Below are 57,671 nucleotides of genomic sequence, written 5' to 3' on the forward strand. Positions count from 1 at the left end.
TGGGGACGAATATTTGTGGATTGTGCTTGAACAGTACCGTGAAAAGGCCGTTTTTTGGGGCCATGAAAAACATATCGGATAGAATTGTGGATTTTGATTAATTCAATTCATCTGCCGAAACTCGTTCGGCGAATGCCCTACTTTCTGTTTGAACAAACGGCTAAAGTGCTGTGGATATTTAAAACCTAATTCATAGGCAATCTCGCTGACCGATTTATTGGGATCAAAGACCTTTTCCTTGGCCACGTCAATAAGTTTGTTCTGTATATATTCCTGGGCAGAATAGCCCGTTTCTTTTTTGACCAGATCTCCAAATTAGTTTGCACTTAAATGCAAATGTTCGGCAAAATAACTTACGGAGGGCAGTCCATGTTTTCGGGGTTTTTCAGAATTGAAATATTCGTTCAAAAGAGTTTCAAAATTTTCCAAAGAACTTTGGTGAGCTACTTCGCGAGTCAAAAACTGCCGATCATAAAATCGCAGGCAGTAATCTAAAAACAGTTCTATGTTGGCAACAATCAATTTCTTGCTGTGTTTGTCCAGATTTTGCTCCAGTTCATATTGAATTTTATCGATCAAGCTTAAAAGGATCTTGCGCTCTTTGGCGGACAAATGTAACGCCTCATGGCTGGCATACGAGAAAAAACTATACTGATTCATTTTTCTGGCCAAATCCGTACCTAACAATAAATCAGGATGAATAATCATAGCATAGCCCTTGGGCTTATAATCGGGGTCGTAGTCGCCAAATTCCACATTTTGGCCTGGGGCCATAAAAACAAGGGTGCCTTCATCATAATCATAGTCTTTACCGCCATATTTCAATTTGCAGCCCTCGGCATCCTTTAAAAAAATTGCAAAGCATTTAAAATGAAAACCATCATATTCGGGTTTTGTATAGCCGGATTCATCCACATAGTTAAAATCGACAATACCGACCAAAGGATGCAATACCCTAGAATTGCGCAATTTCAAATAATCGGCAACTGTATTGATTTCTAAAATGTTCTGCATGATCTTCTAAATTTTCAGTTAAAGATAAGTTACTGATTGCCAGATTAGCAAACCAATCGCTTTCAATCTGTAATAATGGTACGAATATCCGTAATTTGGGTATTACAATTCCTATTTTCTTTAGGTATTTTTGAATGGAGTAAAATTAAAGTGAGATGAGAATGATTTTATTTAGAACACCTCTGACTTCAGTTTTGGAAGTAGTAGTAAAAGAATCAATAAAAGGAGGCAACTATAAATGAGTTCTTTAATAGTAAACTAAAAGAAGAATAAATAAAGGATATAAAAAATGAAAAATCTAATTACGACATTACTTATTATTATCCCCCTAGGTACTTTTGCCCAACAAGATGATTATGCTATCTCGTCTTATCAAGACGAGGGCTTTAAGGCTCCAAATACACATTATATTGGTGAGGCCTGGTTAAATGGAGTACTAGAAGTAGAGGGAGACTTAAACTTTCACATAACCAAAGCCAACTTTAAGGCAAATTCTACGCTGGACTGGCACAAGCACGCCTCCGCTCAAGTTTTGATTTATGTTGAGGGCGAAGGCTACTATCAGGAAAGAGGAAAAGAGCCAATCATTGTTAAAGAAGGTGATGTCCTTAAATGTGAAAAAGATATAGAGCATTGGCATTCTTCCACCAAAGAAAATGATGTTACTTATTTAGCTATATATGGAGGAGAAAATCCGACCACTTGGACCGAGGTCCTTACTCAAGAATATTATGATGATGTCGCTGAAAAACTCAGTAAATAAGTACGGTTACACTTTCAAGACCTTTTGAATTAATTTTCTATGAATAAAATAAGAATTTCTCTAAAAACTATTTTATTCACTTGTATAATTTTTTGTATTCTGAATCTAAAACCGCAAGAGTCAGACAAGACTTGTATAGTCTATTTATCACGAACCAACAACACCAAAGCGGTTGCCGAAATGATACAGCAAGAGGTAGGCGGGGATTTGATTCCTGTAGAACTTCAAAACCCCTATACTGCAGATTATAACGCTATTGTAAAACAAGTTTCTGAAGAAAACGAAAGTGGTTTTCTACCTCCTTTGAAAATTAAGTTAGAGCTAGCTAAATATAACACTATATTTTTGGGTTTTCCTACATGGGGGATGCAGTTGCCACCCCCTGTAAAAAGTTTTTTAAATGATAACAATTTAACGGGTAAGACCGTCATTCCTTTTAATTCTCACGGAGGATACGGGTTGGGAAGCAGCTTACGAACAATAGGGAAATTGTGCCCTAACAGCACCATATTGGAAGTATTCTCCATTAAGGGAGGAATAGAACGCGATGGCGTTTATTTGTACATTAAGGAGGATAGGGTGGTAGAAGTAAAATCTGAAGTGAAAAATTGGCTTCAAAAGATTGGTATGCTACGGTAGTATTTAACGGTGCCATATCATACCGAAAACAATAAATTTTGTAAATTCAACAAATTCATATACTTACACGAAAATCATGGCAAACTTCAATCTAAAAATCAATGGAAAAACCCAAGTAGTAGATATAGATCCCACTACTCCTATGCTTTGGGTTTTACGTGATCATCTAAAATTAGTAGGCACAAAATACGGCTGCGGTATTGCCCAATGTGGTGCCTGTACGGTACATTTGGGTGACAATGCGGTTCGCTCCTGTCAACTTCCGGTTTCAGCGGTTGGTGAACAAGAAATCACAACCATTGAAGGTTTGTCTGAAAACGGCGATCATCCAGTTCAAAATGCTTGGATGGAAATTGATGTACCTCAATGTGGTTATTGCCAAGCAGGACAGATAATGTCAGCCTCCGCCTTATTGAAAAGAAATCCTAATCCTTCTGATGAAGAAATTGAATCTGCCATGAACGGTAATATCTGTCGCTGCGGAACGTATACAAGAATTAAAAAGGCAATTAAAACAGCCGCAAATACCGAAGGCGTTTAATTAGAAAAATTAGAAGATGACAAAGATAAACACACACATTGGACGTAGGGCTTTTATTAGGAATACCAGTTTGGCAAGTGGGGGATTGGTACTTGGATTTAGTTTTTTAAATTCCTGTAAGCCAGAACAGGCCAAGGAAACGGCCGGTATGGAAATGCCCAAAGAATGGTTCGAGATGAACTCTTATCTTAAAATTGGTGATAATGGTATCGTAACCATCTATACGCCCAATCCGGAATTTGGTCAGAATATAAGGACATCCATGCCAATGTTGGTGGCAGAAGAGTTAGATGTGGACTGGAAAAACGTACTAGTTGAACAGGCACCATACCATTCAGAAAAGTATGGATTTCAATTCACGGGGGGCAGTAGGGGAATAAGTGCTAGATGGCAACCCCTTAGAATGGCAGGTGCAACCGCTAGGCATATGTTAAAAGAAGCGGCTGCACAAACATGGCAGGTTCCCGTAGAAGAAATTATTGCGGAGGCTGGGGTATTGCAACATGCCGCCACGAAAAAATCGGCCGGTTATGGGGAAATGGCTTCGGTTGCAGCGACACTAGATGTGCCAGAAGAAGTGCAATTGAAAGAAGTAAAAGATTTTAAACTGATAAGTAGCTCACAAAAAAATGTAGATGCGAAAAGAATTGTTACCGGTGCGCCTTTGTTTGGAATGGATCTTCAAAAGGAAGGAATGTTAATCGCCATGATCGTACATCCGCCTGCTTTTGGCATGACTTTAAAATCGGTTGATGGTGAAACGGCCAAAGCCATGCCGGGCATACAGGATGTAGTTACCATTAAAAGCTTTAAAGACGGGTTTGAAAAAGGCGGGTTCGATACGAACGCTTTTCCCGAATTGGTGGCAATTGTGGGTAACTCTACATGGGAGGTCATGCAGGCGAAGAAAAAGTTAAATGTGGAATGGCAACCCACTTCTGCCTTTTCAGAAACAATCGCCGGATTTAGAGGTAAAGAAACGAGAAATGTACCTGCTGGACTGGAATCCACAACCGCTCATAAAGCACAAATGGAAATACTGGCGGCCAAGCCAGGAAAGATTGTTCGCAAAGATGGTAGCCCAGAGGATGCCTTTAAAAATGCAGCAAAAATAGTGGAAAGAAGCTATTCGGCCCCTTTTCTTGCCCACAATAGTATGGAGCCTTTAAATGCTTTCGCGCATGTGGAAGGTGATAAAGTGAAAATAGCGGCCCCAATTCAGATTCCGGCCTTTATTATTCCTACCATAGCCAGCAGTTTGGGAATATCACAAGAAAATATTGAAATGGAAATGCCTAGGATGGGTGGCGGTTTTGGGCGTAAGGCCTATGCCCACTTTGTGGTCGAAGCGGCCCTGATTTCCCAAAAAGTAAATGCTCCGATCAAGTTGGTGTACAGCCGTGAAGACGATATGACAAACGGTATTTATCGACCTGCATATCAGGCTACCTATCGCGCCGCTTTGGATGAAAACAATAAATTGACGGCATTACATGTTAAGGCGGGCGGTGTCCCAGAGAGCCCATTGTTCGCAAATCGTTTTCCTGCCGGAGCCATTGATAATTATATGGCCGAAGAATGGACCATTGATTCTAACATTACCATAGGTGCCTTTAGAGCTCCAAGATCTAATTTTATGGCCGGTGCAGAACAGGCATTTTTGGATGAAGTGGCGGAAGCCATGGACAAAGACCCTATTCAATTTAGATTGGACCTATTAAAAAGGGCTAAAGAAAATCCGGTCGGTGAGGCTAATGAATATGATGCCGATCGCTACGCTGGAGTTTTGGAATTGGTTCGGGAAAAATCGGATTGGAAAGAAAATGATACAACACTGCATCGAGGGGTGTCTGCCTATTTTTGCCATAATTCCTATGCGGCCCATGTACTGGATCTACGAATGGAGAACGGAAAACCTGTTGTCGAAAAAGTATGTTGCGCGATTGATTGCGGGGTAGTAGTAAATCCTGATGCGGCCACGAACATGGCGGAAGGTGCCATAACCGATGGTGTGGGAAATGCCCTTTTTGGCGAATTGACCTTTGAGGACGGGGTGCCCCAGAAAAATAATTTCCACCAATATCAAATGATCCGTATGAAAGAAGCACCAAATGAAATCGATGTGCATTTTGTGCAGAATGAAATTGACCCAACAGGTATGGGGGAGCCTCCGTTTCCTCCTGTATTTGGAGCTATGGCCAATGCATTGTATAAAGCAACGGGTACAAGGTACTATAAACAACCATTCATAACTGACAAACCCCCTCTGGTTGGATAACTTTATCTAAATATTCTATGGGATACCAAAAAGTAATTTTATCCTTTGTGACAACAATGATCTTCTCGTTTTCCGGGCTAGCACAGGTAAGTGATGATGCAACAATAAATGAAAACATGATGGTCAGGATTGCAGCCCTAGAAATATATCCTGAATATCTAGAGGAATATAAGGACATTTTAAAGGAAGAGTCTGAAGCCTCTGTACGTTTGGAACCGGGTGTAATGTGCATTTATCCCGTGTACCAGAAAGAGCATCCCAACCAAATTCGTTTACTGGAGATCTATGCAGATACCAATGCGTACCAATCGCATTTAAAAACCCCGCATTTTCTAAAGTATAAAACCTCCACCCTAAAAATGGTGAAGCACTTGGAACTGATCGATATGGAATCGATGGACCCAGAATCCATGCCATCTATCTTTACCAAATTAGAATAAAAACAGAATAAAAACAGAATAAAAACATTAAAATTAAATTTCATGTCTACTGTAAAAACTAAAATAGGGAGAAGGTCCTTTATCAAAAGTTCGGCACTGGCCAGTGGTGGCATGATGCTCGGTTTTAGCTGGTTGGCTTCTTGTAAAATGTCCCCAGAAGAGGTGAACGAATTACCGAAGGAATGGTTCAAGATCAATGGTTATTTAAAGATTGCCGATAATGGACAAGTGACTATTTTATCTCCAAATCCGGAGGGCGGTCAGAATGTAAAAACGTCTATGCCGATGATCGTGGCCGATGAACTGGGCGTTGATTGGAAAGATGTTATTGTAGAACAAGCACCTTTAAATACGGATGCTTTTACCTTTCAGTATCTTGGAGGTAGCCAATCCATTCGAAGAGGATGGGAAGGTCTTCGAATGGCAGGTGCTTCCGCGAGGGCAATGCTCATCGCAGCTGCTGCAGAAACTTGGCAAGTTTCCCAGGAAGATATTACCACTGAGGGCGGATTTTTATATCATAAGAAAAGTGGTGCCTCCACAGGTTATGGGGAATTGGCCTCTGCTGCAGCAAAACTAGAAGTACCCGAAGAAGTACAATTAAAGGATATTGGGGATTTTAAGATTATAGGAACTTCTCAAAAAAATGTGGACGGACAAAAAATTGTGACCGGAAAACCGTTGTTCGGAATCGATACCCATCGCGAGGGCATGCTCATAGCCATGATCGTACATCCTCCTGCCTTTGGATTAAAGTTAAAGTCCATAGATGATACCGAGGCAAGAAATATGCCCGGAATCAAGGATATTTTCACCATCAACGTTTTTAACGACGGATATGAAAAGGCTTTCTTTGATACGCGGACCTTTAATGAAGTGGCGGTTATTGTCGGTGATTCCACCTGGGAGGTCATGAATGCCAAGAAAGCCTTAAAATTGGAATGCGAACCCATTGAAAGTTCCACAGATTCCCGGGACCGATTTGGCCGAAAATGGCAAGAGCATACCCCGGCCGGATTAGAAAATACAAGCGTACATTATGCTCAAATGGATGCCATACCCTCAAAAAGAGTAGAAGTAAGACGCCGAGACGGTGACCCTGATACTGCCTTTAAAAGAGCTGCAAAAATTATAGAGGCCACGTATACTGCACCATTTTTGGCACATAATTGCATGGAACCCATGAATTTCTTCGCCGATGTGACTGCGGAAAAGGCGGAACTTATCGGACCCTTGCAAAAACCAGAATTGACGGAGCAAACCCTTTCGGCACGTTTAGGAATGCCGCTCGAAAATATCGATATTCAAATGACCCGGTTGGGTGGTGGCTATGGTCGAAGATCTTATGCCCATTGGCTAGTGGAGGCAGCATTGATATCGCAAAAGATGAACGCCCCGTTAAAATTGGTCTACTCCCGGGAAGACGATATGACCGATGGTATCTACAGACCGGCCTATCAGGCAAAATTTCGAGCGGGTCTGGATGCGGATAACAAATTGATCGTATTCCACGTGAATACCGGGGGTATCCCACAAAGTCCATTACACCAGGACCGCTTTCCTGCAGGTGCCGTTGACAATTATCTGGCGGAGGATTGGACCATCGATACCAATCTTACCGTTGGTTCCTTTAGGGCACCCAGTTCCAACTTTATGGCCTGTGCGGAACAGTCCTTTTTGGATGAAGTTGCGGAGGCAGCCGGGAAAGACCCCATTGATTTCCGATTGGAATTGTTGGACCGTGCCATCACCAATCCCCTAGAAGGAAAAACCAATGATTATGACCCTTTACGATATGCCGGCGTTTTAAAATTGGTCAAGGAAAAATCAAATTGGGGCAATATAGACAGTGGCTTGTCGAAAGGAGTGGCTGCCTATTTTTGTCATAATTCCTATGCCGCTCAAGTGTTGGAAATGCGCTGGGAGAATAATCAACCTATTATCGAAAAGGTAACCTGTGCTGTCGATTGTGGTATCGTCGTAAATCCTGATGCAGCTATTAATTTGGCCGAAGGAGGAATCGTAGATGGTATTGGTACCGCACTCTATGGGGAACTGACTTTTGTGGAAGGGGTACCGCAAAAGAACAACTTCGACACCTACCGAATGATACGTATGGGCGAAGCACCAAAAAAAATCTATGTGCATTTTGTAAAAAGTGACGTAAGCCCTACCGGCCTCGGAGAACCCACCTATCCGCCAATTTTTGCAGCGTTGGCCAATGCACTATATCAAGCTACTGGAAAACGCCATAATCATCAACCCTTTCTTACCAAGGAAAATGTAATCGGATAACAAATTTGTTAGAAAATAGATAGTTTCAAATTAGGAACCATAAACAGTACTCAAAATTTTTATCCAGTTCTTTTTTAATGACATTTTTGGTGTCCCAAAAAATCGGCGCCAATTCCCGTAAAAGCGGAATGCAAACAGAATCTTTACATAAAACTATATCCCCTTATTGTGCTACATATTTACAGCCAACACTGAAAAACCAAAAAAAGATAGACCTGAATTTATTGCGTGTTGTCATTTTTTGTCCACAAACAGATAGGTCTACCAACAGAAAAAAGTAAATTTAATGATTATAAAAATTGGAAGGCACTTAGTATGACTCGCCAGCAGACATAGACGCCTACTTAAAATATAGATTCCGACTTCGTAAAAAAAGTTGAAAATTAGAATACAGGACTTTTACTTGTACTGAATTTTATCAGTTAATTAGGATGCAAAGATTGGAAAAATGGACCGAGACTTATGAAAGGCTTATCAAAACCGGTAAGGAACATGAGCTTGCCCCCCAGGAATTGGAAACTTATGCCTTGGCCGCTTTCCTGACCGGGAAGGAGGACGAAAGTTTTCAGATTCTGGAACAAGCCCATCAAGCCTATTTGGTTCAGCGACAGACCGAAAAGGCCGTACGCTGCGCTTTTTGGTTGGGGCTGATGCTACTGAATACTGGGGCAAGGGCAAGGGGTGGTGGATGGATCGCCAGAGGGGAAAGGCTGCTTGGTGATGAAAAAAGACCAGATTGTGCAGAGAAAGGATTGTTTCTCATTCCTACGGCATTGGGAGCGCTCTCTGCAGGTCATACCACCAAGGCACTGAATCTTTTTAAGCAGGCCGAAACCATCGGGAAACAATTTGGCGACGCTGATTTAATCGCACTTGGACGGCTAGGGCACGGACAGGCAATAATTCAGAATGGGGAGGTGGCCCAAGGCTTAAAACTCCTCGATGAAACGATGATTACTGTAGAGACCGAGGCGCTCTTTCCCGTAGCCTGTGGAATCATCTACTGTGCCGCAATAGAGACCTGTCGTAAGGTTTGGGATTTAGGAAGGGCACAGGAGTGGACATCAGCTTTGACTCGGTGGTGTAATGCACAGCCAGACATCGTACCCTTCAGAGGGCAGTGCTTGGTGCGTCGTGCCGAAATCATCCAATTTCATGGTGATTGGCAAAAAGCTCTTGAGGAAACCAGGGATGCATGTGAGCTATTGTCACGACCGCCTGGTGAACCGGCAGCGGGAGAAGCCTTTTACCGCCAAGCCGAGCTACTCCGCTTACTGGGAGATTTTGAAAAGGCGGAAGACTGTTATCGTGAAACTGCTAAATGGGGCAGAAATCCACAACCTGGACTTGCATTACTCCGTCTGGTTCAGGGACAGGAAGACTCGGCGGAAACTTCTATAAGAAATACCTTGCAAGAGACAAAAGATATAATAAGACGTGTGGAACTACTTCCTGCGGTCGTGCGTATCATGATATCTGTAAATCAAACCGAAGAAGCCCTTAGTGCCACCAAAGAATTATGTAGTATTGCCAAGGAATTTGATGCACCCTATCTCTATGCAATGTCTTCTTACTGTCAGGGATCTGTATTTTTTGCTAAAGGAAACCCTCAACTTGCCCTAGAGCACCTGCAAAAAGCATTGAAATTTTGGAAAAACCTACATGTACCTTATCAATCAGCTTATGCCAGCGAACTGAAAGGGCTTGTTTACCGAGAATTGAATGATCAAGACAATTCAGAGGTTGAGTTGACAGCTGCCAAATGGGTTTTTGAACAACTTAAGGCTGGGCCAGATCTGGAACGGATCAATCGACTCTTCCACACGCAACGGCATTACGAAACACATGGCCTGACCCTACGCGAACTGCAGGTAATGCAACGGGTAGCGTCGGGAAAGACCAATAAATCAATTGCCGGGGAATTGTTTATCAGCGAGCGTACGGTAGACCGCCATGTAAGTAATATCTTCAATAAGCTCGGGGTGTCCTCACGGGTAGAGGCGACCACCTGCGCCATCAGGAATAACCTACTGGACAGCGGAGGCCAATAAAAACATAGCTTCGCACCCATTCTTATAGATATTCATTTTCACACGGGGCTTTTTTTCCTCCTATGGGTAGAAGTACCCATTTTTCATCTCTCCTAAAATTTGGGTATTCCCACCGATGCACGTGGACCCTGTTTCGCCGTAGATTTATCTTGTACTATCGATAGTCCTATTAAATAGACAAACATGGAAGCAATAATCAAAAATGAGGTGCTTAGAAATGCCGATTACTATCGAGAAAAAATCATCAACGAATTGCCCGTAAAGGAACATAAAATTCAGGTGGGAGATATCCATACTACCTATCTTGATGGGGGCGAGGGTACTCCTTTCGTTCTGTTGCATGGTCCTGGCGAATCTTCTATTTGGTGGATGCGGGTGATTCCACACCTGGTCAAAAAATATAATGTAATAATTCCTGATCTTCCTGGCCATGGTTCTTCCGGGTCGGCTAAGGAAAAACTTACTAAGGAAATCGTGCTGGACTGGCTTGACGGTTTTCTCATTAAAACCTGTAGCAGGGCCCCGGTCCTTGTCGGGCATGTGGTCGGAGGAGCCATAGCAGCCAATTATGCTATTCAACCAAGTAAAAAGGTGGAGCAATTAGTATTAGTGGACTCGCTTGGGCTTTCGTCTTTTCGCCCCACTCCCCGATTCGCTTACCAATTTCTAAGGTTCATGATTAACCCTTCTGAGAAAAGCTACTTACGTTTTTTGCCAGAATGTATCTACGACGTGAATGGATTAATCAAGAGCATAGGCATTTACTGGCCCTATTTCCTCGCTTACAATATAGCCTGTGCCCAACATCCTACAAAGAAGGTAGCTGCTAAAGGGATAATGAGTGCCATGAGTGGAAAAATTCCCGAAAGTGAACTGGCGAAAATTGATAAGCCGGTTACACTCATATGGGGAAGGCATGATAAAGCCAATAATCTTAAGGTTGCCCTTAAAGCAAGTAAAAAATATGGATGGCCTCTAAGGATTATCGAGGATACCCGGGATGACCCTAAACTTGAAAAGCCGGTAGAGTTTGTGCAGGTAGTTGAATCAATGATGGCTCAAACTACCTAGGAGAGACAGGAACAATAGGTATGCTTAAATTCTAGGAAAAGGATACCCAACAACAGGAAAAATTCAACATCATGAAAAATTTAATGACAATTTTATCTATCGTTTCAATGGGCTGGTTCACCCATTCACAAAATTATACGGGCCATCAGGAACGGCCTCCTCTCATTGACATGCATATGCACACCGGACTTCCTGAGGAGGTACCTCCCGGGATTCCGGCCTTCTGTCGTCCGGAACCCTGTCAAGGCAGTGGCCATGCAACCGTTGATCCCGGCGAGTTGCTGGAGAAAACTTTGGAAGTTATGAACCGCTATAATATTGTCAAAGCTTTTCTTAGCGGAGTCGATTTGGCAGCCGTGCAGAATTGGGACAAGGCAGCTCCGGGCCGATTTATTGCATCCCCATTTATTCTGAGTCCTGGAACCTCTGACCTAGAGAGCCTCAAACAGGCCTACGCTTCCGGGCGTTTCGGCGGCATGGGTGAAATCGGAACGCAACTCATGGGCATACATCCGAACGACCCGGCCTTGGCACCCTACTTTAAGCTGGCGGAATCGCTCGACCTGCCCGTGCTAATCCACACCCTAGGAATCGGGCCATATACTCCCCACTTTAGTTCTGCTGCGGGCAGCCCCCTGCTGCTAGAGGAGGTGCTGGTCCGCCATCCAAAACTCCGCCTTTTTGTTGAAAATGCCGGCTATCCCTATCGTGATGAAATTATTGCGATGATGTACCAGTATCCACAGCTTTACGCGGATATATCTACGATAACATGGGTAATTCCCCGCACCGCCTTTTATGACTATCTAAAAGCGCTAGTACGGGCCGGCCTAGGAAAGCGATTGATGTTTGGTTCCGACCAAATGGTATGGCCAGAAAAGATCGAGGCAGCCATCGAGGCCATTGAAAAAGCACCCTTTTTAACCCAGGAGCAAAAGCGCGATATCTTTTATAACAATGCCTCACGATTTCTTCGTCTCAAAGATGCTGAAGATAGATAATCCGATGAAACACAAAACGGAACACCACGACTAAATTTTTGCTATTTGCCCACCTTCCCGGGATATTGAGCACCTAAAGAGATTGAATCCATGTCATATGCAGACATATCCAATGGATGAGGTATTGCGGATTTAGTCTGTGACGCGTCCTTAGTTTCTGGGGGTAAATGACATAGTCGGCTTACAGACCTGGGTAAGCCGGTCAATATGCTCCCACCCTAAGAAAGAATCCCATAAAGGATATCTGTCATAAATGAAGCATAAGAAAAGAGGTTGGAAAGGGCGTTTGATAAATCTCATCCTTTATCAGTTTCACATAAATGATGCGTATTCGACGATGATGAAAACTCGGTTGTGAAACAGCTTACATTGAAAAGTTGATTCCGAAGGAACTGACTGTTACCGAGAAGTAAAAGTACAAGCACACAACACCTAGCAAAGTGCCTATCCCTTAAAACGAACCTTTTAAGGGTCTACATTATTCAGAAGATTGCTAAACTATCTTCAAGTTTTGCTTCCAAAAGTCCCCTACGAAAATTAAGACCTTAAAATTATATTTCAGGAGACTATTTCATAAAAAGCATTAGGGCACGATTACAATTATGGGAAATAAAACAAAAGAAATCTGCATTTTTTGAGCCATTATATACATAGCCCTTCTAATTTTATTGTTAATAACAAAGAAAAATCAAATAAATGGTCATTTGTACAATGATTTTGTTTGGCATCATTTGATATCAAATGATGCCAAATAAAATTATATAAGGTCAAATGCAAAATTAATTGTTGCTGGTTGTTATAGATTGCTGTATATCCATTAGTTATGAATAACTATTTTCGTTTTCCGCTTTCTTTCCTTGCCCAGTTTTATACATTTATCCCAATTATAATACTGTAGGAAAACAAAAGCGCTTTTGTTCATTCTGTAACCCTAAAAAAGAAACAAAATGGACATTATTTTTATACTCGAACGACTGGATCGTCTGGAAAGGCTCATGACGGTCCATAAAGAGGTACTGACCTTTGAGGAAACCTGTGACAATACCGGTATTTCCAGAAGTTATCTGTACAAACTCTCCGCTGCTGGAAAGATCCCACATTCCAAGCCCAACGGGAAACTGATCTTCTTTGAAAAGAAGATGCTGAACGACTGGCTAATGCAAAATAGTATTTTGTCTGCAAGCTATATTGAGAGTGATTACAAGGTAGACACCTCCAAAATTACAAGCTCATGATAATAGGGGTCAGGCCTATCGACCTTACAAGCTAAGGGAGGCCAAAAAATATTCTACGACTATCTGATCTACAGCTGAAAGGAAAGTACGACAATATGTTAAATGTGGTATTGGACTTGCAACAAAATAATGGACAGCATCCACGCGCAAAGTTTTTATAAGATTTGGGGAGTTTAGCACAATTAAATCAATGTGAAATCAAAACCTATATTGTCCATTTTTGATATATATGGATAAATTTTTTTACCTTTACTTTAAAAAATATAAATCATGAATATTAGTTTCACAAAGAAGCAGGAAGAGTATATCTCTAAACAGGTTCAATCCGGGGAATACCAAAACAACAGTGAAGTTATTAGAGACGCCCTAAGACTTCATAGCATATATCGGGAAAAAGTAATTCGAGATTTAAGAATGGAAATCGAAAAAGGTTGGGACGGTCCTGATAGCCAAAGATCCATGCAAGAAATTATAGCTTCAAAGAGAAAAGCCTAATGTCCAAATACGTTCTTTCGCAAGAGGCAGAAAACGACATCGAGGAAATCTTTGAATTTGGAGAATACAAATTTGGCAAGGCCCAAGCGATATCTTATTTAATTCAAATGGAAGAACACTTTGTGCTCTTGGCAGAAAACCCAGGTATTGGCAAAAAACGGAATGAAATTAAGGAAGGACTATTTAGCCTCCCTTACGTTTCCCACATAATATTTTATAGAATATTAGAGAATAATATTAGAATTGTTCGGGTACTAAATGGTGGAAGGGATTTGGTAAGATTCTTATAGTAAGATTGTGACCAAACAAAGTTAGCCTAGTATCTGTTACATATCACATCCCACCAATAAAGAGTTGTGTCGATATTTCAGGTAGTTGAATCAAAAATTCACAATATTTTCAGGGGCTCTATCAGTTTCGGTGCTTATAAAGCTGGATTGACACATCATTGTTGTTGTTACTGATGAGTGTCTATATAATTATTGCAAAAGTTGCAAGGGAACTGTATCGCCAGCAATTTGACCAAAACTATGTCTAGCTATGTGAATAGTGACAGTAAAACAATGCGAATAACAGTTACAGCATTTACAAGTACACTCCTTTGTTTTTATCGGTAGCTAAATCGAAGTGGGTTATGAATTGTTTTGGACGTATAAGCCTTTATAGGTCCAATGATAATTCCAATGTCGATTGTTTTATTGTAAGGATCGGACTCCTATTTCAATTTACAATCAACATTTGATCATTATCCAGATCGACTCATTGCCAAATCTTTAACAAGACTATCCACCCCAAATTAATCGTTGTTTAAGTTTGCCCCTATTTCTTTGCTAACCGTCTCGACTAGATTACCTCCCATTGATTTTCCTTGAAATCCTTTGTCCAAATTATTGTGCGAAGTCAATTACGTATTCATTTTCTTTAGGGGAAGCAGCACAGGTTAAGCGAGTTAAAAAAAGTCGACTCTTACCTATCAGGCATTTAACTATTTCTTTGAGACCGTATTTAGTGTAATAATCCTGTGGTAGTTCAATTCAGGAAGTTTGGGTACATAAAATCAAATCGCCATTGACAATATTTAATAAATCCTAATACACTACAATTGGCCGTGGTCTGAACTTAAATTTAACCTCTCTATTTACAGGAATAAAGAAGGCATTAAACTTTTATGTCCCAGCTACGCTTTGTTACCCATCCCCTTAAGCACCTCTATTATTTCTATTGGGCCCATCCTTTCGGTATAATTGGCCTCAACATGGGCTGCTTCAATAATTTGGTCAGTGTTTACTATGAACGTAGCCGGAACTGGTAAGGTTTTTAAACCCCCACCGTTCAAAACGGATAAATCCCGCCGCTGGTGATAATCCTCCCCCGGATCAAACTGAAGGTTGTACGCTTTTATCACTTCCTGATCTGCGTCACTTAGCACCTCATATTCGAGTTCATTTTTTTGAATAGCCGTTAGCGCATCATCTGGTCTCTGCGGGCTAATAGCAATTAAGGAGGCTCCTAAAGACCTGATTTGTGGTAGATGTTGCTGAATTGCCCTAAGATCCAAATTGCAAATAGGGCACCATTCCCCTCGATAGAACTTTATGATCACTATTCCTGATTTTAAGGCTTGGGATAATAATATTTTTTTACCAAATGCATTGGGCAGACTAAAATCAGGCGCCCTATCTCCCTTAGAAAGCCCTTTTACTTCAGAAGCATTGGCGATAACCAACTTTTGAAAATCCTTTAATTCACTCATAAGAAACTATTTGAAGCTCAAAATTTTTATTTGAAAAATCCGCAGTAAGCCAAAAATAGTCATTTCACAATAGATTAGGTAGGCTATTGATAGTTATAGATGTCCTTCAATTTCTGTACTTCCCCATTTTCATCCAAAATATCCAGATCATAGCGTATTTGGACTTGGGTATTTAAGGGGGCATGGTAATAAATAATCCAGGCATCTGCCTCGGCAACCCCAATACATCCATTGGAAGATGCCTTGCCCAAGGTTTCCGGATTGGTAGTGGGATGTATCATTTGCCCGTTGCGAATGCCATTAATTTCTGTTTCTATCCATGGAATTACAGGCATTATGGTCGTTTTTTTGTCATCCCTTCTGGTCACATAAAACCGCTTACCGGTCACAGGATTATAAAAACTGGGATTCCGCTCCAACCTTACAATCTTGCCTTTTCCTGTCTTGGTCCTTAGATCTGTTACGCGATCTCCCATGGCCAAATACCTTTTTCTATCCTGCCCAACCCTTATAGGGAAGGTATATAACAACAAGGAATCTTGATAAATGCGGAGTCTATATTCGGGAATATTTATATCTATCAAGGTATTTTCCATATCCTTGATAAGTTGCTGCCCCGTTTCGGCATCCGGTATCAACAAGGAATCATTGCTCCGTAGTACAATCATTTTCCGTTGATCATAAACAAAGGAATCTTTTGCCATTTGCCTATAATAATCCGTATTGGCCAAAGTATCCATTATCCAAGGATTGGCACGAACCAGCACATGTTCGGTCAAGGCATAAGGTACTAAGGAATCATATTTCTTGGCCAAACCATCCATAAAATCAAAATAATTGGCCACCCTAATATCCCGAGCAACATTTGCCATCTGCGGTTTGGCTTTCTTTGGAATACTATTTTTCTCTACAAGATGTTGCTGAATAGAGAGAGGATTTTCTACAGATGGGTTTTTTGGGGAAATAGGTCGATTAACATTACAGGAAACCATCAAAAGAACTAATATATGGAGAAGGATCACTTTCGATTTAATCATATTGGTAAAATTTGGTGTTATTTTAACCAAAACTAATACGGTTCCAAGGAATATAAAATGACAACGGTCACCACCCCTATATATGACATTCCTCATTTTAAGCCCTTTACTTTCATACTATCTTTGATGAAATAGACCCCTACAAAGGGATTTGGGTATGGGCAACACATCTACATTATTTAAAGGGGTGAAGGAATTTTTCATTGAGATAGGAGATCTCTCCCATTTCGCTGCCCGATTTTTTAAGGAGGTCTTAAAACCTCCTTTCGAGTTTAAGGAACTATTGCGCCAATGCTATCAGATGGGAAATAGGTCCCTTATCCTAGTAACCGTAACGGGCTTTATCATTGGACTGGTACTTACCCTACAATCTAGACCCACCCTGATTCAATTTGGAGCTGTTTCCTGGATGCCGAATATGGTCGGGATATCTATAGTAAGGGAAATAGGACCTGTAATTACCGCGCTCATCTGCGCGGGCCGAATTGCATCAGGGATAGGGGCCGAATTAGGTTCCATGCGGGTTACCGAACAAATTGATGCCATGGAAGTCTCGGGGACCAACCCATTTAAGTATTTGGTAATAACACGGATAATGGCCACCACTTTAATGCTCCCCATTTTAGTGATATACGGAGATTTGGTAGCCCTATACGGATCCGCACTTGTAGAGAATTTAAAAGGGGACGTTTCCTTTCAACTTTATTTTAATACCGTATTCGATGCCTTGTCCTTTAGTGATCTGGTACCGGCCACCATAAAATCGTTCTTTTTTGGCTTTGCCATAGGATTGGTGGGCTGTTATAAAGGCTATTATTCCAAAAAAGGAACTGCAGGCGTAGGGGTAGCGGCCAATACCGCAGTGGTCATGGCATCCTTACTTCTGTTTGTGATAGATTTTATAGCGGTATTTATTTCCGATATTTTTTATGAACTTTAATATGACGGACCAAGACCAAATAACAACTTCAAATGAATCTGCCCAAGGCGGAAAGGCGGTTATAGAGATCAAGGACCTTTATAAAAGTTTTGGGGACAATCATGTTTTGAACGGATTTAATATGACCCTAATGGAAGGGGAAAACCTAGTGGTCATGGGGAAATCGGGCTCCGGGAAATCGGTAATGATAAAATGCCTAGTTGGCCTGGTAAAACCAGATAGGGGAACGGTTAAAGTTCTGGGTAAGGAAATAAACGCTTTGGACCAGGAAACCCTGGATGAATTGCGTTCGGATATCGGATTTCTCTTTCAGGGAAGTGCGCTATATGATTCCATGACGGTACGTGAAAATTTGGAATTTCCCATGCGCAGGCACAAAGAAAAATTGGGAGTAGTTACGGATACTGAACCGCTAGTGCGGGAAGCACTTGAAAATGTTGGATTGGCCCATACCATGGATCTAATGCCCGTTGAATTATCCGGGGGTATGAAAAGAAGGGTGGCCTTGGCCCGCACCCTTATCCTAAAACCAAAGGTAATCCTCTATGATGAACCTACCAGTGGCCTGGACCCCATTACCTCTAAGGAGATTATAGAATTAATGCGTTCCATACAAAAGAAATACGGCACTTCCTCCCTGATTATTACCCATGATGTAGATTGTGCCCGGGTAATTTCGGAGCGAATGATACTCTTGGTAGATGGTATTAATTATGCCGAAGGTACCTATTCAGAATTATCAAAATCCACTGATCCAAAAGTAGATGCGTTTTTTAAAAAATAAGATCATGGCAAAGACAAAACTAGAAAATTTGAAACTTGGAATATTCGTCGTCCTCGGCACGGCACTACTCGTAGTTGCCGCCTATTTAATTGGGAACAGACAAAATATGTTTGGAAAGACCATTCCCATAACCGCAATTTTCAAAAATGCAAACGGACTTCAAAATGGGAATAACGTACGCTTCTCAGGTATAAATGTGGGCACAGTGAACAAGATTGAAATGATCAACGATACCACCATTCGGGTGCACATGATCATTGAGGAAAAAATGCAAAATCACATTAAAAAAGATGCCGTTGCCACGATTGGCTCAGATGGACTTGTGGGCAGTATGCTGATCAATATTGTTCCCGGGGAAGGAAAGACAACCCACATTGGCCCAGGGGACGAATTACAATCCTTTAGTAGGGTGGCTACCCAAGATATGTTGAACACCCTTAACCAAACCAATGAAAATGCCGCATTGTTGACAGAAGACCTGCTGAAGGTAACTAGATCCCTGACCCAAGGAAAAGGCACCTTTGGCAGGTTGTTGAATGATTCCCTTATGGCCAAGGAATTGCACCAAACCATTACCAATTTGAAACATACCAGTAATGAGGCCAATATAATGATCGCAGAGATAAACCAGATTGTAAAGCAGTTGGATTTTGATAATAGTACTGCCGGTGTTCTCTTAAAGGACTCCGTTACAGGTGATAAAATGAGCAATATTATATCCCATCTAGAAAATTCCAGCATAGAAATCGAAAAAATGTCCAAGGACTTAAATTCGGTCATCGGGGATATTAAAACAGGGAAGGGAGCCATTAATTATTTGGCCACAGACACCGTATTGGTTGGTCAATTGGAAACCAGCATGGAAAACATCACAGAGGGAGTCAAAAATTTCAACGAGGTTACGGAAGCCTTAAAGCATAACTTTCTCACCCGCCGCTACTTCAAAAAGAAGGAAAAAGAGGAAAAAAAGAAGCTGGAAAAAAAATGATCTATAAGTACTTTGAAGGCAGTTATACTTTGAAACAGGTAGATGGAAAACAAAATAATCCCACTATTCTTTCTCAAGCTCTATAAAGGTAATTTCCGGACGCATGCCCAATCGGCCAGGAAATCCCATCCACCCCAATCCACGGCTTACATATAGAAATTGATGGCCCAATCGATATAGTCCTGCCCAATGTTTGTATTTGTATTTTATGGGACTCCATTCTTTATTTTTAATGTTGATTCCCGCCTGCATACCATGCGTATGCCCTGAGAGCGTAAGCGCTATATTGGTCTTATTCACCACTTCCTCGCTCCAATGCGAGGGGTCGTGCGACAATAAAATTTTAAACCCTACATCCTCTACTCCCTGCAAGGATTGTTGAAGGTTCCCGTATTGTTTAAAGGGTGGATTCCCCCAGTTTTCCACTCCCACAATTGCAATTTTATCACCTTTATTCTCAATACATTCGGCTTCATTCAGCAAAAGCTTAAACCCAATTTGGGCATGAAAATCTTTAATATCCGCAAAATTGCTGTTTCTCTCCTCTTCGGATTCCCATTTACTATAGTCCCCATAATCATGATTTCCCAAAACCGAATATTTTCCCTGTTGGGCGGTCAGAGACTTTAATACATCCTCCCATCCGTTTAATTCCCAAGCATAATTGTTGACCAAATCGCCAGTAAAAAAAATAAAATCGGGCTTTAAACTATTTATGGTATTGATGGCACGGTGCAATATATGATAGCGATAATTGAAACTGCCCAGGTGAAGATCTGATATTTGAACTATTCGCAATCCGTTAAAATTTTGCGGAAGCAAATCAGATTTTACAACAACCTGATGTACCTTAAATCTGTATACGGCCCTGAATACGGCATACACAATAACGAAGAATGGTAAAAATCCAAAAAAAACACCTACTAAAGGAATGATGAGCAAGGATTTCTCCCCTGAGATCAAAAAATTTGAGAAATAAAGTGTAGAAATAACCACTACAAAGATCAACTTGGGAATAAAGGAGGAAACCGTTAGTCCATATAAGGATGATATAAGAAGTTGCTTTCTATAAGGTGATATACTTTCCAATCTAATTTTCAACACCAAAATAGATATAATGAGTCCGATGGTAAAAAACCAAAAGGCGATAAAAATAGTATTCTTAATGATGGTCGGTTCAATAGGCTCCATGATAGATTTCAGCCAGTAGAAAGCCAAGGCATCGATCAATAAAATGGCCAAACATAAAAGGACTATTGCAAAAAAAGTGTAGGATCGCATTAAAAGGGGTTTTGCTATTGGTTATTGTTATTCGCAAGCCGTCTTTTATCCTTCAACGCCCAGAAATAACCTTTTACATCCTCTACCCAGTTATCATACATAAAGATAAGAGTAATTTCCTCAACAGTTTCCAGTACCCCCAAAACTATCATGGCATAAAACAGCCAATATACCGGTCCAAAAAACAACAGCCATAAAATAAATATCCCTTGGGTAATGGCAGATAATTTGGCCAAATAGGTATGAAAGGCTGTGGCCTTACCGTATTTCGCAAAAGCAATGGACATCTGAATCAAGTATGGTACAAATGCAATAATTATTAGAAGTAAGTTTTCCATGATGAAATTATTTTCAAAAAAGATAAGACCTATCAATCCAATAATAAGGGTTACCTGATCTCCCAAAGAATCCAACTGCGATCCCCTAGCGCTCGAAATTTTTAATCTCCTGGCCAAAAACCCATCTATGGCATCGGTAGAGTAGCTTATAAGGAGCATCCAACTAAACCATTCCCGTTCACCGTACCAAATTAAAGCAAGTAATAGGGGTACGGCCATAATGCGATAAAAGGAAAACCAATCGGCAATATTGAAGTTTTTTAAATTATACATAACCATTCATCAGTATTATAAATCCTATGACAAGAAACTGTATCGCAACATTTACAACTTCAGTAAGGGATTTAATTTTTTAATAATTTCACCTACGTGGTTGGGAATTTCCTCCAAAATAGATTCTCCAGTAAAGGCATCAATCCCTTCCATTTTGTAGGATCCTTCGCCAGAGGTAGTCAGGACAACCATCTTGTCCCTATAATCAGTGGTTCTGTCCATAAACGATTTAACGGAAGAAGGTGGCTTCCAATTCTCCCAGGTGTGGATTACCAATAGGGCATCGTAATTGGTAGGATTTACACCCACCAAAGCGGAAACATCTATTACCTTGATATACACTGCCTCCGTTTTGTAATAATCCACAATGGCGGTAGTAATCGTATTTTTAAATTCACTCCCCTGTGTAGCCACGAGCAATCTGGAATTCTCCCCGGGAGTATTTACCTCGTACTCCTGGGCCTGGTCCATAGCGTATTCATTTTGATACCAAAACATAAACACCAAGAAGACCGCAGCAATCGACAATAACACAAAAATTATCTTTCTAAATTTTTTCATAGAATTCTATCTTTTAAAATACCACCCTTAAGAAGGAAAAGTACAAATAGAACGTATCTTTAACCCTCTTGAAAAGGGTTTTGGACAGAACTTATAATTCCTGCTAAGGATTATAAAGCTATACCTTAACCCTGCACCACCCTATGACCATTGTCAGTTATGCATACAACCCACATTTATAAGTTTAACAATAGGTAGATCCAGTTCAGGCAACCAAACTGATGAAGTGTTTGGAACAAGGAATACCAAACTCTAAAAACTTATAAACCAATGTCCTACATGATATTTATCATTTGATACCTATTGAATTGTGACTTTCTTTAGGGGACTACTATTATCCAATAAACTTATGACTATGAAAACACTATTTATTTATGTATTGGCACTTACACTTTTTACTTCCTGTGTAAGCCAAAAAAAGTATACTGCTATGCAAGACCGGGCAGTAAATTGTGAGAATGAATTAAATACCAGCAAGAACCAAATTAATTTACTGGAAGCCGGATTGGCCAATGAGAAAAACAGATCCAAATCCTTGGAGCAACAAATGGAATACTTTAAAAGTACCAATACGGACCTTTTGGCCCGACTTTCAGATCTATCCGTAGTGAGCAAATCCGGAGCGGAAAGCATAAAAAAATCTTTGGAAGCCCTAAACGAGCAGAATAAATACATAAAGGACCTTACCAGTAACATGCAGCGAAAAGACTCTATTAATCTGGTATTGGTAATGAACTTAAAAAGGTCCTTGGACAATTTTGAGGATGAGGATATAAATATTGAGGTGAAAAAAGGAGTGGTCTATGTCTCTATCTCGGACAAAATGCTTTTCCGTTCTGGAAGTTATAACATAAGTAACAGAGCAGAAGAAGTTATTGGCAAAATAGCCAAGATTATAAATGACCATAAGGATCTGGATATTTTGGTCGAAGGCCATACCGACAATGTCCCTATTTCTACAGACTGTATGACAGATAACTGGGATTTAAGTGTAAAAAGAGCGACCTCCATTGTACGATTAATGCAAACTAAATTTGGGGTACAACCCCTTAGGATGACTGCTGGGGGAAGATCCGAATACCTTCCCAAGACTACCAATGCAACCACTGAAGGCAGAGCGATTAACCGTAGGACGGAAATTATCATTTTACCCAAACTAGATCAATTCTTTGAACTACTAGAACCCCCAACCACGACTGTCGAGGGGCAGGGAAAAGGATAATTTACTTAAAAAGGAAACGTAATAATCCTGCTTCCTTTATTAAGAAATAAGAAAAAAACACCCAACTGATCTATGTCATTTCGTATCCAATATGATAACCATATATTAGTATTAGTAAAAAAGTAATCGTTCTTTGAAAGAAATAAAAGTAAAGTTTCTAAGCAGTAATGCCTTAGCGACCATAAACCGGTGCACAAGTAACCACTTGAGCCTTATTACCCTACCCCCTTGCACAGCCGTTACATTTATAGCTTGTTGCTCGGGACCCGGATAAGTGCACAAGTGCTGCCCAAGCCCGGACATTAAGGATTGGGATATATAGATATCCCAATCCTTTTTTTTGTATATCGTCCTTTTTACAGAAGGACTACCCTAACTTCTTTAGGTCAGAGACCGATTTAAATGGATTAAAAAAACAGCACATTAATTACTATATTAAAACGCAAAAATAATTTTATTATGGAATACTATTTTAATAAAACAATTGGAAATACCCCTTTTGAAAAAGCAGTGGAAAAAACCAAATTGGCCCTGCAGGAAGAAGGCTTTGGGGTGCTGACGGAAATAGATATGAAGGCTACCTTAAAGAAAAAATTGGATGTAGATTTTTATAATTACATGGTTTTGGGTGCCTGCAACGCTCCCTTTGCGCATAAAGCCTTACAGGCCGAAGATAAAATCGGTACCATGTTGCCCTGTAATGTAATTGTTATGGAGAAGGAGCCTGGGCTTGTGGAAATTGCAGCCGTAAACCCCTTGGCATCCATGCAGGCGGTAATTAATAAGGATTTAATGAACATAGCGGATGAAGTGGGCGAAAAATTAAAAAGGGTTGTAGAAAAAATCCGTTAATAATTTCTTGTAACCTACATTCCCCTAGCTTGGCCTTGCCGTTAACCGATTTCAGATTAAATCTAAGATCCGTACTTTTTAATAATGACCATTTGGCCTGAATGGTGAATGGTGTGGGATACAATCCTACCAAAGGCCTCCGCCTTGGTCTTGGTCCCAAATTCTTTGGTGGTAATTGTGGCCTCCCAGTCTTCCTCTTGTTGTTTCTCCAATACCGATCTAAGCATTTGATAAGAATATTCCACATATTCCAATAATTCGGACAGATTGGTCCACTCTCCGGTATCCTTTTGCGCAATAACCGTTTTTGCAATTACCTTTACTTCCTGTGCTCCAAATACATTCTTGGCAAAAAGCAGTTCCACATCGCCAATATGCCTTATTAAAAAGCCTATACTATTGGGGGCTGGCAATAATCTTTTGTTTAGATCCTCCTGGGTTAAATGCGACAATTGGTTGGTAAACCGAGTCCTGGCTTCTTCCCATAATTCAATAAATAGTTCTGTTTTTGATTTCATTCAAAGTCAAGTTAAAGCATTAATAGTTCAGGTGATAAGTTATGGAAATGATGTAGGTTCTGCCAAAGCCATAATAAACAATTGGCATCCAAAAAAAATCAGACTCTTCTGGAATATTTCTTTAAAGCAAAGGATATTAGATAAACAAGAACATAAACTAGAAGTGCTATAAATAAGGTCATGGTATGGGTATTTAGAATGTTAAATTATTAAAGATCATCCCTTTTAGATTTTTTGGGAGAGCATCACGGATATCGGACATTTCTCCTTGGGAAACATATTTTCGCAAATAAATAAATGTAATGTTTACATATTCTTCAGCCACTTCGTCACTGTATTCAAAATCGTTTATTGCTGCAGGCCCATCGAATTGTCTAACCAAATCCAAAAATTCGGCCATATGTTTAATTTTGGGCTTCTCCTTTTTTACGGTCCATCCGTTTACATAAACGGCCTTTAAAAACATGGGCATCTGGGCAATAAATTGCAAGGATTCCTCCACAGGAATTATTTCCCTTAAGGCATGAAGTACTGAGGTTAAAATACGACCCGCTTTGTCGGTATCTTTGCCCAGATCCATTTGCTTAGTGTAATCCTTAAGGAAGGTATGCCCCTCCGTAGCGTACTGATTAAAATTAAGTGCCATGATTTCTTGTTTTTAGGATATACACAAAAATGGTCTTATCTTTTTAAATGTAAAATGACCTAGGTCATTTGTGCTAAAGTCGTGGATTAACCCAATTTGAATTCGTCCAAAAAACAGCTTCCTTTTAGTATAGATTTTATTTATTGCCATGAAAAAAGGTAAGAGAATAAAAAATTTCATTATCCCCACCTTAAGCAATATTAAGCGCTATATCTATCATTTCCTGAAAAGTAGTTTCCCTTTCTATGGAATTGGATTTTTGGCCAGTGACCAAGGAATCAGAAATAGTCAATATTGCAAGGGCCTTAACATTAAACTTGGCAGCTATGGTATATAATCCGGCCGCCTCCATTTCTACACAAAGGACCCCAAATTTCGCCCACAATTTGTAAAAATCCGGATCGTCCTCATAAAATTCATCCGATGAAAGTACATTCCCTGCCTTAATGTTAATTCCCTTTTCCTTGGCATAAAGGGCAGCCTTAAGAAGCAGGTCGAAATCGGCCGTCGGCGCATAATCCGCATTGATAAATCTGGAATTATTGATCCCAGAGGTGGTGGAAGCCGCCATTGCCAAGACAATATCGCGTATTTTCACCTCTTTTTGATAGGAGCCGGCAGTACCTACCCGAATTAGATTTTTCACCCCATAATCATTTATTAGCTCTTGATAGTAGATGAGCGCCGAAGGAATTCCCATACCACTTCCCTGAACAGATATCCGTTTGCCCTTAAAGGTGCCGGTATATCCCAACATACCACGAACCTGATTGTAGCAGATGGGATTTTCAAGAAAGGTGTTTGCTATCCATTTGGCCCGTAGGGGATCCCCTGGCATCAATACGGTTTCTGCAATTTCACCTTGCTTGGCCTCAATATGTGTGCTCATGTAAAATTGAATTTTTTATTTTAATTCCAAAGTAACACCAGTTGTAATCCTTCAGTTTTGGTTGACAACTATGGCAACTCCGGATGATGTACCTATTCTGGCTACCCCTAAATCAATATAATTTTGTACGGTAACCGCATCTTTTATTCCTCCTGAAGCCTTTATCTTAATTTTGTTTCCAGCAGCCTTCTTCATCAAAATTACATCTTCAATAGATGCACCCCTAGGACCAAAACCAGTTGAAGTCTTTACAAAATCAGCTTTGGCATTTACCGCTAGATTACATGCTGTAATGATTTCGGCATCGGTTAAATAACAAGTTTCCAAAATTACCTTTAGGACATTATCGCCTGCAACTTCCTTTACTTGCCTTATTTCCTCTTGGACCGCCATATAATCTCCAGATCTTAACCACCCAATATTTAATACCATATCCAGTTCATTGGCCCCCTGCTCCATATAATCCATGGCTTCATTCACCTTCGCCTTGGTGGACATGCTCCCTAATGGAAATCCCACCACCGCGACCAACTTTACCTTCGAATCCTTTAGCAAATCCTTTGCAAGGGGCAAATGACATCCGTTGATACAAACCCCATAGAAATTATAGTTCAATGCCTCTGTACAAAGTTGAATAATATCTTTCCCGGTTGCCGTTGGCCTTAACAGGGTGTGATCAATAAAATTTTCAAGGTGCATTTGTCAAATTAAAATCTGTTGGTAATTAAGTGTTTCAAAAGCGAACACATTTTACCAAAAGTAAACTTCTTATATATGCCATTTTATGACAACGATCATCAAAACAATAGTTGGGCAGAATTCTCCAACTACAGAACTAATCCCAAACTATGGCTAAATCTCAAAATTAGTGCGTGCGCTAATAAAAGATAGCATTAACTATCCCATAGTTCGTGTTCTGTTCATTTTTTGCATCGCCCGAAAAACGATCAGGGCCGAATAACCAAGGTACCATGCATCTTGGTTAGAAGGAGCCAGCTGTAGCAAGGGCTAGGCTAATTTTAAATTTCTTTAAATCCACGCACTTTCCACGGCCGCACCTCCCATTCCGCTTTCACTTGGGTGAAATGCTCTATGGACGCCTGCCTGGCGGAAGAAAGGGCTACCTGCATCCCATGTGGAAACCATTTGATTTAAGACGAAATTGAAAATAGGCCGATCTTTTGTTCCGTCAACTTAAATAGTACCGATAAATCATAGTGCCTAATTCGGCACCGTTGAACATTGCCTGTAAAGCCTTTTTATGGTCGGTCTTCTTCCGTAGTGGAGATGCCATGGCCGTAAAGAATTATTGAAGCCTTGGAGATAATTTAGGCCATGGCATCGGTCCTTAAAATCCAGAGATTTTAGGGACCACATAGTGAAGAAGGGTCTTTTCTTTTGTTTCGTTTTCTTTGGACAAGCAAAGAAAATGAAAGAAGATATTAAACCTGAACCTTCTACGTCGGTTTCATTATTCAAAAGCTGGCTAACTGACTTTTCAAAAGAATTCATGAAATCTTCCTAAGGCTTAATAACAGCCTCGATGGCACTAATTGCGAAGATTTTGGACAAATAAAGAAATCGAAGATTAACGCATACCTAAATCAAAAAACAAAACAAATCATCTTCATTCAAATTTTTGCACAAAGTGGATAATTAAGTATAATCCCAATATACTTTTTCATCTACTTCTATTGTTTAAATTTTCCAGAAGGGAACTACCAAAAAATAATCGGCTTATCGGAATCGTTTAGAAGTGTATTGGAGAAAATTGAAAAATATACCTGTAAACAGTTTAAGGAAAGAATTAGGCAAAAGCGGTCTCAGTACTACCATCACCTTGAAAATTGGGACTTAATGTAGATAGAAATTTAAAATGTCGTATTGGATATCCAATCCTCCAAAGTTCTTGTTTTACTTGTTCCAAAGCTATTGGACTATAGTAAAGGAAAATGAGCTTTCCCGTGTCAACCTCAAGGTCTATTACCCTAATATCCATAATACGGCTCAGGTTCCGAAGAATCATCATCTTGTCCTTATTAGATATTAGGTTACCAATTTTTGCAATAGCTTTCATAAAGTTTTAGATTTTAAAGATTCCAATAAGTATTAAAATACAACTGAAAATTGTCCTTCGAAATGATACAGATCAGTTAACATGTATTTTAAGATAAATATGGGTTTTAGTTAAAATAAGGTCTCTCCGAAGAGGCATTTTATCATCATATATAGGTCCATCCAAATTGCCCGAAAGGCAGGAGTAATGCCACTTATGACCGATATCATATTTATTATGGGCAATAGCTTTTAGATTTAACCTATAAATAAAGTTACCATGAAAACAATTCTTTACGCTTCCGATCGCACTGAACACTCCTCCCCGGCATTGAAATACGCATATCAATTAAGCCTCCAATTAAAGGCTTCACTGATGGTTCTCTATGTTCATGAAATGGAACAAATTAGGGTTTCCGTTTCCCGGCCAGCGGCGCAAATTGAATACCATGTAATTAAGGAGCAGACCGAAATATTGACCAAGTATTGTGAAAAGCATTTGGGCGTTGCCGTAGATGGCAAAAAGTTACAGGTCGACGTAGTCCATAACGATTCGGTTTCCGATGCCATTTTAGAAAAATCCAAGAATTTTGGAACCGATATGATCATCATAGGGAGAAAGGACAAGCATACGGACCGTGGTCTATTTGTGGGCAATATAGGCAAGGGACTTCAGGAAAAGGTTCCGTGTCCCCTACTCATTATCCCAAATACTGTTGCTGCCAAATCTATAAAAACTATTTTGTATGCTACGGATTTTGAGGAAACCGATATTTTGGCTCTCAAGAAATTGGTCCCAATGTCAAAGGCACTTGGCGCTAAAATACAGATAGTACATATTTCCACTGAAAAAGAATATGCCGGAAAAGAGCAGATGGAGTGGTTTAAGGATATGCTTCGTCAAGAGGTTGACACAGCTGCCATAGACTTCACTTTAATTTTCTCTGACAAGATCCAGGATAAACTTAAAACCCATGCCAAGACCATTGGGGCCGACTTACTGGTACTTTTGGAGCGGGAGGAAAAAGGCTTTTTTCAGAAAATATTCCATATAAGCTTGGTGGCAAAAATGGAGGAACATATCGGCATCCCCTTACTGAGTTATAACGAGCTTAATTTATAGGGACTCCCAGCATTCAGGATTTCCCATAATGAAACTTCCATAAAAAATCCTACAGCATAATAAACTCCCTTAGAGGCCCTGCCTAACTTGGCTTTTTTTGTCAAGTAACACATGGCGATCGGATACTATTATAATCCGAGTTTAAGAAAACAATAACGCTTCCTTTTTTATTTTCTGCCCATATAATTATAATTTCACCTAAAACTAAACATCATGAATGATTTGAAGGGTAAAGTAGCCTATATTACAGGAGGATCCAAAGGAATAGGATTTGGGATAGCGTCCACATTGTTGAAAGCGGGAATGAAAGTGGCCATAAGTAGCAGGCTATTGGAAAATGCCGAAAAAGCCGCCAAAGAACTTGGCCCGGAAGACAAGGTACTAGCCGTTGCCTCGGATGTATCAAAACTTGGGGACGAACAAGCAGCGATTAAAAAGATTTTGGATAAGTGGGGAAAATTGGATGTGATGGTGGCCAATGCAGGAGTTGGACATTTTGCCCCCGTAGATCAAATTTCCGACACGCTATGGCATGAGATGGTAAACACCAACCTAAACGGAGTGTTTCACTCCTTAAAAGCCTCGGTAGAAGCCCTGAAGAAATCCAAAGGCTATTATATTACAGTAGCAAGTTTGGCCGGTACCAATTTCTTTGCCAATGGTGCAGGTTATAACGCCACCAAATTTGGAGTAGTAGGCTTTACCCAAGCTGCCATGTTGGATCTAAGACCTTATGACATTAAGGTTTCTACCATAATGCCAGGTTCCGTGGCCACTAATTTTAATGGTCATGAACCTTCCAAAGAAGATGCCTGGAAGATACAGCCAGAAGATATTGGTGAGCTGGTTTTAGACCTCTTGAACATGAATCCAAGGACCTTGCCCAGTAAGATTGAGGTAAGACCTACCCGACCCGATAAAAAATAGGGCTAAACCTCTTTTTCTGTAAATGGTAACTCCGGATTACCAATTTCAAATATTAAAGATTTAATAGATTCCATAAATTGGGCAATAGTATCTTGGGTAATGGAATTATCCTTGTTTCTACTGCCCTTTTTTTCTTTTACGGCAAATTTGAGCAGACCAGAACCTAAATTTTTAAAGGAAATAATCCCCGCTTCTATATTACCAATAGGTTTACTGTTGTTGTACATTATTGCATAACACAGTAATTGAAAGGCTTTGCTGTAATTGTAGTCCGTAATGACATCCTCCCAGTCAACAATTTCCACTTGGGAACTGGTTACATTTCCCGTTTTATAGTCGATAATTCTAATGACCCCATCCTTTTCATCAATCCGATCCAATTTTCCTTTTAGGACCACAGGAAAATTAAGCCCAGGAACATTGATATCCATCCGCAGTTTTTCCTCTACCCCCAATATCCTAATTTGATGCTTTTCTACCTCTGCCAATTCCAATTTTATGAAATTTTCCACATACCGCACTACCACATTATATGCAATTAGGTTTTTCCCTCTGGAAATATCGCCGTCGGCGAAGCTTTTGGCAAAGTGGCCAATTACAAGGGGCCTGATATTCTTTTTCATTGCCTCGAGCATGGAAACTTCCAAATAAGTATTTAAATAAGGCTTATAAAGGTCCTCCAAGGTATCGTGTACAATGGTTCCAAAGGTATTGTTGGCAACGGTTTCCTCCACCTCCATAATATCGTCTATTCCCAATAGATTTCGCTTATAAAAATCTATTGGGTTTCTGATATAGTTACTCAGGGAGGTAGGAGAGAATCCCTTTTCGGCGTGGGCCCGAATCATTTCCATTAGACCTTCATCCTTGGCTATGGTCTGCAAAACCTTAATAGAAGGTGTAATTTCCGGTGCTGCGATGATTTCCGTTATATCTGTCAATTTATTTTCATCCGTTAAAAGTTGGGTCAGTAACCTACTCTTCTCCCCTCCCTCCAGAACATCGGGTTCCGTATTATACAACAGGTAGATATTTTTTGCCCGTTGCAATAAGCGATAAAAATGATAGGTATATACTGCATCCTTTTCCTTATAGGTAGGAAGTTTGTAATATTTTTTTAGATCGAAGGGGATAAAGGAATTATTGGACTTCCCGGATGGAAGAATCCCTTCGTTAACTGAGGTTAGAATTACTGTTTCAAAATCGAGCACCCTACTTTCCAACATTCCCATGATTTGTAAACCTTCCAAGGGCTCTCCCTGAAAATCCAAGGTTTCGTTCCTAACAATTTCCAAATAAAGGCTTTCCAAGGATTTTAGGTCATTGACAAATGAGTACTGTTCTACCATGTCCTGAAGTTGATTGAACAGAGAGTAAAACTTGTACAGGTACTCCAATCCAAGGGAATCTTTGGACATGGCAAACCTTTCCCTAAGAATTTGGATAATTTGATGGCATTTATTTAAAAAAACGTTTCCCGGTACCTCCTCCCCATAAAAGAGTAAACTTAGCAAATCTTCGTTTCCTTCTCCTAGGGACCGTAAATTATCAGAAGTTATAAATGCCCAATTCTTTGTTCTAATAGCTTCACTTATCCGAGTAGCCTTATTTTGTTGGTTTTCAGTACATAAAATCTGAATGTAGGGATGGGATAAAAAGTCCAGCACCTGCTGGAAATACCAGCCCTGGGAATCCTTCTTTACATGTATAGAAAGATATTGAGAAAACAAACTGGCCAAAGGAGTGCTCTTTAAGGGATATCCCATGGTGATGTTCACCGTATCCAATTCCGAGGGGACAGAATTTAGAAGTGGGTTCAACATGGTTTCATCCCCAAGTACTATTGCGGTGTTTTTAAGAATATTAGTGTCCTCTTTTTTAAGTTGTAATAAAAGGTTTCCTACGTACTTCGCCTGGGAAACATTTTTAGGAGCACCTATTATTTTGATATTCTTTTGGGACAAATAGTTGTTTTCCACTCCCTTTAAGGCCTTCCCTTTTAACCACGGCCAGGTATTTAAATGCTGCCTAATAAAGTATCCGGCATCATGTATGGGATCCTCCACAAAGTAGGTGTCCCCATCCCAAAAAATGTCCGCTTTGGTCTTGGCAAGTATTTCCTGAATTATGTAAGATTCCGCAGTATTTAATGCATTAAAGCCTATGAATATATGTGTATTGTTTTTGTTATTGCTTATATAGTCCTTAAGCTGTTCACAGGCCGTACGATAAATTAGACCTTGATGGCCCAACTTTTGGGCTTTTAGCAAATCGTTGAAAGTCTTATAAAGCGGTTCAAGATTATTCCAAAATTTTATATAATTCGTTATTATTTCAGATTTGTCCTTCTGCAATGCCCAATGATTTATTTCTTGGATATTTGCCAAATAGGAAAATATATCTTTGGTATCTACTAGATATCTATCTATTTCGTTAAAATCCTGCAATAAGGTCTGTCCCCATTTGGAAAAGGTGTAAAAATTATCCTTTTCTCCATATTCCATGGACGAATACGCTTTGTAAAGTGTAAAAAGTTGCTCCATATTGGAGGCCGTATGCAGGTTGGATATTTGTTCCACAAAGCCTTCAATACTGTATATTCTTGGTGAAAAAATGGTTTTGTCTGCCGTATTGGCCAAGGTTGTCCTTAAAATAGTTCCCGCCCTTTTACTGGGCAGTATTAAGATTAGGTCGTCCAAGGAGTCATAGGTCTGTAATATATCATCAACTACCTGTTGGAGAAAGCTTTTCAACTGATTATAATTTGTTTTAAGTTCATAGCAGACCACCTACGGGCCGGACAGCCATAATTTGCAATAGCCCAACAATCTCCGCAGTTGCCAATAGGTATCCAGTTTTATAGTGGCACCTTCAACAATACGGTTGTCTGCAATTCTGGGGTAATTTAATTATAAAAAACAGAACGGCATCGACTACGCCATACCAACATATAAAAATTTATAATGCTCTAGAGGGATTAATAATTTCAAACATTATTTACAAGGGTGCATAGCAAAAAAAAAGCCCCGCAATTGCGGAGCTTTTAATTATATAGTATTAAAACTAATTGGAAATTACTTTACCAAGTTAATTTCAACTCTTCTGTTTTGAGTTCTACCAGCAGAAGTATTATTTGTAGCGATTGGCTTATCCTCACCGTAACCTACGGCAGATAATCTAAACTCTTCAATACCTTTTTCTACTAAGAACGTTTTAACTGAAAGCGCTCTTGACTCAGATAATTTTTGGTTCAAGGAAGCACTACCTACACTGTCAGTATGACCTTCTACAGTAAATTTAGCAGTAGGATACTCTTTAAGGATAGTGATAATATCAACCATTACAGAAGTAGACTCTGCTTTGATAGAAGATTTACCAGTATCGAACAAGATTGTTCTAGCGTATTCGTTCAATTGCTTCTGAACTTCTTCAGTAACTTCAGGACAACCTTGGTTAGCTACAGTTCCAGCAACATCTGGACATTTATCATCTTTATCCAATACACCGTCACCATCTTTATCTTGGTAAGGACATCCTTTGTTAGCGGCAGGACCAGCTTCGTTAGGACAAGCATCATCCTTATCGGCAACACCGTCACCGTCAGCATCTGGACAACCAGCTAAAGCAGCAAGACCAGCTTCGTTAGGACAAGCATCATCTTTATCGGCAACACCGTCACCGTCAGCATCTGGACATCCGTTCATTTCTTTAGAACCAGCCTCATTAGGACAAGCATCTTTGCTATCCTCTATACCATCACCGTCAGCATCTGGACATCCGTTGAAAATCTCAAGACCAGCAACTTCTGGACAAGCATCATCTTTGTCGTAGATTCCGTCACCATCAGTATCAGTACCACCAAATTTAATAGCAATACCCGCCATATGTTGGAAATGCTTAGCTAAATAATCTTCAAAAGCGTGCTTGTAACTAGACTGCAAAGTAAGACCGATGTTCTCAGTGAACCAAATGTTAAGTCCAACACCTCCATTTACGGTACCAGCACCAACTTCGTCTATCCAAGTGTAACCACCACCTATTTCAATAAAAGGATCGATTACTGTACTTTTTAAGAAATTATATTTTATTGTACCATCAACAGCATAGTGAGACAAATCGTCAACGCTTGTATCTCCCAATTTATCAATACGGTTCAAAGAACCTCTTGCTCCAATTGAAAAGCCGCTACCCACGTACTTGGAAACTCCAACATAGGAAATAGATGGAAGTATGTTCCAGTGGTCTGTTGCATTAAAGAATTCATTTCCAAAGCTGCTATAATCTTCGGTAGGGAAAACGTCAATTGCGTTAGCTCCGAAACTTACTTGCCATGGGTTATTCTCGTCTTGCGCTTGTACGTTGTTAAAACCTACAATAAGTAAGGCAACAACCAATAATTTGCTAAGATGTTTCATGTTCAATTTTTTAAGTTTAAGTGTTTATTAGCTGCAAATGTAAGTTGTTAAAAATTATTAACAAAATCATTCTCTTAATTTTTTTAACGTATTTCATAGCAAAAAAGACGCATTTGAACGATATTTCATGCTGTCCCCACCTTTACAAAAACGGCTATTGAATAGCCCAGGTTTAAAAGAGCAAAGCCAATAAGACCTCGTAGGCAACTTCTCGCTTTATCTTTATATGTCAAAGAAAGGATAATCCGATTAGATAAAAACTTAATGCGGCAACAATTTGGTGGGTTCCCCCTTAAAATGACCTTATATAACAGGATTGTGGATCAATAATTAAGAATAACCCTATCAATTCTACCGCAACTTGCACCCTTCAATGCCCATAGTTCCTCCCCTTTACGATCTACGGTCCATGACCATAATACATACTACTAGATAAAGTCTAGCGTAATATCCTCATTGATATAGATAAGGATTTTGTTTTCAATTTCATATCCCATTGCTTTCAGAGCATCTGCATAGGTATAGATCTGTTCATGGTATACCGGATTCCTTTTTCCCGTCTTATAATCTATAATGGTTACTTTCTTATCCTTGATGACCAATCTGTCCGGGCGGAGTACCTTCCCATTTTTGGTAAGGATGTCCTGTTCATTCTTAATTAGGCTTCCCTTTAAAAAGTAGGCGTATAACTTTGGATGTTCTGCAATGGCTTTTATTCTTTGCTTCATTTCCAAACTATCTTCATGGGAAAGATCGCCGTTTCTGATAAGCATTTCAATAGCAGTGTCAATGTCTTCATTGGTCTCTATAAGCCCCATCACATAATGTAGCAAATTTCCCTTGCTAAGTGCCGTTCCCCGCTGTGTATCCCAAAGTGCTCCGGCCTTGGTCAGAATCCTGAATTCGGGTCGCTCCTTATAAGTGTATAAATGGGCTATCTTTTCCTGATGATCCCCATGGCCGGAGGGTTCGTCCTTCATTTCAAGATTTCCGAACTGATAACAGGTCTTGGCCTCTTCCCAAAACCCCTTTTCCTTTAAATAGTGAATAAATAATCCTGAATAATAATTTGGTTTATGCTCTCCCTTTTGGGTAAGGTCTTTCTTGGATATAACATAAAATCCCTTAACTGCCCTAGTCAAAGCTACGTACAACAAGTTAAAGGCATCCAATTCCAATTTATGCTGTTCTTCGTTGTAAATTGTTTCCGCAAGGGGACCATAGCCTGCTACTTCCTGTTTTTTGTTGATTAGAATTTCCTCAAATCCTTTAAAGGAAATAGGATTAACCGGCAGCCATAGTTTAGCATCCTTTTCTTCATATATATTGGTATTGGCAAAAGGGAAGATTACAATAGGAAATTCCAGCCCCTTGGACTTATGTACGGTCATTATCTGAACGGCATCCACATTTTCGGGAGCGGTAATACTTAAACTGTCCTTTTTCTTATCCCAGTATGCCAAAAAGACCTGGGTATTGGCTCCCTCTTTTTGTTCTACCTCCAAAACAACATCCAAGAAATAGGTTATATAGGCATCCGAGCTGTCTGCCAAACCAAACTTTTTTATGGCATACTCCAGGCCGTCATAAACCGAGGATTGCCCAATAATATCAACATTAAAGTCGTAGATCTCCAATAGTAACCAGGATACTTTATTAATATTGGAGTTTATAAATTGATGCCTGTTTTCCAGTTCCCCGGAAAGAAAACTCAGTATTTCATAACACCTTTCCATTTCCGTGGGCTGAAGGCTATAATGCAATAAATTAACTAGGAACCTTACCTTGGGGTTGCTATTTAACAATAGAGTTTCGGACGAAATGATGGGGATATTGCTCTGCATTAGAAAATCTGCCAATAGGATCCCATGTTTCTTCTTACGGGTAAGGATACAAACATCCTTTAGGGAATAGTTCTTTCGCAAAACCTCTTCCAAGGTTTTCAAAACCAAATTACAGTATTCCCCATCTTCTTCTTGCGATTCCTCAACATCAATAAAGGAAAGTTGTACCAAACCTCCTTTTTTATGATTGTAATCCTGACTATTGCCTTCTACAAACAACTTGTTATATACCGTATTCTCCAAAAAGGGGCTGGTAACCGTAAAAAAATCGTTGTTGAATTTTATTACCTCTTCATGACTCCTATAATTGGCAGGAAGATTTGCAGTGGATGGCGGAAAAACAAACGGATTTTCCTTGAGATTGATAAGATTTAGGAACTGTTCGGCCTTACCTCCCCGCCAGCGGTATATGGCCTGTTTGGCATCACCAACCAAAAGCAAGGAACCTATTTTTCCTTGATCGTCCTGACTCTCCAATGCATTGCCTATTAAAGGTATTAGGTTGTTCCATTGCATTTCTGAAGTGTCCTGAAATTCATCCACAAAATAATGGCGGTACTTTTCCCCAATACGTTCATAAATAAAAGGTGCTGGCTGATCTTTTATTTCTTTGGAAATAATACTATTGAAAGAAGAGATTGGCAGAAGGTCGCGCTCCCGCTCCAAGGTTTTAATTTCCTGTTGGATGGCACTTAGGACCGTAAGGGGAACAATATTGTTGTACCCGTTTTTAACTAAGGACAAGGCACTGTAGTGCTCCTTAATCTCATTGAACAAACCAATAAACCTAGGGTGTAGTCCGTCCAGAATATCTTTAATTCCTTGAGGGCAGGTTTTGGTATATAAAGGCTCGGTTTCAAAATTTTGTTTCCAACCGGCATTGAAATCCATATTTAAATCTCCAGAGGCGATTTTGGCAACAAATTTTGGAAAGTAGCTGGATTTAAAATTATTGAATTCCAAATCATTATCATCAATGATATTGAGTATTTCCGTTGCCCAAGCCACAATCTTAGTTTCGTGGGACTGTATTTGAAGTACCAATTCCTTTTTTAAATCCAAGAAATCATCGACGCCCTTTTCTTCAAGCTTTTTAAGGTGGGGAGCCTGATTTTCATTGAACAATAAAAACCCTATCTTTTGAAGATCCAAAGCTATATCCCAACTTTTATCATCATCTATTTTTTCCAAGGCAAAATCTATCAACACTTTGGTCAATTGTGTATCGGCACCTGCCTTATTGATCAGTTTGGCAATGGCCTCATCCAACAATAATTTGGTATCCAGCACCACCTCAAAATTTTGTGGCAATTTTAGATCTTTAGCAAATGTCCTAATAAGCCTATGGGTAAATTTATCAATGGTGGAGACATCAAAAAATGCATAATTGTGAAGAATTTCCTTCAGTACTTTTTTGGATCTAATTCGCAGCGTTCCTATATCTATTCCCAACTCTTGGGAAATATCGGCCAACATGGATGGAATTTCATTACTATCGGATATTTTGCCAAAGGCAAATAGACTGCCCAGAATTCGTTGTTTCATTTCGTTTACCGCCTTATTGGTAAACGTAATGGCCAGAATACTGCGATAGTTCCTATTAAAATCTGAAGAAAGGATAATTTTTAAATACTCTTTTGCAAGCGTATAGGTCTTACCAGACCCAGCAGAGGCGTTATAGATTTTGTATGGAGCGTCCTGCACAGTATTTTAGTCGCAAAATAAGCAATATTAAACAGTTCTTAACAAATTATTAGTTGAATTTCTATGATAAAACCGTAATTTTGGGAAACAACATTTTTTAACATAAAAACGAAAACATTATGGCTTTTGAATTACCTAAATTACCTTATGCGTACGACGCTTTGGAACCACATATTGATGCCAGAACCATGGAAATACATCACACCAAGCATCACAATGGGTATACCACCAATTTAAATAACGCTATTGAAGGAACGGATTTGGCAAAAAAATCCATTATGGATATTTTGACCAACTTGGACATGTCCAATGCCGCCGTAAGAAACAACGGAGGGGGCTTTTATAACCACTCTTTGTTTTGGGAAATAATGTCTCCAGATGGTGGTGGAGAGCCTTCTGGCGAGCTTGCGGATGCCATTAAATCTGCTTTTGGTTCTTACGAATCATTTAAGGATGCTTTTTCCAAAGCGGCAGCAACAAGATTCGGCTCTGGTTGGGCTTGGTTATGTGTACATAAAGGAGGGAAGCTGGAAATATGTTCAACTCCAAACCAGGACAATCCAATTATGCCTGGAACTGGATGTGGTGGCGCTCCAATTTTGGGCTTGGACGTGTGGGAACATGCCTATTACCTAAATTATCAGAATAGAAGACCAGACTACATCAATGCATTTTTTAATGTGGTTAACTGGGATAAAGTAGCCGCTTCCTATAAGGCCAATAAATAAGAGTTAGAATTAACGGGGATTTGAAAAATTCTTGGTCAACAAGCAATGTCTTGGTTGGGCACTAAGGTTAATTTTCTATTGCTTTTTTTAAAGCAGTCCTTGGAATAAAAGGTATTAAACCTCAGGGCAAGCCTGTCTGCCGACAAAGGCAGGCCCTGAACCCAATAATAGGAATCGACCCAAGGGTCGAGGTATTGAACCTAGATCCCGCCGAAAAAGGCGGGATTAGTTCAACTTTCAATTTTCAGTGCGTCTTACTGACTTCTCAAAATTGAGTTTCACTAATAAATTAAAGTCCGCTCGTCAAAAATTTGACGAGCGGACTTTTTTATATCCTAAAAATAGAAAAGGGTGGAGAAGCCTCCACCCTTTTCGTCCCAAATCTTACCATAAACTTAACCTACTTATGCTATGGCGATACTAAAATACTGGTATTGTGAGAAATAACAAAAATAATTATGCCCTTTTATCCATAATTTTTTTGGATGATGTTCAACAATTATCGTTAAAAGTGCGCATAAATGGGTTAAAATACTGATTGTCAGCAATAAAAAAGGCGAAGCTCAGCTCCGCCTTTTTTCCCCAAATCTTACCATGAACTTAACCTACTTATGCTATGGTCCTCCAAAAGTAAATCAAAAGCAGTGGGGTAAAAAAGGTTTTAGATAAACGCCTCAATTATAGGTCAAACTACTTTGGGGATTGTCTTCTGGAAAGAAAGCCCATGTATAAATAATAAATTCAATAGATGTTCAGTCAAGATCAAGAATACCGGCAACCCGTTTCTGTAATACAGGTACCACCTCCTGTCCGAACCACGGATTTTTAGATTGCCAAAACCTATTCCTAGGGGAAGGATGTGGCAAGGGAAAGTATTTAGGTAAAAAATCCTGATGCCTTTTTACGGTTTCTGTCAAGGTTCCTTTGGCGTTCTTTCCAAGGTAATAATGTTGGGAATAGGTGCCAATGAGAATAATTAGTTCCAAGCTCGGCATACCTGTCAATAATGCGTGGTGCCATAAAGGTGCACATTCCGACCTAGGAGGCAAGTCCCCTCCTTTGCCACGGCCCGGATAGCAAAAGCCCATAGGCATCAGTGCTATTTTGCTTTCATCATAAAAAACGGAATCCGAAATATTGAGCCATTTCCTCAACTGCCTGCCACTTGGGTCGTCCCAGGGAATTCCCGTTTCGTGAACCTTAGTGCCCGGTGCTTGGCCTATAATGACAATCCTGGCATTGGGGTGTGCTGCAACCACAGGTCTCGGGCCCAAAGGTAAATGGGACTTACATACTTGGCAACTTCTTATTTCCGATAATAATCGTTCCATTATTTTTTACCCGCCACCACAATAACGATCTCTCCTTTGGGTGGATTATCCGTATAATGCTGCAAGACCTCCTTTACCGTACCCCTTATAGTCTCCTCATACATTTTAGACAACTCCCGCGAAACGGAAACCAGTCTGTCGGGACCAAAATAGGTTTCAAAATGTGTTAAGGTCTTGACCAATTTATGGGGCGATTCGTAAAAAATAATCGTTCTAGGCTCTTCTGCCAATGAGGTCAATCTAGTTTGTCTGCCCTTTTTCACGGGCAAGAAACCCTCGAAAACAAATTTATCATTTGGCAAACCACTATTTACCAAGGCTGGTACAAAGGCAGTAGCACCGGGTAGGCAGTCTACTTCTATCTTATTTTCTACACAGGCACGGGTAAGCAAAAAACCAGGGTCCGAAATAGCCGGGGTCCCAGCATCCGATATCAATGCTACATTCTCCCCAGATTGCAGGCGCCTTACAATCCCTTCCACCGTTTTATGCTCATTGTGCATATGGTGACTTTGCATAGGAGTAGCTATGTTGTAATGGTGCAATAATTTTCCGCTGGTACGGGTATCCTCTGCTAAAATAAGGTCCACTTCCTTTAGCACCCTAATAGCGCGCAATGTAATATCCTCTAAGTTACCTATAGGAGTAGGTACTATATACAATTTACCCATTAATTCTATTAAACACCAGCATTATTAACTATTGCTGGTGGAGAGTGGCCAAAATTAATGAAAATAAGGAAGAATAATTTTCATTATTGTTGATTATAAGTCGTTACGCAAATTTGCGAGCAATTACGTTCATAAATCTTTGTTCGTAATCTTCTTTTCCCTCCCAATTATTATAATCGGGTTTTACCATGTTTGCAATAAAGGAAATAGATCTTTCTTCACTATCTATGGTGCTCAACTGGGACAATACCCTGTTATAATCTTCCATATTATTATTGAAGAGATGTTTTACAAATGCCAGGCGATCATTCAAATCTACTTTCAATACCTTTTTTGAGGTTCGCTCCACAGATTGGGCAGTACCGACCGCTTTCACCGTTTTCACCTCCTTGGGCATAAATAGATCCTTATCGTTTTTGATCAGATCCGGTTTATTGGTAAACTGGGATAAAACCTCATCGATGGTCGTGGCTCCCGGCATTTCCGATACCATATCCTTTATGGTATCGATACCAGGAATAATTATATCCTCTTCGTGCGGGTTACTTTCCGGTACCGAAGAATTGGCACTTAACACGGAGTTGGCCATAGTTTCAAATTTTGCCGCAATGGCATTCTTGGAAACATCTATCTCTACCTCATTTAATTTTTCCTCAATATATTTAAGAACCGCCAACTTTTCATATAATTGCCTGGCAGTTTCATATAAGGCCGAGTAATCATTTAAATTTCTCGAGGTAATTATTTCAGTTGATAATTTTCTCAATTCCTCTTTTAGTCTCTTTTTCATCTGAATGTATTTTAAAATTAGTAGGAGCTCAATTGGAGCACCAATATAGCAATTCCTTGTAGGTAAAAAATGGTTGGCTAAAGTACAAGTAATGAAGATTACCAACTTTTACCAACATTAATACCAGAAGGATTATTTTTTTAATAATTTTATGCCTCCTAATATAAAAACGGAAAACAAATTACTTTCGTCTAAAATTACAAAATGTTTCTCGAAAATACTGTTAACCCTAAAGAACAATTCGGTTGGATCGAAGTAATCTGCGGTTCCATGTTCTCTGGCAAGACCGAGGAACTTATCCGAAGGTTGAAAAGAGCCAAATTTGCCAAGCAAAAGGTAGAGATTTTCAAGCCTATGGTAGACAAAAGATACCACGAGGAAATGGTAGTCTCCCACGATGCCAATGAAATTAGATCTACCCCGGTTCCGGCAGCTGCCAATATTCGACTTTTGGCAGATGACTGTGATGTGGTAGGGATTGATGAGGCCCAATTCTTCGATGACGAAATTGTTACCGTTTGCAACGATCTGGCCAATAAGGGTATCCGAGTGGTTGTAGCAGGATTGGACATGGATTTCAAAGGCAATCCGTTCGGACCTATGCCTGCCTTGATGGCAACGGCCGAATATGTCACAAAAGTTCATGCCGTTTGTACACGAACCGGCAATCTTGCCAATTATAGTTTTAGAAAGGCCAATAACAACAAACTGGTTTTCCTGGGAGAAACGGAAGAATATGAACCCCTCAGTAGAGCCGCGTACTACAAAGCCATGTTAAAAGAAAAAGTGAGTGCCATAGAAGTTACATCCGAGGAAGTACTACCTCCTCAAAAAAAATCGAATGACTAAGGTCGGAGAAACCGTTCTGGAAATAGACCTTAGGGCCCTGGAACACAATTATCTTTATTTAAGATCCAAGATAAATACTGAAACCAAATTTCTTGGAGTGGTGAAGGCTTTCGCCTATGGAAGCGATTCCATTGCCATTGCCAAAAAACTGGAATCGCTAGGAGCGGATTATTTGGCCGTAGCTTATACTTCAGAAGGAGTAACCTTACGGAATGCCGGAATTAAATTGCCCATTTTGGTGCTGCATCCACAAGAGGTAAGTTTTGCCACGATGATAGAAAAATGTCTGGAGCCCAGTCTATATTCGCGCACAATTTTCTACTCCTTTTTAAAAATGGCCAAAGACCTAGGCCAAAAAAATTACCCTGTTCATCTAAAATTTAACACCGGTCTAAACAGATTGGGGCTAGGGGAAAAGGATATAGATTATATTTTAGCGCCCTTGGAAGGAGTTGATCAAATTAAGATAAGCTCCCTTTTTTCCCATCTGGCCGCTTCCGAAGATTTAAATGAAAAGGATTTTACGATTTCTCAGATTAATCAATTCGAAAAGATAAGTTCAACAATAATCTCCAAATTAAAGTACAGCCCCAAAAGGCATATGTTGAATACCTCCGGAATAATCAATTACCCAGAGGCGCAGTACGATATGGTAAGAAGCGGTATAGGTCTCTATGGCTATGGAAACGAAGCCGCCGAAGACGAAAAGTTAATCCCTGTTGCCACCCTTAAAACAATAATTTCGCAGATCCACAAGATAGGGCCTAATGAAAGTGTAGGTTACAATAGAGCTTTTGTTTCCAATACCTCCAAGGTTACGGCTACACTACCCTTAGGCCATGCGGACGGCATTGGCCGGCAATATGGCAATCGCATTGGGCATGTTTCCATACACGGAAAATTGGCGCCAATTATTGGCAATGTCTGCATGGATATGATTATGGTGGATATTACGGGAATAGATTGTAAGGAAGGCGACGAGGTGATAGTTTTTGGCAAGGAACATAGTGCGGAAGACTTGGCCTCTTCGGCCAAAACCATAACCTATGAGCTGCTAACGGGAATTTCGCAGCGTGTGAAACGCATTTATATTGATTAGGAAATAAAAAATCAATTTTCAACAGGGTGTTAAAGCCACTATTTAAAAGCTATTTGCACTGTACGGAACATTTTTATTTTAACATTTTGTTAGGACGTCTGTTTAAGTTAAATTGCAGTTAGTATTAATCAATTAAAACACTAATTATGTTAAAAGAATTTAAGGATTTTATTATGACCGGCAATGTCATTGATTTGGCGGTTGCTGTACTGTTGGCGGGAGCTGCAGGCTTGGTTGTCAGTGGATTTGTCAATGATATCATGATGCCGATCGTGGGATATTTCACTGGAGGAGTAGATTTCTCAGATATGCAAATTGTACTTTCGGAGGCAATTGTGGCAGCAGATGGAACAGTTGAAAAACCTGCCAGTGCTATCCGTTACGGGGCATGGGTAAATTCTATAATCAACTTAATTATTGTTGGGTTTGTTTTGTTCATAATTGTAAAAGCATACAACAAAACTAAAAAACCTAAAGAGGAAGCTCCAGCAGCACCTAAAGGTCCAAGTCAAGAGGAACTTTTGACCCAGATCAGGGATCTGCTAAAAAAATAGTTTTATATAAAAACAGTATGTGCTTTGGCTAAAGGTCGAAGCTCAACCGCTACACTACCAACTAACCAACAAAAACCGTCAGCTAGGATTCGCTATCCAAGTCGACGGTTCTTTTTTGTAATAAAGTTATTTTTGTAACAATTTGTTATATTTTTAATATATTCTATTTTATGTATTGTTTAATACCCTATAATCAGTACATTTGCCAACTGAAATTTTAAATTCATCATAATGAAAGTAGCTGTAGTGGGTGCAACAGGAATGGTAGGGGAGGTAATGCTAAAAGTATTGGCCGAACGTAACTTTCCAGTAACGGAATTATTGGTAGTGGCCTCGGAAAGGTCTGTAGGCAAAAAGTTGAGCTTCCAAGGCAAGGAGTATACCCTAATTGGGTTGGAAACTGCGGTTGCCGCCAAACCGGATGTTGCCATTTTTTCAGCAGGAGGAGATACTTCCTTGGAATGGGCACCAAAATTTGCCGCTGTTGGTACCACGGTAATAGATAATTCTTCAGCCTGGCGTATGGATCCTACCAAAAAATTGGTGGTTCCAGAAATAAACGCTTCAGAGTTGACCAAAGAGGATAAGATTATAGCTAATCCAAACTGTTCCACAATACAAATGGTGTTGGCACTTTCTTCACTACATAAAAAATACAAAATGAAGAGGGTAGTTGTTTCTACCTACCAGTCGGTTTCCGGAACAGGGGTAAAAGCCGTTCAGCAATTGGAAAACGAGATTGCCGGGATAAAGGGAGAAATGGCATATCCTTATCCTATAGGAAAAAATGCATTGCCACATTGCGATGTATTCCTAGAAAATGGATATACCAAAGAAGAAATGAAGTTGGCCAAAGAGCCTCAAAAAATATTCAACGACAATTCATTCTCCGTAACGGCTACAGCAGTTCGTATCCCAACCTCAGGGGGGCATTCGGAGTCCGTTAACGTGGAGTTTGAAAATGATTTCGAACTATCTGAAGTTAGAAGATTGTTGAGTGAAACTCCGGGAATCGTTGTTCAGGACAATACTGATACCAATACCTACCCAATGCCCATTTATGCACATGGTAAGGATGATGTTTTTGTGGGACGTATTAGAAGGGACGAAACCCAAGCCAATACCCTGAACATGTGGATCGTTGCCGACAACCTAAGAAAAGGAGCAGCAACGAACGCCGTACAGATTGCAGAATATTTGGTTGAAAACCAATTGGTGTAGTAGAATTACTGTATAAATAGCCCTCAATCCCATAAGGAAAAAAGGAGAGAAGGAAAAGATGTTAAAACCTTTGTAACTACCATTTACAAAGGTTTTTTTTATGCTATTTTTGGCTTCAGAACATCGATAAATGAAGCGATTAATATTGATCTCACTTACTGCACTACTAATGTTAGCCTGTGGGACCAACCAAAAAAAAGATACCATCATTTTGAAATATCCAAACACAAAAAAAGTTGATTCCGTAGACACCTACTTCGGAATAAAAATACAAGACCCATTCCGTTGGTTGGAAGATGACATTAGCCCGGAAACCGAAAACTGGGTAAAGGAACAAAATAAGACCACATTTAATTATTTGGACAAAATTCCGTTCCGAAAAGAGCTAAAAAAACGTTTGGAACAATTATGGAATTATGAAAAATTGGGATCTCCGTTCAAGGAAGGCGACTACATCTATTTTTTTAAAAACGATGGCTTACAAAATCAGAATGTATTGTACCGCAAAAAAGGTGATGATGGGCAGGCAGAAGTATTTCTGGATCCCAATTCCTTCTCCGAAGATGCTACCACTTCATTGGCCGGAATAAATTTTTCCAAGGATGGTTCCATAGCCGCCTATTCCATTTCCGAAGGTGGAAGTGATTGGCGAAAAGTAATCGTGATGAACGCAGAAAATAAGTCGATTGTTGAAGATACTCTGGTAGACATTAAATTTAGTGGAGTTTCCTGGAAGGGAAACGAAGGCTTCTATTACTCCAGTTATGACAAACCTGAAGGAAGCGAGCTATCTGCCAAAACCGACCAACATAAGCTTTATTATCACAAACTGGGAACTGCCCAAAAGAACGATGAGGTAGTTTTTGGGGGAATTCCAGAGGAAAAGCATAGATATGTTGGGGGTTATGTAACCGAAGACGACAGGTATCTCATAATTTCGGCCGCTGTCTCCACCTCTGGGAACAAATTATTCATAAAGGACTTGACCCAACCTGAAAGCGGACTGATTACCATTTTGGATACTACGGACAGCGATAGCCAAATCATAGACAATGTGGGGTCGAAACTCTTTATATTGACCAATAGAAATGCACCCAATAAGAAAGTCGTTACCGTGGGCGCAGAAAATCCTGCACCAGAACATTGGACAGATCTGATTCCGGAAACACAAAATGTTCTATCTGTTGGTACCGGTGGAGGTTATTTCTTTGCAGAGTATATGGTAGACGCCATTTCCAAAGTGTATCAATATAATAACCAAGGAAAAATGTTACGCGAAATAGCTCTTCCAGGGCTCGGAAGTGCCGGTGGTTTCGGTGGAAAAAAGAAGGAAACGGAACTTTACTTCAGTTTTACCAATTACAATAACCCGGAATCTATTTATAAATTGGATATAAAAACAGGCGACTATACCCTGTACTGGAAACCGGAAATAGATTTCAAACCAGAGGATTATGTGTCCACACAAGTCTTTTATACTTCCAAGGACGGCACTAAAGTACCAATGATAATCACCCATAAAAAAGGATTGCCGCTAAATGGCCAAAATCCAACCATTTTATATGGCTATGGGGGTTTTAACATAAGCCTTACCCCGACTTTTAGTGTTATTAATGCTGTGTGGATGGAGCAAGGTGGCATCCTTGCGGTGCCCAACCTTAGAGGAGGTGGGGAATATGGTAAACAATGGCACGATGCCGGGATTAAAACCAAAAAACAAAACGTCTTTGACGATTTTATTGCTGCCGCCGAATACTTAATAGCCGAGAAATATACCTCATCGGAGTATTTGGCCATTAAAGGAGGTTCCAACGGTGGACTACTGGTAGGCGCTACCATGACCCAAAGACCGGAATTAATGAAGGTGGCCCTGCCTGCTGTAGGGGTTCTGGATATGCTACGGTATCATACATTTACCGCTGGTGCTGGATGGGCCTATGATTATGGTACCTCCGAAGACGACTTGGAAATGTTTAATTATCTCAAGGACTATTCCCCTGTACATAATGTTAGGAAAGGCGTAAAATATCCAGCCACTTTGATTACCACAGGCGACCATGACGACAGGGTAGTTCCGGCTCATAGTTTTAAGTTCGCGGCAGAATTGCAGGATAAACAGACGGGGGACAACCCCACCTTAATACGTATAGAAGTAAATGCCGGTCATGGTGCGGGAACTCCAGTGAGCAAGACCATTGAGCAAAATGTGGATATTTTTGGATTTACCTTGTTCAATATGGGCTTTAAAGAACTCCCAAACAAGGGAGTTTTAAAAGATTTTAAGGGTTAGTTTAAAAAAAATCGATAATTTTGTTCTAGGGTCCGTTTCTTTTAGAAATGGACTTTTTTTATCCCCGCTAGGTACATATATAGTTTTAGACCATGTTACAAGTCAATTCCCTTTCGTTCGCTTATGATAAAAAGCCGGTACTTACCGACATCAACTTTAAGGTAGACCAAGGAGAACATATTTCTATAGTAGGAGAAAGCGGTTGTGGCAAAAGTACCCTGCTCAAAATTATTTACGGCCTTCTACAGCCCCAGCAAGGAGACATCTTTTGGGGAGAAAAACAGGTAATGGGTCCGGATTTTAATCTAGTACCCGGGGAGTCCTACATGAAATACCTTTCCCAGGATTTTGATTTAATGCCCTTCACCACAGTGGCCGAAAACGTAAGTCAGTTTTTATCTGTTTTTTATCCCGAGGAATTAAAGACGAGAACTACAGAATTGTTGCAAATGATAGATATGGAGTCTTTTGCCAAGGTAAAGGTTAAAAACCTGAGTGGGGGTCAACAGCAACGGGTGGCCCTGGCCAGGGTTCTGGCACAAAAGCCAGAATTGCTTTTGTTGGATGAGCCCTTTGGACATATAGACAATTTTAGAAAAAATCAACTGAGAAGAAATCTCTTTGAATATTTAAAAAAAGAGGGGATTAGCTGTATCACCGCTACCCATGACCACCAAGATATTTTGCCCTATTCCAATAGGATTATAGTTCTTAAAAATCAAGCAATAATGGCCACTGCCAAGACCAGTGATCTATATAACAATCCAAAAAACATCTATACCGCCACCTTGTTCGGGGAGGCCAACCTAATCCCCATAAATATTATCAAATCTTATGGTGATTTGGAACGGGAAATTATTGTTTATGCCCATGAATTTAGGGTTTCGCACAAAAAAGGAATACCGGTAACGGTAGAAAAATGCTATTTTATGGGCAGTCATTTTCTGGTTGAAGGAAATTCTGAGGAGCAAATAATACGCTTCAATTCCGAGGAAGCTCTAACCCCTGGAAAAAAGGTATTCCTAAATATAGCCCTGGAAACCATAAGCCAACGTCTAAAACCGTAACCAAATATTGAATAGGGAAGGCATCATACAGGAACTAAAATTTAAAGCCGTACGTAGCAGTGGTGCCGGGGGTCAACATGTAAACAAGGTTTCTTCCAAAGTTGAATTGACATTTGATCTGGAAAACTCCATGGCCCTAACGGACCTGGAAAAAAACCGACTTCTCAAAAAACTGTCGTCCAAACTAAGCAAGGAAAACATTCTTTTATTGCAATGCGAAGAAACCCGGAGTCAGCACAAAAACAAGGAATTGGTCATCAAAAAACTCCTTGAAACCCTCGAAGCCAATTTGGTGGTTCCAAAAAGAAGAAGAAAGACCAAACCTACAAGGTCGGCGATTGAAAAGCGGTTAAAGGGCAAAAAAAAGGCTGCCCTAAAAAAATTAAACAGGGGCAAACCCAGGTTGGACTAATCAGCTTGCAATTACCTAAAACTTCCCTTCCCCAAAAATGGCCACGGCACGAACGGGCGACCCTGTACCTCCACGGATTTTCAATGGCAATCCAATAAATCTAAAACGTCCACGACCAATTAAGTGGTGTAGGTTTATCATATTTTCATAGTGGGTAAAGCCCATTTCCCCACAAATACGATGTACTTCCTTATTGGAAACCTTAGGAATTCCAGGCGACATCATTTCTACTCCAAAGGCAGAAATGCCATGCTCCCCCAGCCATTGTGCCGAAGCAGCACTTAGTCCCGGTCCACGCCCCCAATCGGCGCTACCATAAGTCCTTCTATAATGATCGGTGTATACCAAAACGGTATCTCCTTTTTTAATGGTCGTATTGCTTTTGGAACAGGCCAATACCAAATCTGCCGGTTCTATTAATTGCATTAAACCCTTGTGGGACAAGTCCAAACAAATTCCCTCAGTATAGAACCTAGAGAGCGGCATCCTGTCTATGGACTGCCCCCTAAATTCACGTGCCATATGGCTTAGGGAATCCACGTGGGTTCCAGTATGTTCGCTCATATCCAACTTGTAGACACTTGGCGATACCGTATTGCTATCGGTAATACCGTCCCATTCTTCATGGGAGGCATACATCTCCATCCTTACTTCAGGAAGGCTTTTATATACAGGCATCCCTGAAAATATTTCTTGACTTAGATCAATAATTTCTACCATAATAAGACAATTACACTTTTGAACTAAATATTTCCTTAAGCAGCTTAAAAACTAATCAATTTGCCGTATTACAATTTTTTTGGAATTAAAAACAACCACATCACCCACTACTTTACCTAATAGCAATTTCCCTATGGGCGTATTGGGTGCAATGGCAAAATATGATACTCCATCTATCTTCATTTCCCCTGCACTGATTCCCATATAATAATTTTGTTGGTCGGTAAACACTAAACTGCCCAATCCCACTTGTGAAGAACTCGCTTGTAGCGGTATCTTTTTAAACAACTCCTGCAACAACTGTGCTTCAGCAAGCTGATTTCCCAATTTTTCGCGCTCCAATTGAATCATGGCCCTCCCGGTTTCATGCTTGTCACCAGCACTACTTTTGGTCTCGGAGGTCAAAGCTTCTTGCAACGAATCTATACTGCTGTTGATGCGCACTAGCCTATTCTCTATAAAAGATTTACAAAACCCATATAGTTGTTGTTTTACCGATTCGTCCATTCCGAATGTATTGTTTTAAATTATTCAGCTTTAAGCCCATTGTTACTTTATATCTACTTCAGCAAATTAGCCAATTCCTTACCTACCAAACTGCCAATAGCAATTCCCATACCACCCATTCGCACTCCGCAGTACACATTATTGGCAAGTTGCTTTACAATAGGTTTCTTCTGATTTCCCATCCCCATAATACCGCTCCATCTCAAGTCTATCTCCATAGGGGTATTGGGCAAAATAATGGTTCTCAGTATTTCCTCCAGTCTGTTCTGGATCAAAGTCGTCTCCCCAAAGGTGGTGGTTTCCTCTCCTTGAAAATCGAGATTTCTTCCTCCCCCCAATAGAATTCGGTTATCTATGTTCCTAAAATAATAGTAGCCTTCATCCAAATGAAAAGTCCCCTTTATAGAAAGATTTTTGATGGGCTTGGTAATCAATACCTGGGCTCGGGCAGGTTTCACCGTTTCCCCTATCAATTGGGAGGCAAAACCATTGGTGGCAATAAACAGTTTGTTGGTCTTAAACTCGAATTGTCCGGTCTTAACAACAACATGATCTATATTCTCTTGGTAGCTATCCACGCCAATGGCATTCAGGATAATAACACCACTGTTCTGCACCTTGGCCACTAAGGCTTTCATCATTTTGCCGGTATTAATCTGGCCTTCGAACGGATTTGTTATATAATTTTCATGAACCCCTTTAAATTTAAAATTATTGGGATGCACTAGAAAAGCGTCTTTACCAAATACGGGATTTAATAAAGTATTTACCCTATTCAAATTCTCCAGACAATCTTCATATAGGTGTAGCTGATCCTTTAAAAAAATCTCATGCCCTCCACCGTAACTCTGATAATCCATTGGGTGATCACCAAGAGTCTCCCTTAGTAATTGTATCCCCTCCCATCGCTTTTGTACCAACTGGCAGACTTCCTCCTCGGAATGCTGTTTTAAGTCGGACAAAACCTCTGACATACTACCAAAACATGCAAATCCAGCATTTTTTGTACTGGCTCCTTGTGGGAGCACACCTCTTTCCAGGACCAATATCTTGGCCTTGGGAAATTGTTTCTTTAAATGTAAGGCGCAATTCAGCCCTACGATTCCACTGCCAACAATGGTAAAATCGATGCTGGACAACCAGCTTTTATATTCCCAATAACTTAGGTTCATAGTGGTCCTATGCGTTATGACTTGTTTTAAAATATATTCTGAAATAAAGTTATTATTAATTTAGATAGGAATAACTAATGGTGAAGAGTTCCTTCAATACTGCTTTAAACCTAAAAAGCGGATTAAACCGTTGGTTGCCCAACCGTTTAATCCGCCTATATCCAATAATAATATCCTATTAAATCTTATTATTCCACTGGCTGTGGTGCCATTACAAAGTCTTCCATAAACTTTGTGGTATAATTCCCAGCTAAGTAATCCGGATGATCCATAAGCTGTCGATGAAAGGGAATGGTTGTCTTGATACCTTCAATAACAAACTCATCCAATGCACGTTTCATTTTATTGATGGCTTCTTCCCTTGTTTGAGCCGTTGTAATAAGCTTAGCAATCATGGAATCATAATTGGGAGGAATGGTGTAACCACTATAAACGTGGGTATCCAAACGTATCCCATGCCCTCCTGGAGTATGTAAGGTTGTGATCTTTCCGGGAGAAGGCCTAAATCCGTTGTATGGATCCTCCGCATTTATTCTACATTCAATAGAGTGCAGCTTTGGAAGATAATTTTTTCCTGAGATGGGCACCCCACCAGCAACTAGAATTTGCTCTCTGATAAGGTCATAATCTATAACCTGTTCCGTAATGGGATGTTCTACCTGGATTCTGGTATTCATTTCCATAAAATAGAAATTCCGGTGTTTGTCTACAAGGAATTCTATGGTACCAGCTCCTTCATATTTAATATATTCTGCTGCTTTTACAGCCGCTTTCCCCATATCGTCCCTCAACTTATCGGTCATAAATGGAGAAGGGGTCTCTTCAGTCAACTTCTGGTGGCGACGCTGAATAGAGCAGTCCCTTTCAGAAAGGTGACAGGCTTTTCCATATTGGTCTCCGACTATCTGTATTTCTATGTGGCGGGGTTCCTCGATCAACTTTTCCATATACATGCCCCCATTGCCAAAGGCAGCTGTGGCTTCCTTTACCGCACTGTTAAAAAGGTCCTCCATCTTGTCCTCGGACATTACGGCACGCATTCCCTTACCTCCACCACCTGCAGTAGCTTTGATCATCACTGGATAACCCATTTTTTTGGCCACTTTTTTGGCATCCTCTACGTCCTTCAACAAGCCATCAGAACCTGGCACACAAGGTACACCGGCCTTTTTCATGGTTTCTTTGGCAGTAGCCTTGTCCCCCATCTTGTCTATATGTTCGCCTGTAGCTCCAATAAATTTTATATCGTGCTCAGCACATATTCTGGAGAACTTGGAATTTTCTGAAAGAAAACCATATCCTGGGTGTATGGCATCGGCATTGGTAATTTCAGCCGCTGCAATAATATTTGGAATTTTTAGATAGGATTCGCTACTTGGGGCAGGGCCTATGCAAACGGCTTCGTCCGCAAAACGCACATGTAGGCTTTCCTCATCCGCTTTAGAGTATACCGCTACCGTTTTTATACCCATTTCCTTACAGGTCCTAATAATACGTAGCGCTATTTCTCCCCTATTTGCAATAAGTATTTTCTTAAACATCTTTTGAAATTTTAAATTTTGTATTCTAAATTTTAAATGATTCGAAATGACCCTATTAAATCGTCATCCGACATTTAGCATTTAAAACTTCTTATGATGGATCTACCAAAAATAAAGGCTGATCGAATTCTACAGGTGAACTATCATCTACAAGAACTTTCACAATTGTACCGGAAACTTCGGATTCAATATCATTAAATAATTTCATTGCTTCAATGACACAAAGCACATCACCTTTACCAATAGTATCCCCTACCTCTACAAAAGAAGGTTTATCAGGAGAGGGTTTTCTATAAAAAGTTCCTATTATAGGCGATTTTATGGTAATATATTTCGAATTTTCATCAGCTTCCTTTTTTACCTCTACCTCCACAGAAGGAGAGTTAGCGGGTGCGGCAGCCATCTGTTGTGGCATATGACCTCCCATAGGAATTTGTTGTACATAGGTTGGTTCTGCAGTATGACCAGCTGCACCGGTTCGGATGGTGATCTTTATATCTTCCATCTCCAATTTTACTTCACTAGCCCCAGATTTGGCTACAAATTTAATTAAGCTTTGAATTTCTTTAATATCCATAGAGTTCGTATTAGTTTATAGGTTGCTTCAGATTTATGAATTGTATGCCCATTTTAAATAAATGGAGCCCCAGGTGAAACCACCACCAAAGGCTGCAAAAACCAAATTATCACCTTTTTTAAGCTGGCTTTCATAGTCGCTCAATAAAAGTGGGAGTGTTGCGGAAGTAGTATTTCCGTACCGCTGTATATTCATCATTACCTTGGAATCGTCCAATCCCATTCTATTGGAGGTGGCATCGATAATTCTTTTGTTGGCCTGATGGGGTATTAACCAATCTACATCCTCGTGCGACAAATTATTCCGCTCCATTATTTTCGCAGCGGAATCCGCCATATTGGTAACCGCAAATTTAAAGACCGACTTCCCATCCTGATAAATAAAATGTTGTCTATTCTTAACTGTTTCCTCTGAAGCGGGAAGCAAAGAGCCACCGGCATCCATTTTAAGGAAATTTCTTCCTACACCATCCGATCTTAAATATTCATCCTGAAGACCTAGACCTTCGTTATTAGGCTCAAAAAGTGCCGCACCGGCACCATCCCCAAATATTATACAGGTAGTTCTATCGGTATAATCAATAATAGAGGACATTTTGTCGGCTCCGATAAGCAATACCTTCTTATATCGCCCAGATTCTATATAACTAGCCGCAGTAGACATGCCATATAAAAAACTGGAACATGCCGCTTGCAAATCATAAGCGAAGGCATTGGTTGCCCCAATTTCCGAAGCCACATATGCGGCAGTTGCAGCTACCATCATGTCTGGAGTTGCGGTTGCAACAATAACCAATTCGATCTCCTTGGGATCCAATTTTCGTTTTTCCAGAAGTTGCTCCGCTGCTTTTATAGCAAGATAGGATGTTCCTAGACCTTCACCTTTTAAGATTCTCCTTTCCTTGATACCCGTCCTGGTCGTAATCCACTCATCATTGGTATCTACCAAAGTCTCCAAAATCTTATTTGTCATTACAAAGTCTGGTACATAAGACCCTACAGCGGTAATTGCAGCTGTTATTTTGCTCATCTAAATCTGATTTTTATCAATAAATCTCCAAAATCAATTGAAAATTTGTGAAAATTAGTGATTTTCTATGACTTTAAGTTCAAAAACGCCTTGTTTTTGAATTTTACATCTCCTTCATAAAAAAACTCCCACTCTTAAGAAGTGGGAGTCCAAATTATATTGTTCTAGCTTAAATTATGCTACTGCTTCCTCAGTTTTGTCGATCAAAACCTCTCCACGATAGTATAATTTACCTTCATGCCAATGAGCTCTGTGAAACAAATGCATTTCTCCAGTAGTTGGATCTTGTGCTACAGTAGGAGCTACCGCCTTATAATGCGTTCTTCTCTTGTCTCTTCTGGTTTTGGAAATTTTTCTTTTAGGATGTGCCATTATGAAACTTATTTATCCGTTAATAATTTTTTTAAAGCGTCCCATCGGGGATCAATATCTTCTTTGTTTTCCTTTGTATCTTTTGGTTGGAGTTCTTCCAGCTTGTCCAACACCTCTGATTTCAGGGTGCCGTCCGAAACCCCAGGGTGAACCTTTTTAAGAGGTACCGACAATACCAACATTTCATAAACATATTGCGCAATATTGATTTGGTATTCACTGTGCGGAATAATCAATATTTCATCATTGTCGTTGTTGTACTCATCACCAAACTTAACAACCAATTCCAAATCGGCCTTGATTTTTTGATCATAAGGTTCGCTGGTGAGGTCACAATTAACATTTACTGTTCCGCGTGCCTTCATTTCCAACTCCATCATTGTACTCATTTTATTCAAGGTAACGTCTAATTTAATATCAGCACCGTTGAACTCATCATACTCAAAAGACTCAAAGAACGTATTCTCAATTGTGTACTCAAACTCGTGTTTTCCCTGTTTCAGTCCCGAAAAAGGAATAATAAACTCCTTATGCTGCATCATGATCCACACTGGTTTTAACGTACCCGCCGCAATAAAGGCGGGTGCAAAGATACTATTATTTTGTAAAAAGCCAACAAATAGAGAGAAATAAATATATTCCCATTAAATTTACATAATTCCATGATCCAAAGTCAGATAGCTTCCTAATCTTACTGCAAGACTAACCCTGCCTTTTTAGCTTATGTTTTTTTAAAGGATTCCCTGTCAACTCCTTGTATTCCTGTCTATTTTTAAAAATATGGATGGCCGCAAACACGGCCTCTTTAAAGGAACTATTGTCCGCAACCCCTTTCCCTGCAATTTCATAGGCCGTTCCATGGTCCGGGGAAGTGCGCACTTTGTTGAGACCTGCGGTAAAGTTTACCCCTTTACCAAAGGACAAGGTTTTAAATGGTATAAGTCCCTGGTCATGATAGGCAGCCAAAATAGCATCGAAATTCTTGTAATTGTCAGACCCAAAAAAGCTATCTGCAGAATATGGCCCAAATACCAAATGCCCCTTTTCGGACATTTCCTTGATAACCGGCCTTAAAACCTCGTCATCCTCTTTTCCAATTACACCATTATCACCACTGTGCGGATTAATTCCCAAAAGCGCAATTTTAGGTTTCCTAATTCCAAAATCCATCTTTAATGAATTGGAAATAGTATTGACTTTAGAGCGTATCAATTGAGGTGTAATATTGGTTGCAACATCCTTTACCGCTACATGATCTGTAAGCAACCCAACCCTCAAACCATCAGTCACCATAAACATTAAGCTTTCCCCTTCCAATTCTTGGGCCAAATAATCCGTATGTCCCGGAAATTTAAAATCCTCTGCCTGTATATTGTTCTTATTGATCGGTGCCGTTACCAGAACGTCTATCTCGTTGTTCTTTAGGGCCGCTACAGCCGCCTTAAGCGATTGTATGGCATATTTTCCGCTCTCTGGTGTTGGCTCCCCAAATTTAATAACAGGGGTTTCCTTCCATACATTCACCACATTTATCTTTCCATCAATTGCTTTGGAAGCGTCATGTATGCCATTATAGTTTATTTCCAATCCCAACTCCGATTTTTGGTGGGAGATAGTTTTATTGGATGCAAAAATAACCGGTGTGCAGAAATCCAACATCCGGGAATCTTCAAATGTCTTAAGCACCACTTCGCACCCAATTCCATTTAAATCCCCAATGGATATCCCCAATTTTATATTTCCAGTTTCCTGCATTTTGTCTTTTCGTTTAATATGAAATAAACTCCTAAATTTACAACACAAAACTACTTAATAAAAACGACACATGTTTACTGGGATTATTGAAACTTTGGGAGAAGTAAAGAAATTGGAAAAAGAGGGTGGCAATCTTCATATTACCTTAAGCTCTAATATTACCCAAGAACTAAAAATAGACCAAAGTGTTGCTCATAATGGAGTATGTCTTACAGTCGTAAAAATCGCCGCTGATCAGTATACCGTAACCGCCATTGAGGAAACCTTGGAAAAAACCAACTTGAACGATCTTCTTGAAGGAGATCTTGTAAACTTGGAACGTGCCATGGTGCTAGGATCCAGACTGGACGGACATATTGTACAGGGCCATGTAGACCAAACAGGGGAATGTATCAATATAGAAGAAAAGGATGGTAGCTGGTTTTTTACTTTCAGTTATGATCCAAAGCAAAATAACGTTACTATTGAAAAAGGATCCATAACTATAGACGGAACAAGTTTAACAGTTGTGGATTCCCAAAAAAGCAGTTTTAGCGTGGCCATAATCCCCTACACCTATGAACATACCCGATTTGGAAGCTACACTATAGGGACACGGGTTAACCTGGAGTTTGATGTCATAGGCAAGTACGTTTCCAGATTACTGGAAATCAGAGGTTAGTATATGTTTTACATTTATATAGTTTCCAGTTTGCAAAGAAGGATTATTATTAAAATTGTGCTAATTTAAACACCTGTAACGCTATAAGTTTAAATGCATATGCTTTATACAATAATTGGAGTTGGACTTCTTTTTATTACCATGGCGTTTCTTGTAACGGAAAACAATTCGAAATATCTTCTTTCTGTCTACAACAGCATGAGCGAGGCAGAAAGGACAAAGGTGGATATAAAATCGTATCTCCCTTATTTTAAGAAGTTTCACCTGTTCTTGGGAATTAGCTTTATTGTTATTGGCCTTTTATTGCACTATGCCGTTGGAGAAAGCGCAAGCGGAATATTTATAGGCGTTT

Annotated in this window: 56 protein-coding genes (1 of these 56 cut by a window edge); 29 read left to right on the top strand and 27 right to left on the bottom strand. The window is 40.0% G+C overall.

The genetic code is table 11. The features are described 5' to 3' along the window. Positions 1-102: 102 nt before the first annotated feature. Both U735_RS26155 and U735_RS24765 read right to left on the bottom strand, forming a co-directional pair. The gene (locus tag U735_RS26155) at positions 103-306 is read right to left on the bottom strand and encodes a helix-turn-helix domain-containing protein (protein ID WP_316933042.1); all 204 of its coding nucleotides are present in this window, start codon (positions 304-306) and stop codon (positions 103-105) included. A gap of 9 nt (positions 307-315) precedes the next feature. Next, complete coding sequence (locus U735_RS24765) at positions 316-1,014, bottom strand: AraC family transcriptional regulator (RefSeq protein WP_316933034.1); 699 nt, start codon at positions 1,012-1,014, stop codon at positions 316-318. A gap of 289 nt (positions 1,015-1,303) precedes the next feature. Here U735_RS24765 and U735_RS0122055 point away from each other — a divergent pair, with 289 nt between their 5' ends. From U735_RS0122055 to U735_RS0122115, 12 genes are all read left to right on the top strand, one after another. Next, positions 1,304-1,777 carry a cupin domain-containing protein gene (locus U735_RS0122055; protein ID WP_031445890.1) on the top strand — a complete coding sequence of 158 codons (474 nt, stop codon included), beginning with the start codon at positions 1,304-1,306 and terminating at the stop codon, positions 1,775-1,777. A 135-nt stretch (positions 1,778-1,912) separates the two neighbouring features. Then, a complete protein-coding gene (locus U735_RS0122060) occupies positions 1,913-2,416 on the top strand; it encodes a flavodoxin (RefSeq protein ID WP_262482715.1) in 504 nt (167 codons plus the stop codon). Between the two features lie 76 nt (positions 2,417-2,492). Then, positions 2,493-2,957, top strand: coding sequence for a (2Fe-2S)-binding protein (locus tag U735_RS0122065; protein WP_031445892.1), 465 nt, complete (start codon positions 2,493-2,495; stop codon positions 2,955-2,957). 16 nt (positions 2,958-2,973) lie between these two features. Continuing rightward, positions 2,974-5,235 (top strand): xanthine dehydrogenase family protein molybdopterin-binding subunit, encoded by a 2,262-nt coding sequence (locus U735_RS0122070; RefSeq protein ID WP_031445893.1) that lies wholly within the window; start codon positions 2,974-2,976, stop codon positions 5,233-5,235. A 17-nt stretch (positions 5,236-5,252) separates the two neighbouring features. Continuing rightward, positions 5,253-5,675 (top strand): putative quinol monooxygenase, encoded by a 423-nt coding sequence (locus U735_RS0122075; protein ID WP_232233311.1) that lies wholly within the window; start codon positions 5,253-5,255, stop codon positions 5,673-5,675. Between the two features lie 42 nt (positions 5,676-5,717). After that, positions 5,718-7,970 carry a xanthine dehydrogenase family protein molybdopterin-binding subunit gene (locus U735_RS0122080; RefSeq protein ID WP_031445895.1) on the top strand — a complete coding sequence of 751 codons (2,253 nt, stop codon included), beginning with the start codon at positions 5,718-5,720 and terminating at the stop codon, positions 7,968-7,970. A 431-nt stretch (positions 7,971-8,401) separates the two neighbouring features. Beyond that, on the top strand, positions 8,402-10,021 hold the full coding sequence (locus U735_RS26050) for a helix-turn-helix transcriptional regulator (protein ID WP_051892290.1): 1,620 nt from the start codon (positions 8,402-8,404) through the stop codon (positions 10,019-10,021). Positions 10,022-10,204: 183 nt separating this feature from the next. Further along, positions 10,205-11,092, top strand: a complete 888-nt coding sequence (locus U735_RS0122095) for an alpha/beta fold hydrolase (protein ID WP_031445898.1) — start codon at positions 10,205-10,207, stop codon at positions 11,090-11,092. Positions 11,093-11,163: 71 nt separating this feature from the next. After that, positions 11,164-12,093: an amidohydrolase family protein gene (locus tag U735_RS0122100; RefSeq protein ID WP_083260585.1), complete on the top strand. Its 930-nt coding sequence runs from the start codon at positions 11,164-11,166 to the stop codon at positions 12,091-12,093. A 947-nt stretch (positions 12,094-13,040) separates the two neighbouring features. Continuing rightward, the gene (locus U735_RS0122105) at positions 13,041-13,328 is read left to right on the top strand and encodes a helix-turn-helix domain-containing protein (protein WP_031445900.1); all 288 of its coding nucleotides are present in this window, start codon (positions 13,041-13,043) and stop codon (positions 13,326-13,328) included. 270 nt (positions 13,329-13,598) lie between these two features. After that, positions 13,599-13,823 (top strand): type II toxin-antitoxin system ParD family antitoxin, encoded by a 225-nt coding sequence (locus U735_RS0122110; RefSeq protein WP_031445901.1) that lies wholly within the window; start codon positions 13,599-13,601, stop codon positions 13,821-13,823. After that, entirely contained in the window at positions 13,823-14,113 is a 291-nt protein-coding gene (locus tag U735_RS0122115; protein WP_031445902.1) for a type II toxin-antitoxin system RelE/ParE family toxin, read from the top strand. The genes U735_RS0122110 and U735_RS0122115 overlap by 1 nt, the downstream gene beginning before the upstream one ends. Before the next feature lie 887 nt (positions 14,114-15,000). Here the strand turns inward: U735_RS0122115 and U735_RS0122120 are convergent. Together U735_RS0122120 and U735_RS0122125 are read right to left on the bottom strand one after the other, a co-directional pair. Further along, positions 15,001-15,576 (bottom strand): peroxiredoxin-like family protein, encoded by a 576-nt coding sequence (locus U735_RS0122120; protein WP_051892292.1) that lies wholly within the window; start codon positions 15,574-15,576, stop codon positions 15,001-15,003. Positions 15,577-15,659: 83 nt separating this feature from the next. After that, positions 15,660-16,613 (bottom strand): L,D-transpeptidase, encoded by a 954-nt coding sequence (locus U735_RS0122125; RefSeq protein WP_034248876.1) that lies wholly within the window; start codon positions 16,611-16,613, stop codon positions 15,660-15,662. Between the two features lie 157 nt (positions 16,614-16,770). Here U735_RS0122125 and U735_RS0122130 point away from each other — a divergent pair, with 157 nt between their 5' ends. Genes U735_RS0122130 through U735_RS0122140 form a run of 3 tightly spaced genes read left to right on the top strand, consistent with a single transcriptional unit; the run spans position 16,771 to position 19,325 of the window. Next, complete coding sequence (locus tag U735_RS0122130) at positions 16,771-17,553, top strand: MlaE family ABC transporter permease (protein WP_031445905.1); 783 nt, start codon at positions 16,771-16,773, stop codon at positions 17,551-17,553. 1 nt (position 17,554) lies between these two features. Then, the gene (locus U735_RS0122135) at positions 17,555-18,337 is read left to right on the top strand and encodes an ABC transporter ATP-binding protein (RefSeq protein ID WP_031445906.1); all 783 of its coding nucleotides are present in this window, start codon (positions 17,555-17,557) and stop codon (positions 18,335-18,337) included. Positions 18,338-18,341: 4 nt separating this feature from the next. Beyond that, positions 18,342-19,325: an MlaD family protein gene (locus U735_RS0122140; RefSeq protein WP_031445907.1), complete on the top strand. Its 984-nt coding sequence runs from the start codon at positions 18,342-18,344 to the stop codon at positions 19,323-19,325. Positions 19,326-19,388: 63 nt separating this feature from the next. Here the strand turns inward: U735_RS0122140 and U735_RS0122145 are convergent, their stop codons facing one another. Genes U735_RS0122145 through U735_RS0122155 form a run of 3 tightly spaced genes read right to left on the bottom strand, consistent with a single transcriptional unit; the run spans position 19,389 to position 21,778 of the window. After that, complete coding sequence (locus U735_RS0122145; protein ID WP_031445908.1) at positions 19,389-20,606, bottom strand: metallophosphoesterase; 1,218 nt, start codon at positions 20,604-20,606, stop codon at positions 19,389-19,391. A gap of 14 nt (positions 20,607-20,620) precedes the next feature. Beyond that, positions 20,621-21,217 (bottom strand): CDP-alcohol phosphatidyltransferase family protein, encoded by a 597-nt coding sequence (locus tag U735_RS0122150; RefSeq protein WP_031445909.1) that lies wholly within the window; start codon positions 21,215-21,217, stop codon positions 20,621-20,623. A gap of 51 nt (positions 21,218-21,268) precedes the next feature. After that, entirely contained in the window at positions 21,269-21,778 is a 510-nt protein-coding gene (locus U735_RS0122155) for a hypothetical protein (RefSeq protein ID WP_031445910.1), read from the bottom strand. Between the two features lie 355 nt (positions 21,779-22,133). On the opposite strand from U735_RS0122155, the gene U735_RS0122160 reads away from it, so the two are divergent. Both U735_RS0122160 and U735_RS0122165 read left to right on the top strand, forming a co-directional pair. After that, positions 22,134-23,000 (top strand): OmpA/MotB family protein, encoded by an 867-nt coding sequence (locus tag U735_RS0122160; RefSeq protein WP_031445911.1) that lies wholly within the window; start codon positions 22,134-22,136, stop codon positions 22,998-23,000. A gap of 459 nt (positions 23,001-23,459) precedes the next feature. Then, complete coding sequence (locus U735_RS0122165; RefSeq protein ID WP_031445912.1) at positions 23,460-23,852, top strand: DUF302 domain-containing protein; 393 nt, start codon at positions 23,460-23,462, stop codon at positions 23,850-23,852. A 62-nt stretch (positions 23,853-23,914) separates the two neighbouring features. On the opposite strand, the gene U735_RS0122170 is transcribed toward U735_RS0122165, so the two are convergent. From U735_RS0122170 to U735_RS0122195, 5 genes are all read right to left on the bottom strand, one after another. Next, complete coding sequence (locus U735_RS0122170) at positions 23,915-24,370, bottom strand: DinB family protein (protein ID WP_031445913.1); 456 nt, start codon at positions 24,368-24,370, stop codon at positions 23,915-23,917. Between the two features lie 193 nt (positions 24,371-24,563). Then, complete coding sequence (locus U735_RS0122175; RefSeq protein WP_031445914.1) at positions 24,564-25,016, bottom strand: DUF2267 domain-containing protein; 453 nt, start codon at positions 25,014-25,016, stop codon at positions 24,564-24,566. 190 nt (positions 25,017-25,206) lie between these two features. Next, complete coding sequence (gene deoD / locus U735_RS0122180) at positions 25,207-25,905, bottom strand: purine-nucleoside phosphorylase (RefSeq protein WP_031445915.1); 699 nt, start codon at positions 25,903-25,905, stop codon at positions 25,207-25,209. 51 nt (positions 25,906-25,956) lie between these two features. Next, complete coding sequence (deoC, locus tag U735_RS0122185; RefSeq protein ID WP_031445916.1) at positions 25,957-26,604, bottom strand: deoxyribose-phosphate aldolase; 648 nt, start codon at positions 26,602-26,604, stop codon at positions 25,957-25,959. A gap of 1,108 nt (positions 26,605-27,712) precedes the next feature. Then, complete coding sequence (locus U735_RS0122195; RefSeq protein WP_031445917.1) at positions 27,713-27,982, bottom strand: hypothetical protein; 270 nt, start codon at positions 27,980-27,982, stop codon at positions 27,713-27,715. Positions 27,983-28,240: 258 nt separating this feature from the next. On the opposite strand from U735_RS0122195, the gene U735_RS0122200 reads away from it, so the two are divergent. Next, positions 28,241-29,083, top strand: coding sequence for a universal stress protein (locus tag U735_RS0122200; protein WP_031445918.1), 843 nt, complete (start codon positions 28,241-28,243; stop codon positions 29,081-29,083). Between the two features lie 213 nt (positions 29,084-29,296). Beyond that, entirely contained in the window at positions 29,297-30,010 is a 714-nt protein-coding gene (locus U735_RS0122205; RefSeq protein ID WP_031445919.1) for an SDR family oxidoreductase, read from the top strand. Between the two features lie 2 nt (positions 30,011-30,012). Here U735_RS0122205 and U735_RS0122210 read toward each other — a convergent pair whose 3' ends face one another. From U735_RS0122210 to U735_RS0122220, 3 genes are all read right to left on the bottom strand, one after another. Then, positions 30,013-32,763 (bottom strand): PD-(D/E)XK nuclease family protein, encoded by a 2,751-nt coding sequence (locus U735_RS0122210; RefSeq protein WP_031445920.1) that lies wholly within the window; start codon positions 32,761-32,763, stop codon positions 30,013-30,015. A 321-nt stretch (positions 32,764-33,084) separates the two neighbouring features. After that, positions 33,085-34,425, bottom strand: coding sequence for an OmpA family protein (locus tag U735_RS0122215; protein ID WP_031445921.1), 1,341 nt, complete (start codon positions 34,423-34,425; stop codon positions 33,085-33,087). A gap of 428 nt (positions 34,426-34,853) precedes the next feature. Continuing rightward, on the bottom strand, positions 34,854-37,973 hold the full coding sequence (locus U735_RS0122220) for a UvrD-helicase domain-containing protein (RefSeq protein ID WP_031445922.1): 3,120 nt from the start codon (positions 37,971-37,973) through the stop codon (positions 34,854-34,856). Between the two features lie 119 nt (positions 37,974-38,092). Here U735_RS0122220 and U735_RS0122225 point away from each other — a divergent pair, with 119 nt between their 5' ends. Continuing rightward, positions 38,093-38,701 carry a superoxide dismutase gene (locus U735_RS0122225; RefSeq protein WP_031445923.1) on the top strand — a complete coding sequence of 203 codons (609 nt, stop codon included), beginning with the start codon at positions 38,093-38,095 and terminating at the stop codon, positions 38,699-38,701. Positions 38,702-39,453: 752 nt separating this feature from the next. Here U735_RS0122225 and U735_RS0122230 read toward each other — a convergent pair. The 3 genes from U735_RS0122230 to U735_RS0122240 all read right to left on the bottom strand — a co-directional run bounded on the left by U735_RS0122230 (position 39,454) and on the right by U735_RS0122240 (position 41,493). Continuing rightward, positions 39,454-40,032, bottom strand: a complete 579-nt coding sequence (locus U735_RS0122230; RefSeq protein WP_031445924.1) for a uracil-DNA glycosylase family protein — start codon at positions 40,030-40,032, stop codon at positions 39,454-39,456. Further along, positions 40,032-40,703: a 16S rRNA (cytidine(1402)-2'-O)-methyltransferase gene (rsmI, locus tag U735_RS0122235; RefSeq protein ID WP_031445925.1), complete on the bottom strand. Its 672-nt coding sequence runs from the start codon at positions 40,701-40,703 to the stop codon at positions 40,032-40,034. Before rsmI ends, U735_RS0122230 begins: the two co-directional genes overlap by 1 nt. Positions 40,704-40,806: 103 nt before the next feature. Next, complete coding sequence (locus tag U735_RS0122240) at positions 40,807-41,493, bottom strand: hypothetical protein (RefSeq protein WP_031445926.1); 687 nt, start codon at positions 41,491-41,493, stop codon at positions 40,807-40,809. 204 nt (positions 41,494-41,697) lie between these two features. Between U735_RS0122240 and U735_RS0122245 the strand changes: the two genes are divergently transcribed. The 7 genes from U735_RS0122245 to arfB all read left to right on the top strand — a co-directional run bounded on the left by U735_RS0122245 (position 41,698) and on the right by arfB (position 48,985). Continuing rightward, positions 41,698-42,342, top strand: a complete 645-nt coding sequence (locus tag U735_RS0122245; RefSeq protein ID WP_031445927.1) for a thymidine kinase — start codon at positions 41,698-41,700, stop codon at positions 42,340-42,342. Continuing rightward, positions 42,335-43,441: an alanine racemase gene (gene alr / locus U735_RS0122250; RefSeq protein WP_031445928.1), complete on the top strand. Its 1,107-nt coding sequence runs from the start codon at positions 42,335-42,337 to the stop codon at positions 43,439-43,441. Before U735_RS0122245 ends, alr begins: the two co-directional genes overlap by 8 nt. A 146-nt stretch (positions 43,442-43,587) precedes the next feature. Beyond that, positions 43,588-43,995, top strand: coding sequence for a large conductance mechanosensitive channel protein MscL (gene mscL, locus U735_RS0122255; protein WP_031445929.1), 408 nt, complete (start codon positions 43,588-43,590; stop codon positions 43,993-43,995). Positions 43,996-44,226: 231 nt separating this feature from the next. Beyond that, the gene (locus tag U735_RS0122260) at positions 44,227-45,216 is read left to right on the top strand and encodes an aspartate-semialdehyde dehydrogenase (RefSeq protein ID WP_031445930.1); all 990 of its coding nucleotides are present in this window, start codon (positions 44,227-44,229) and stop codon (positions 45,214-45,216) included. A gap of 130 nt (positions 45,217-45,346) precedes the next feature. Further along, a complete protein-coding gene (locus tag U735_RS0122265; RefSeq protein ID WP_031445931.1) occupies positions 45,347-47,506 on the top strand; it encodes a prolyl oligopeptidase family serine peptidase in 2,160 nt (719 codons plus the stop codon). 92 nt (positions 47,507-47,598) lie between these two features. After that, positions 47,599-48,573, top strand: a complete 975-nt coding sequence (locus U735_RS0122270; RefSeq protein WP_031445932.1) for a sulfate/molybdate ABC transporter ATP-binding protein — start codon at positions 47,599-47,601, stop codon at positions 48,571-48,573. 7 nt (positions 48,574-48,580) lie between these two features. Next, a complete protein-coding gene (arfB, locus tag U735_RS0122275) occupies positions 48,581-48,985 on the top strand; it encodes an alternative ribosome rescue aminoacyl-tRNA hydrolase ArfB (RefSeq protein WP_031445933.1) in 405 nt (134 codons plus the stop codon). 15 nt (positions 48,986-49,000) lie between these two features. Here arfB and U735_RS0122280 read toward each other — a convergent pair whose 3' ends face one another. From U735_RS0122280 to pdxA, 9 genes are all read right to left on the bottom strand, one after another. Next, complete coding sequence (locus U735_RS0122280; protein ID WP_031445934.1) at positions 49,001-49,705, bottom strand: cyclase family protein; 705 nt, start codon at positions 49,703-49,705, stop codon at positions 49,001-49,003. A gap of 51 nt (positions 49,706-49,756) precedes the next feature. Further along, positions 49,757-50,212, bottom strand: coding sequence for a 3-oxoacyl-ACP synthase (locus tag U735_RS0122285; RefSeq protein WP_031445935.1), 456 nt, complete (start codon positions 50,210-50,212; stop codon positions 49,757-49,759). A gap of 53 nt (positions 50,213-50,265) precedes the next feature. Next, positions 50,266-51,384: an NAD(P)/FAD-dependent oxidoreductase gene (locus U735_RS0122290; protein ID WP_031445936.1), complete on the bottom strand. Its 1,119-nt coding sequence runs from the start codon at positions 51,382-51,384 to the stop codon at positions 50,266-50,268. 188 nt (positions 51,385-51,572) lie between these two features. After that, positions 51,573-52,925 (bottom strand): acetyl-CoA carboxylase biotin carboxylase subunit, encoded by a 1,353-nt coding sequence (gene accC, locus U735_RS0122295; RefSeq protein WP_031445937.1) that lies wholly within the window; start codon positions 52,923-52,925, stop codon positions 51,573-51,575. A 91-nt stretch (positions 52,926-53,016) separates the two neighbouring features. Continuing rightward, positions 53,017-53,502 carry an acetyl-CoA carboxylase biotin carboxyl carrier protein gene (gene accB / locus U735_RS0122300; protein WP_031445938.1) on the bottom strand — a complete coding sequence of 162 codons (486 nt, stop codon included), beginning with the start codon at positions 53,500-53,502 and terminating at the stop codon, positions 53,017-53,019. 33 nt (positions 53,503-53,535) lie between these two features. Continuing rightward, a complete protein-coding gene (locus U735_RS0122305) occupies positions 53,536-54,531 on the bottom strand; it encodes a beta-ketoacyl-ACP synthase III (RefSeq protein WP_031445939.1) in 996 nt (331 codons plus the stop codon). Between the two features lie 174 nt (positions 54,532-54,705). After that, positions 54,706-54,903, bottom strand: coding sequence for a 50S ribosomal protein L32 (rpmF, locus tag U735_RS0122310; protein WP_031445940.1), 198 nt, complete (start codon positions 54,901-54,903; stop codon positions 54,706-54,708). A gap of 8 nt (positions 54,904-54,911) precedes the next feature. Further along, the gene (locus tag U735_RS0122315) at positions 54,912-55,445 is read right to left on the bottom strand and encodes a YceD family protein (RefSeq protein WP_031445941.1); all 534 of its coding nucleotides are present in this window, start codon (positions 55,443-55,445) and stop codon (positions 54,912-54,914) included. A 160-nt stretch (positions 55,446-55,605) separates the two neighbouring features. After that, on the bottom strand, positions 55,606-56,658 hold the full coding sequence (gene pdxA, locus U735_RS0122320) for a 4-hydroxythreonine-4-phosphate dehydrogenase PdxA (protein ID WP_031445942.1): 1,053 nt from the start codon (positions 56,656-56,658) through the stop codon (positions 55,606-55,608). A gap of 70 nt (positions 56,659-56,728) precedes the next feature. Between pdxA and U735_RS0122325 the strand changes: the two genes are divergently transcribed. Continuing rightward, entirely contained in the window at positions 56,729-57,319 is a 591-nt protein-coding gene (locus U735_RS0122325; RefSeq protein WP_031445943.1) for a riboflavin synthase, read from the top strand. Between the two features lie 99 nt (positions 57,320-57,418). Continuing rightward, positions 57,419-57,671, top strand: partial view of a DUF3784 domain-containing protein gene (locus tag U735_RS0122330; RefSeq protein ID WP_180993999.1) — the beginning only. 479 nt of this gene lie beyond the right edge of the window; the window shows 253 of its 732 coding nt (coding positions 1-253); it begins with the start codon at positions 57,419-57,421; its stop codon lies beyond the right edge, outside the window.

Origin of the sequence: Arenibacter algicola, from assembly GCF_000733925.1 — a bacterium.
GTDB lineage: Bacteria > Bacteroidota > Bacteroidia > Flavobacteriales > Flavobacteriaceae > Arenibacter > Arenibacter algicola.

Bases quoted from the DNA above. Each gene is read 5' to 3' on its own strand.
- U735_RS0122110 (WP_031445901.1), top strand. From the start codon at position 13,599: ATGAATATTAGTTTCACAAAGAAGCAGGAAGAGTATATCTCTAAACAG.
- U735_RS0122135 (WP_031445906.1), top strand. From the start codon at position 17,555: ATGACGGACCAAGACCAAATAACAACTTCAAATGAATCTGCCCAAGGC.
- U735_RS0122290 (WP_031445936.1), bottom strand. From the start codon at position 51,384: ATGAACCTAAGTTATTGGGAATATAAAAGCTGGTTGTCCAGCATCGAT.
- deoD (WP_031445915.1), bottom strand. From the start codon at position 25,905: ATGAGCACACATATTGAGGCCAAGCAAGGTGAAATTGCAGAAACCGTA.
- U735_RS0122175 (WP_031445914.1), bottom strand. From the start codon at position 25,016: ATGGCACTTAATTTTAATCAGTACGCTACGGAGGGGCATACCTTCCTT.
- U735_RS0122205 (WP_031445919.1), top strand. From the start codon at position 29,297: ATGAATGATTTGAAGGGTAAAGTAGCCTATATTACAGGAGGATCCAAA.
- rpmF (WP_031445940.1), bottom strand. From the start codon at position 54,903: ATGGCACATCCTAAAAGAAAAATTTCCAAAACCAGAAGAGACAAGAGA.
- deoC (WP_031445916.1), bottom strand. From the start codon at position 26,604: ATGCACCTTGAAAATTTTATTGATCACACCCTGTTAAGGCCAACGGCA.
- U735_RS0122115 (WP_031445902.1), top strand. From the start codon at position 13,823: ATGTCCAAATACGTTCTTTCGCAAGAGGCAGAAAACGACATCGAGGAA.
- U735_RS0122195 (WP_031445917.1), bottom strand. From the start codon at position 27,982: ATGAAAGCTATTGCAAAAATTGGTAACCTAATATCTAATAAGGACAAG.
- U735_RS0122125 (WP_034248876.1), bottom strand. From the start codon at position 16,613: ATGATTAAATCGAAAGTGATCCTTCTCCATATATTAGTTCTTTTGATG.
- U735_RS0122070 (WP_031445893.1), top strand. From the start codon at position 2,974: ATGACAAAGATAAACACACACATTGGACGTAGGGCTTTTATTAGGAAT.
- U735_RS0122075 (WP_232233311.1), top strand. From the start codon at position 5,253: ATGGGATACCAAAAAGTAATTTTATCCTTTGTGACAACAATGATCTTC.
- pdxA (WP_031445942.1), bottom strand. From the start codon at position 56,658: ATGCAGGAAACTGGAAATATAAAATTGGGGATATCCATTGGGGATTTA.
- U735_RS0122265 (WP_031445931.1), top strand. From the start codon at position 45,347: ATGAAGCGATTAATATTGATCTCACTTACTGCACTACTAATGTTAGCC.
- U735_RS0122245 (WP_031445927.1), top strand. From the start codon at position 41,698: ATGTTTCTCGAAAATACTGTTAACCCTAAAGAACAATTCGGTTGGATC.
- U735_RS0122230 (WP_031445924.1), bottom strand. From the start codon at position 40,032: ATGGAACGATTATTATCGGAAATAAGAAGTTGCCAAGTATGTAAGTCC.
- U735_RS0122215 (WP_031445921.1), bottom strand. From the start codon at position 34,425: ATGAAACATCTTAGCAAATTATTGGTTGTTGCCTTACTTATTGTAGGT.
- U735_RS0122165 (WP_031445912.1), top strand. From the start codon at position 23,460: ATGGAATACTATTTTAATAAAACAATTGGAAATACCCCTTTTGAAAAA.
- U735_RS0122315 (WP_031445941.1), bottom strand. From the start codon at position 55,445: ATGATGCAGCATAAGGAGTTTATTATTCCTTTTTCGGGACTGAAACAG.
- U735_RS0122325 (WP_031445943.1), top strand. From the start codon at position 56,729: ATGTTTACTGGGATTATTGAAACTTTGGGAGAAGTAAAGAAATTGGAA.
- U735_RS0122100 (WP_083260585.1), top strand. From the start codon at position 11,164: ATGAAAAATTTAATGACAATTTTATCTATCGTTTCAATGGGCTGGTTC.
- U735_RS0122160 (WP_031445911.1), top strand. From the start codon at position 22,134: ATGAAAACACTATTTATTTATGTATTGGCACTTACACTTTTTACTTCC.
- U735_RS0122055 (WP_031445890.1), top strand. From the start codon at position 1,304: ATGAAAAATCTAATTACGACATTACTTATTATTATCCCCCTAGGTACT.
- rsmI (WP_031445925.1), bottom strand. From the start codon at position 40,703: ATGGGTAAATTGTATATAGTACCTACTCCTATAGGTAACTTAGAGGAT.
- U735_RS0122145 (WP_031445908.1), bottom strand. From the start codon at position 20,606: ATGCGATCCTACACTTTTTTTGCAATAGTCCTTTTATGTTTGGCCATT.
- U735_RS0122080 (WP_031445895.1), top strand. From the start codon at position 5,718: ATGTCTACTGTAAAAACTAAAATAGGGAGAAGGTCCTTTATCAAAAGT.
- U735_RS0122200 (WP_031445918.1), top strand. From the start codon at position 28,241: ATGAAAACAATTCTTTACGCTTCCGATCGCACTGAACACTCCTCCCCG.
- U735_RS0122280 (WP_031445934.1), bottom strand. From the start codon at position 49,705: ATGGTAGAAATTATTGATCTAAGTCAAGAAATATTTTCAGGGATGCCT.
- U735_RS0122285 (WP_031445935.1), bottom strand. From the start codon at position 50,212: ATGGACGAATCGGTAAAACAACAACTATATGGGTTTTGTAAATCTTTT.
- U735_RS26050 (WP_051892290.1), top strand. From the start codon at position 8,402: ATGCAAAGATTGGAAAAATGGACCGAGACTTATGAAAGGCTTATCAAA.
- accC (WP_031445937.1), bottom strand. From the start codon at position 52,925: ATGTTTAAGAAAATACTTATTGCAAATAGGGGAGAAATAGCGCTACGT.
- alr (WP_031445928.1), top strand. From the start codon at position 42,335: ATGACTAAGGTCGGAGAAACCGTTCTGGAAATAGACCTTAGGGCCCTG.
- U735_RS0122140 (WP_031445907.1), top strand. From the start codon at position 18,342: ATGGCAAAGACAAAACTAGAAAATTTGAAACTTGGAATATTCGTCGTC.
- mscL (WP_031445929.1), top strand. From the start codon at position 43,588: ATGTTAAAAGAATTTAAGGATTTTATTATGACCGGCAATGTCATTGAT.
- U735_RS0122170 (WP_031445913.1), bottom strand. From the start codon at position 24,370: ATGAAATCAAAAACAGAACTATTTATTGAATTATGGGAAGAAGCCAGG.
- U735_RS0122065 (WP_031445892.1), top strand. From the start codon at position 2,493: ATGGCAAACTTCAATCTAAAAATCAATGGAAAAACCCAAGTAGTAGAT.
- U735_RS0122225 (WP_031445923.1), top strand. From the start codon at position 38,093: ATGGCTTTTGAATTACCTAAATTACCTTATGCGTACGACGCTTTGGAA.
- U735_RS0122240 (WP_031445926.1), bottom strand. From the start codon at position 41,493: ATGAAAAAGAGACTAAAAGAGGAATTGAGAAAATTATCAACTGAAATA.
- U735_RS0122130 (WP_031445905.1), top strand. From the start codon at position 16,771: ATGGGCAACACATCTACATTATTTAAAGGGGTGAAGGAATTTTTCATT.
- U735_RS0122270 (WP_031445932.1), top strand. From the start codon at position 47,599: ATGTTACAAGTCAATTCCCTTTCGTTCGCTTATGATAAAAAGCCGGTA.
- U735_RS0122120 (WP_051892292.1), bottom strand. From the start codon at position 15,576: ATGAGTGAATTAAAGGATTTTCAAAAGTTGGTTATCGCCAATGCTTCT.
- accB (WP_031445938.1), bottom strand. From the start codon at position 53,502: ATGGATATTAAAGAAATTCAAAGCTTAATTAAATTTGTAGCCAAATCT.
- U735_RS24765 (WP_316933034.1), bottom strand. From the start codon at position 1,014: ATGCAGAACATTTTAGAAATCAATACAGTTGCCGATTATTTGAAATTG.
- U735_RS0122095 (WP_031445898.1), top strand. From the start codon at position 10,205: ATGGAAGCAATAATCAAAAATGAGGTGCTTAGAAATGCCGATTACTAT.
- U735_RS0122155 (WP_031445910.1), bottom strand. From the start codon at position 21,778: ATGAAAAAATTTAGAAAGATAATTTTTGTGTTATTGTCGATTGCTGCG.
- U735_RS0122105 (WP_031445900.1), top strand. From the start codon at position 13,041: ATGGACATTATTTTTATACTCGAACGACTGGATCGTCTGGAAAGGCTC.
- U735_RS0122150 (WP_031445909.1), bottom strand. From the start codon at position 21,217: ATGTATAATTTAAAAAACTTCAATATTGCCGATTGGTTTTCCTTTTAT.
- U735_RS0122260 (WP_031445930.1), top strand. From the start codon at position 44,227: ATGAAAGTAGCTGTAGTGGGTGCAACAGGAATGGTAGGGGAGGTAATG.
- U735_RS0122305 (WP_031445939.1), bottom strand. From the start codon at position 54,531: ATGAGCAAAATAACAGCTGCAATTACCGCTGTAGGGTCTTATGTACCA.